This window comes from Mycobacterium sp. (genome assembly GCF_035570115.1).
Lineage (GTDB): Bacteria > Actinomycetota > Actinomycetes > Mycobacteriales > Mycobacteriaceae > Mycobacterium.
In genome coordinates, this window is the sequence record NZ_DATMLH010000259.1 from 1 (window position 1) to 57,671 (window position 57,671).

Annotated in this window: 55 protein-coding genes and 1 pseudogene (1 of these 56 running past the window's edge); 38 read left to right on the forward strand and 18 right to left on the reverse strand. The window is 63.3% G+C overall.

The features are described from left to right. The 8 genes from VNW74_RS24295 to VNW74_RS24330 form a co-directional block, all read left to right on the forward strand. A partial coding sequence (locus VNW74_RS24295) for an LLM class flavin-dependent oxidoreductase (protein WP_325681579.1) occupies window positions 1-598 on the forward strand: 598 nt, incomplete at its 5' end. A gap of 43 nt (window positions 599-641) precedes the next feature. Continuing rightward, complete coding sequence (locus tag VNW74_RS24300) at window positions 642-1,370, forward strand: acetoacetate decarboxylase family protein (RefSeq protein WP_325681581.1); 729 nt, start codon at window positions 642-644, stop codon at window positions 1,368-1,370. Then, window positions 1,367-2,572, forward strand: coding sequence for a cytochrome P450 (locus tag VNW74_RS24305; RefSeq protein ID WP_414686763.1), 1,206 nt, complete (start codon window positions 1,367-1,369; stop codon window positions 2,570-2,572). Before VNW74_RS24300 ends, VNW74_RS24305 begins: the two co-directional genes overlap by 4 nt. 536 nt (window positions 2,573-3,108) lie before the next feature. Then, complete coding sequence (locus tag VNW74_RS24310; protein ID WP_325681583.1) at window positions 3,109-4,431, forward strand: UDP-glucose/GDP-mannose dehydrogenase family protein; 1,323 nt, start codon at window positions 3,109-3,111, stop codon at window positions 4,429-4,431. A gap of 43 nt (window positions 4,432-4,474) precedes the next feature. Further along, a complete protein-coding gene (locus VNW74_RS24315; RefSeq protein WP_325681585.1) occupies window positions 4,475-5,434 on the forward strand; it encodes a UDP-glucuronic acid decarboxylase family protein in 960 nt (319 codons plus the stop codon). A 64-nt stretch (window positions 5,435-5,498) separates the two neighbouring features. After that, window positions 5,499-6,188, forward strand: coding sequence for an ABC transporter ATP-binding protein (locus tag VNW74_RS24320; protein ID WP_325681587.1), 690 nt, complete (start codon window positions 5,499-5,501; stop codon window positions 6,186-6,188). After that, window positions 6,175-6,963, forward strand: a complete 789-nt coding sequence (locus tag VNW74_RS24325; RefSeq protein ID WP_325681589.1) for an ABC transporter permease — start codon at window positions 6,175-6,177, stop codon at window positions 6,961-6,963. The genes VNW74_RS24320 and VNW74_RS24325 overlap by 14 nt, the downstream gene beginning before the upstream one ends. A 57-nt stretch (window positions 6,964-7,020) precedes the next feature. After that, entirely contained in the window at window positions 7,021-7,680 is a 660-nt protein-coding gene (locus VNW74_RS24330; protein ID WP_325681591.1) for a class I SAM-dependent methyltransferase, read from the forward strand. A 63-nt stretch (window positions 7,681-7,743) separates the two neighbouring features. Here VNW74_RS24330 and VNW74_RS24335 read toward each other — a convergent pair whose 3' ends face one another. Further along, the gene (locus VNW74_RS24335; protein WP_325681593.1) at window positions 7,744-8,535 is read right to left on the reverse strand and encodes a hypothetical protein; all 792 of its coding nucleotides are present in this window, start codon (window positions 8,533-8,535) and stop codon (window positions 7,744-7,746) included. A 103-nt stretch (window positions 8,536-8,638) separates the two neighbouring features. Continuing rightward, complete coding sequence (locus VNW74_RS24340; protein ID WP_325681595.1) at window positions 8,639-10,780, reverse strand: glycosyltransferase; 2,142 nt, start codon at window positions 10,778-10,780, stop codon at window positions 8,639-8,641. 292 nt (window positions 10,781-11,072) lie between these two features. Here VNW74_RS24340 and VNW74_RS24345 point away from each other — a divergent pair. Then, window positions 11,073-11,177, forward strand: a pseudogene (locus tag VNW74_RS24345) (LLM class F420-dependent oxidoreductase); the annotation flags it as partial. 37 nt (window positions 11,178-11,214) lie between these two features. Here the strand turns inward: VNW74_RS24345 and VNW74_RS24350 are convergent. Next, window positions 11,215-11,976 carry a class I SAM-dependent methyltransferase gene (locus tag VNW74_RS24350; protein ID WP_325681597.1) on the reverse strand — a complete coding sequence of 254 codons (762 nt, stop codon included), beginning with the start codon at window positions 11,974-11,976 and terminating at the stop codon, window positions 11,215-11,217. Between the two features lie 164 nt (window positions 11,977-12,140). Between VNW74_RS24350 and VNW74_RS24355 the strand changes: the two genes are divergently transcribed. After that, window positions 12,141-12,950, forward strand: a complete 810-nt coding sequence (locus tag VNW74_RS24355; RefSeq protein WP_325681599.1) for a hypothetical protein — start codon at window positions 12,141-12,143, stop codon at window positions 12,948-12,950. Between the two features lie 100 nt (window positions 12,951-13,050). On the opposite strand, the gene VNW74_RS24360 is transcribed toward VNW74_RS24355, so the two are convergent. Beyond that, the gene (locus VNW74_RS24360; RefSeq protein WP_325681601.1) at window positions 13,051-13,266 is read right to left on the reverse strand and encodes a hypothetical protein; all 216 of its coding nucleotides are present in this window, start codon (window positions 13,264-13,266) and stop codon (window positions 13,051-13,053) included. Window positions 13,267-13,338: 72 nt separating this feature from the next. On the opposite strand from VNW74_RS24360, the gene VNW74_RS24365 reads away from it, so the two are divergent. Together VNW74_RS24365 and VNW74_RS24370 are read left to right on the forward strand one after the other, a co-directional pair. Beyond that, on the forward strand, window positions 13,339-13,536 hold the full coding sequence (locus VNW74_RS24365; RefSeq protein ID WP_325681603.1) for a hypothetical protein: 198 nt from the start codon (window positions 13,339-13,341) through the stop codon (window positions 13,534-13,536). Between the two features lie 444 nt (window positions 13,537-13,980). Next, the gene (locus VNW74_RS24370; protein ID WP_325681605.1) at window positions 13,981-14,700 is read left to right on the forward strand and encodes a hypothetical protein; all 720 of its coding nucleotides are present in this window, start codon (window positions 13,981-13,983) and stop codon (window positions 14,698-14,700) included. Window positions 14,701-14,797: 97 nt separating this feature from the next. On the opposite strand, the gene VNW74_RS24375 is transcribed toward VNW74_RS24370, so the two are convergent. The 4 genes from VNW74_RS24375 to VNW74_RS24390 all read right to left on the reverse strand — a co-directional run bounded on the left by VNW74_RS24375 (window position 14,798) and on the right by VNW74_RS24390 (window position 17,976). After that, on the reverse strand, window positions 14,798-15,610 hold the full coding sequence (locus tag VNW74_RS24375) for a hypothetical protein (protein WP_325681607.1): 813 nt from the start codon (window positions 15,608-15,610) through the stop codon (window positions 14,798-14,800). Between the two features lie 74 nt (window positions 15,611-15,684). Beyond that, window positions 15,685-16,476: a hypothetical protein gene (locus tag VNW74_RS24380; protein ID WP_325681609.1), complete on the reverse strand. Its 792-nt coding sequence runs from the start codon at window positions 16,474-16,476 to the stop codon at window positions 15,685-15,687. 12 nt (window positions 16,477-16,488) lie between these two features. Further along, window positions 16,489-16,818: a hypothetical protein gene (locus VNW74_RS24385; protein ID WP_325681611.1), complete on the reverse strand. Its 330-nt coding sequence runs from the start codon at window positions 16,816-16,818 to the stop codon at window positions 16,489-16,491. A gap of 435 nt (window positions 16,819-17,253) precedes the next feature. Beyond that, window positions 17,254-17,976: a hypothetical protein gene (locus VNW74_RS24390; protein ID WP_325681613.1), complete on the reverse strand. Its 723-nt coding sequence runs from the start codon at window positions 17,974-17,976 to the stop codon at window positions 17,254-17,256. 654 nt (window positions 17,977-18,630) lie between these two features. Here VNW74_RS24390 and VNW74_RS24395 point away from each other — a divergent pair. Next, window positions 18,631-20,340 (forward strand): ABC transporter ATP-binding protein, encoded by a 1,710-nt coding sequence (locus VNW74_RS24395; protein ID WP_325681615.1) that lies wholly within the window; start codon window positions 18,631-18,633, stop codon window positions 20,338-20,340. Window positions 20,341-20,368: 28 nt separating this feature from the next. Here the strand turns inward: VNW74_RS24395 and VNW74_RS24400 are convergent, their stop codons facing one another. Next, a complete protein-coding gene (locus tag VNW74_RS24400) occupies window positions 20,369-21,136 on the reverse strand; it encodes a Stf0 family sulfotransferase (protein WP_325681617.1) in 768 nt (255 codons plus the stop codon). A gap of 278 nt (window positions 21,137-21,414) precedes the next feature. Between VNW74_RS24400 and VNW74_RS24405 the strand changes: the two genes are divergently transcribed. After that, the gene (locus VNW74_RS24405; RefSeq protein ID WP_325681619.1) at window positions 21,415-21,873 is read left to right on the forward strand and encodes a hypothetical protein; all 459 of its coding nucleotides are present in this window, start codon (window positions 21,415-21,417) and stop codon (window positions 21,871-21,873) included. Between the two features lie 135 nt (window positions 21,874-22,008). Here the strand turns inward: VNW74_RS24405 and VNW74_RS24410 are convergent, their stop codons facing one another. Next, on the reverse strand, window positions 22,009-22,809 hold the full coding sequence (locus VNW74_RS24410) for a crotonase/enoyl-CoA hydratase family protein (RefSeq protein ID WP_325681621.1): 801 nt from the start codon (window positions 22,807-22,809) through the stop codon (window positions 22,009-22,011). 18 nt (window positions 22,810-22,827) lie between these two features. On the opposite strand from VNW74_RS24410, the gene VNW74_RS24415 reads away from it, so the two are divergent. Next, a complete protein-coding gene (locus tag VNW74_RS24415; RefSeq protein ID WP_325681623.1) occupies window positions 22,828-24,525 on the forward strand; it encodes an acyl-CoA synthetase in 1,698 nt (565 codons plus the stop codon). A 228-nt stretch (window positions 24,526-24,753) separates the two neighbouring features. Then, window positions 24,754-26,301 carry an acetolactate synthase large subunit gene (locus VNW74_RS24420; protein WP_325681624.1) on the forward strand — a complete coding sequence of 516 codons (1,548 nt, stop codon included), beginning with the start codon at window positions 24,754-24,756 and terminating at the stop codon, window positions 26,299-26,301. A 29-nt stretch (window positions 26,302-26,330) separates the two neighbouring features. Here the strand turns inward: VNW74_RS24420 and fadD17 are convergent, their stop codons facing one another. The 3 genes from fadD17 to VNW74_RS24435 are packed head-to-tail and all read right to left on the reverse strand — an operon-like array spanning window position 26,331 to window position 30,145. After that, a complete protein-coding gene (gene fadD17 / locus VNW74_RS24425) occupies window positions 26,331-27,839 on the reverse strand; it encodes a long-chain-fatty-acid--CoA ligase FadD17 (protein WP_325681626.1) in 1,509 nt (502 codons plus the stop codon). Between the two features lie 4 nt (window positions 27,840-27,843). After that, window positions 27,844-28,941 carry an acyl-CoA dehydrogenase family protein gene (locus tag VNW74_RS24430; RefSeq protein ID WP_325681628.1) on the reverse strand — a complete coding sequence of 366 codons (1,098 nt, stop codon included), beginning with the start codon at window positions 28,939-28,941 and terminating at the stop codon, window positions 27,844-27,846. 22 nt (window positions 28,942-28,963) lie between these two features. Continuing rightward, a complete protein-coding gene (locus VNW74_RS24435; protein ID WP_325681629.1) occupies window positions 28,964-30,145 on the reverse strand; it encodes an acyl-CoA dehydrogenase family protein in 1,182 nt (393 codons plus the stop codon). A 181-nt stretch (window positions 30,146-30,326) separates the two neighbouring features. On the opposite strand from VNW74_RS24435, the gene VNW74_RS24440 reads away from it, so the two are divergent. From VNW74_RS24440 to VNW74_RS24495, 12 genes are all read left to right on the forward strand, one after another. Next, window positions 30,327-30,518 carry a ferredoxin gene (locus VNW74_RS24440; protein ID WP_325681630.1) on the forward strand — a complete coding sequence of 64 codons (192 nt, stop codon included), beginning with the start codon at window positions 30,327-30,329 and terminating at the stop codon, window positions 30,516-30,518. 13 nt (window positions 30,519-30,531) lie between these two features. Further along, window positions 30,532-31,452, forward strand: coding sequence for a 3-oxoacyl-ACP reductase (locus VNW74_RS24445; protein WP_325681632.1), 921 nt, complete (start codon window positions 30,532-30,534; stop codon window positions 31,450-31,452). A 263-nt stretch (window positions 31,453-31,715) separates the two neighbouring features. After that, window positions 31,716-32,480 carry an ABC transporter permease gene (locus tag VNW74_RS24450; protein WP_325681634.1) on the forward strand — a complete coding sequence of 255 codons (765 nt, stop codon included), beginning with the start codon at window positions 31,716-31,718 and terminating at the stop codon, window positions 32,478-32,480. A gap of 60 nt (window positions 32,481-32,540) precedes the next feature. Continuing rightward, complete coding sequence (locus VNW74_RS24455; protein WP_325681636.1) at window positions 32,541-33,383, forward strand: ABC transporter permease; 843 nt, start codon at window positions 32,541-32,543, stop codon at window positions 33,381-33,383. 67 nt (window positions 33,384-33,450) lie between these two features. Continuing rightward, window positions 33,451-34,653 carry an MCE family protein gene (locus VNW74_RS24460; RefSeq protein ID WP_325681638.1) on the forward strand — a complete coding sequence of 401 codons (1,203 nt, stop codon included), beginning with the start codon at window positions 33,451-33,453 and terminating at the stop codon, window positions 34,651-34,653. Beyond that, window positions 34,653-35,702, forward strand: coding sequence for an MCE family protein (locus tag VNW74_RS24465; protein ID WP_325681640.1), 1,050 nt, complete (start codon window positions 34,653-34,655; stop codon window positions 35,700-35,702). Before VNW74_RS24460 ends, VNW74_RS24465 begins: the two co-directional genes overlap by 1 nt. Further along, on the forward strand, window positions 35,692-36,753 hold the full coding sequence (locus VNW74_RS24470) for an MCE family protein (protein WP_325681642.1): 1,062 nt from the start codon (window positions 35,692-35,694) through the stop codon (window positions 36,751-36,753). The genes VNW74_RS24465 and VNW74_RS24470 overlap by 11 nt, the downstream gene beginning before the upstream one ends. Next, complete coding sequence (locus VNW74_RS24475; RefSeq protein WP_325681644.1) at window positions 36,750-38,174, forward strand: virulence factor Mce family protein; 1,425 nt, start codon at window positions 36,750-36,752, stop codon at window positions 38,172-38,174. The genes VNW74_RS24470 and VNW74_RS24475 overlap by 4 nt, the downstream gene beginning before the upstream one ends. Next, window positions 38,171-39,331: an MCE family protein gene (locus tag VNW74_RS24480; protein ID WP_325681646.1), complete on the forward strand. Its 1,161-nt coding sequence runs from the start codon at window positions 38,171-38,173 to the stop codon at window positions 39,329-39,331. The genes VNW74_RS24475 and VNW74_RS24480 overlap by 4 nt, the downstream gene beginning before the upstream one ends. After that, window positions 39,331-41,043, forward strand: a complete 1,713-nt coding sequence (locus VNW74_RS24485; protein WP_325681648.1) for a virulence factor Mce family protein — start codon at window positions 39,331-39,333, stop codon at window positions 41,041-41,043. Before VNW74_RS24480 ends, VNW74_RS24485 begins: the two co-directional genes overlap by 1 nt. After that, window positions 41,040-41,717: a mammalian cell entry protein gene (locus VNW74_RS24490; RefSeq protein ID WP_325681650.1), complete on the forward strand. Its 678-nt coding sequence runs from the start codon at window positions 41,040-41,042 to the stop codon at window positions 41,715-41,717. Before VNW74_RS24485 ends, VNW74_RS24490 begins: the two co-directional genes overlap by 4 nt. Next, the gene (locus VNW74_RS24495; protein WP_325681652.1) at window positions 41,717-42,199 is read left to right on the forward strand and encodes a mammalian cell entry protein; all 483 of its coding nucleotides are present in this window, start codon (window positions 41,717-41,719) and stop codon (window positions 42,197-42,199) included. Before VNW74_RS24490 ends, VNW74_RS24495 begins: the two co-directional genes overlap by 1 nt. 12 nt (window positions 42,200-42,211) lie before the next feature. Here VNW74_RS24495 and VNW74_RS24500 read toward each other — a convergent pair whose 3' ends face one another. From VNW74_RS24500 to VNW74_RS24510, 3 genes are all read right to left on the reverse strand, one after another. After that, complete coding sequence (locus VNW74_RS24500; protein WP_325681654.1) at window positions 42,212-42,775, reverse strand: hypothetical protein; 564 nt, start codon at window positions 42,773-42,775, stop codon at window positions 42,212-42,214. A gap of 65 nt (window positions 42,776-42,840) precedes the next feature. After that, window positions 42,841-44,307: a trehalose-6-phosphate synthase gene (locus VNW74_RS24505; RefSeq protein WP_325681656.1), complete on the reverse strand. Its 1,467-nt coding sequence runs from the start codon at window positions 44,305-44,307 to the stop codon at window positions 42,841-42,843. Beyond that, on the reverse strand, window positions 44,308-44,472 hold the full coding sequence (locus VNW74_RS24510; protein ID WP_325681658.1) for a hypothetical protein: 165 nt from the start codon (window positions 44,470-44,472) through the stop codon (window positions 44,308-44,310). It lies immediately after the preceding gene. A gap of 117 nt (window positions 44,473-44,589) precedes the next feature. On the opposite strand from VNW74_RS24510, the gene VNW74_RS24515 reads away from it, so the two are divergent. The 8 genes from VNW74_RS24515 (at window position 44,590) to VNW74_RS24550 (ending at window position 53,443) form a co-directional block, all read left to right on the forward strand. After that, complete coding sequence (locus VNW74_RS24515; protein WP_325681660.1) at window positions 44,590-45,525, forward strand: enoyl-CoA hydratase; 936 nt, start codon at window positions 44,590-44,592, stop codon at window positions 45,523-45,525. Window positions 45,526-45,657: 132 nt separating this feature from the next. Next, window positions 45,658-46,491, forward strand: a complete 834-nt coding sequence (locus tag VNW74_RS24520; RefSeq protein WP_325681662.1) for an SDR family oxidoreductase — start codon at window positions 45,658-45,660, stop codon at window positions 46,489-46,491. Between the two features lie 106 nt (window positions 46,492-46,597). Beyond that, entirely contained in the window at window positions 46,598-47,779 is a 1,182-nt protein-coding gene (locus tag VNW74_RS24525) for a hydroxylase (protein WP_325681664.1), read from the forward strand. Window positions 47,780-47,781: 2 nt separating this feature from the next. Beyond that, window positions 47,782-48,687: a biphenyl-2,3-diol 1,2-dioxygenase gene (gene bphC / locus VNW74_RS24530; protein ID WP_325681666.1), complete on the forward strand. Its 906-nt coding sequence runs from the start codon at window positions 47,782-47,784 to the stop codon at window positions 48,685-48,687. Continuing rightward, window positions 48,684-50,147 carry an FAD-dependent oxidoreductase gene (locus VNW74_RS24535; RefSeq protein WP_325681667.1) on the forward strand — a complete coding sequence of 488 codons (1,464 nt, stop codon included), beginning with the start codon at window positions 48,684-48,686 and terminating at the stop codon, window positions 50,145-50,147. The genes bphC and VNW74_RS24535 overlap by 4 nt, the downstream gene beginning before the upstream one ends. A 173-nt stretch (window positions 50,148-50,320) precedes the next feature. Continuing rightward, entirely contained in the window at window positions 50,321-51,163 is an 843-nt protein-coding gene (locus VNW74_RS24540; protein WP_325681669.1) for an IclR family transcriptional regulator, read from the forward strand. Then, on the forward strand, window positions 51,160-52,104 hold the full coding sequence (locus tag VNW74_RS24545; protein ID WP_325681671.1) for an alpha/beta hydrolase: 945 nt from the start codon (window positions 51,160-51,162) through the stop codon (window positions 52,102-52,104). Before VNW74_RS24540 ends, VNW74_RS24545 begins: the two co-directional genes overlap by 4 nt. A gap of 64 nt (window positions 52,105-52,168) precedes the next feature. Then, window positions 52,169-53,443: an amidohydrolase family protein gene (locus VNW74_RS24550; RefSeq protein WP_325681673.1), complete on the forward strand. Its 1,275-nt coding sequence runs from the start codon at window positions 52,169-52,171 to the stop codon at window positions 53,441-53,443. Here the strand turns inward: VNW74_RS24550 and VNW74_RS24555 are convergent. Both VNW74_RS24555 and VNW74_RS24560 read right to left on the reverse strand, forming a co-directional pair. Next, window positions 53,440-54,057, reverse strand: coding sequence for a PadR family transcriptional regulator (locus VNW74_RS24555; protein WP_325681695.1), 618 nt, complete (start codon window positions 54,055-54,057; stop codon window positions 53,440-53,442). The genes VNW74_RS24550 and VNW74_RS24555 overlap by 4 nt on opposite strands. A 149-nt stretch (window positions 54,058-54,206) precedes the next feature. Beyond that, complete coding sequence (locus VNW74_RS24560) at window positions 54,207-55,805, reverse strand: NAD(P)/FAD-dependent oxidoreductase (protein ID WP_325681675.1); 1,599 nt, start codon at window positions 55,803-55,805, stop codon at window positions 54,207-54,209. A 100-nt stretch (window positions 55,806-55,905) separates the two neighbouring features. Between VNW74_RS24560 and VNW74_RS24565 the strand changes: the two genes are divergently transcribed. Next, window positions 55,906-57,573: an FAD-binding protein gene (locus VNW74_RS24565; protein WP_325681677.1), complete on the forward strand. Its 1,668-nt coding sequence runs from the start codon at window positions 55,906-55,908 to the stop codon at window positions 57,571-57,573. An 18-nt stretch (window positions 57,574-57,591) separates the two neighbouring features. Continuing rightward, a protein-coding gene (locus VNW74_RS24570) for an SDR family oxidoreductase (protein WP_325681679.1) crosses the window boundary here: on the forward strand, window positions 57,592-57,671 show its start. It continues 697 nt past the right edge of the window; 80 of the gene's 777 nt are visible here — the first part of the coding sequence; the start codon lies at window positions 57,592-57,594; its stop codon lies beyond the right edge, outside the window.

Consider the following 57,671-nt stretch of genomic DNA (forward strand, 5'->3'; position numbering starts at 1 on the left):
CGCAACGGGTCTGGGCAAGCCGCTCAAGCCCATCACCCACCCGCTGCGGTCCGACATCCCGATCATGCTGGGTGCCGAGGGGCCGAAGAATGTCGCGTTGGCCGCTGAGATCTGCGATGGCTGGCTGCCGATCTTCTACACGCCACGGATGGCCGACACCTACAACGAGTGGCTGGACGAAGGGTTCGCCCGCCCGGGCGCGCGCCGCAGCCGTGAGGACTTCGAAATCTGTGCGACCGCCAACATCGTTATCAGCGAAGACCGCAGCGCCGCGTTCGCGGCCATGAAGCCCTATATCGCCCTGTACATGGGCGGGATGGGCGCCGAGGACACGAACTTCCACGCCGACGTGTACCGCCGGATGGGCTACGCCGAGGTGGTCGACGACGTGACGAAGCTCTTCCGCAGCGGACGCAAGGACGGCAAAGAACGAGCCGCCGAGATCATCCCGGACGAGGTCATTGATGACGCGGCGATCGTCGGCGACGTGGACTACGTGCGTAAGCAGATCAAGGCCTGGGAGGCCGCGGGCGTCACCATGATGGTGGTGTCTGGTCGCAGTACCGAGCAGGTCCGCGAGCTGGCGTCGTTGATCTGAGCCGGTCCTTGCGGCTGGCTAGAACGCGTTCTAGATTGACCGGATGACAGCCTCGCAGCACACCATCGCCGGCACGGTGATCACCATGCCGGTGCAGATCCGCAAGGCAACACAGCACATGGCGATGTTCTCGGTGGACGCCGACGCCGCTCAGCACCTCATCGACTACAGCGGCTTGCGGGTCTGCCGCTACCTGCCCGGGCGTGCGGTCGTGGTCTTGATGTTGATGCACTACATCGACGGCGACCTGGGCCAGTACTACGAGTTCGGCACCAGCGTGATGGTCAACCCTCCCGGCGCTCCCCCTGACTCCAAGCGGGGTGGCCTACGAGCCCTGCAGTCGGCCGGCGCCTTCATCCATCACCTGCCCGTCGACCAGGCGTTCACGCTTGAGGCGGGGACCAAGATCTGGGGCTACCCGAAAGTCATGGCGGACTTCACCATTCGAGAAGGCCGTCGGTTCGGGTTCGATTGCACTGTCGACGGGCAACTGGTCCTGGGCATGGACTTTCGTCCCGGCCTGCCGATTCGGCTGACCCCGCGCCAGCAGGCGCAGCGCAGCTACTCGCACCGCGACGGGGTCACCCGCGAGACCGCCTTCGAGCACACGCTGGACGGTGTGCGCACACGATTCGGTGGCGTCCGGGTCAAGCTGGGCCAGCATCCTTATGCGAAAGAGTTGGCGTCGCTGGGCCTTCCGAAGCGCGCGATGCTGTCCAGTTCTGCTCACCAGGTACAGATGACATTCGGCGACGCTCAGGAGATCTCATGACAGTGACTTCAATGACCAAACCGGATGTCGATCTGACGGACGGCGCTTTCTACGCGGGCGACTCCCGGGCGGTCTACCGCTGGATGCGGGAGAACGAGCCGGTGTTCCGGGACCGCAACGGGTTGGCCGCCGCTGCCACGTACCAGGCTGTCATCGAGGCAGAACGCAAACCCGAGCTGTTCTCGAACGCCGGCGGCATCCGGCCCGACCAACCGGGCGTCGAGATGATGATCGAGATGGACGACCCGCAACATCTGTTGCGCCGCAAGCTCGTCAACTACGGGTTCACCCGCAAACGGGTGAAAGACCTGGAATCCAAGATCACCTCGCTGTGCGACACATTGATCGATGCGGTGTGTCAGCGCGGCGAGTGCGACTTCGTCTGGGACCTCGCCGCGCCCCTGCCGATGGCGGTCATCGGGGACATGCTCGGTGTGCGTCCGGAGGACCGCGAGATGTTCCTCAAGTGGTCCGACGACCTGGTCAGTACCTTGAGCAGCACTGCGGCCGAAGAAGACATGCAGGTCACGATGAATGCCTTCGCCGCCTACACCGAATACATGAACGGGATGATCGCGGCGCGCAAGGAGCAACCGACCGACGATCTGGTCAGCGTCCTGGTGCATGCGGAGGTCGAAGGGTCACGGCTGGAGGACCACCAGATCGTCACCGAGGTCCTGCTGCTGTTGATCGGTGGTGACGAGACCACCCGTCACACGCTGTCCGGCGGGACCAGGCAGCTGCTGCAGCACCCCGATCAACACCAGCGTCTGGTCAACGACCTGGAATTGCTGCCCAACGCGATCGAAGAAATGCTGCGCTGGACGGCGCCGGTGAAGAACATGGCCCGCACGATCACCGCCGACAACGACTTTCACGGCACCCAGTTGCACCAGGGCGAGAAGATGATCCTGCTGTTCGAGTCGGCGAACTTCGACGAAAAGGTCTTCGACGATCCGGACGCCTTCAACATCGAGCGCTACCCGAACAACCACCTCGCGTTCGGCTTCGGGACGCACTTCTGCCTGGGCAACCAACTCGCCAGGCTGGAGCTGTCGATCATGCAGGCCCGCCTACTGCAACGCATTCCGGACATGCGGCTGGCCTCGGATGCCGCGCTGCCGCTGCGGCGGGCGAACTTCGTGTCCGGTCTGGAGAAGATGCCGGTGGTCTTCACCCCGAGCGCGCCGGTACTCGGCTAACAGCCGGAGACCGTGTGGCCTAGGGGATGACCCGCAATTGTGTGCTGTTCGGGTCGAAGATCACAATGCGCTTGTGCGCCCGGTCGGTAACACAAAAGTATTCGTCTGGCAAAGGCAACGCCATGTGGGCGGGTGACCAGAACCGCGTCACATTGCGGCCGAATCCCTCGGCCACCCAGATTGCGTAAAGACGGGCAAGGCTGCGACGTAGATGAGAGCATGGGGCATGGAGCCCGTTTGCTGTATAGGTACGGCGCGCTTCCCGGCAAGCGTGTACGCGCCGACTGCTCCACATTGGTCCGTCAACCACCGGAATTCCTTATCGCCTTCGACCACAAGGGTCAACTCGTGCGCGCCTCGGAAGATGCCTCCCCCTGCCTGCCTGAGCTCTCCCGAAGGGTCGAAGATGTGAAACCTGGAGTTGCTGGGGCAAAGACGACAACACAATCCGCACGCAATCGGGGTCTGCATCAGACCACGCGAGAGACCGTCGCTTTAGTCGACAACAATGTCGTGTGAACACGGGCGGATCTCAGATGCGGATAGCAGTGATTGGAACCGGTTATCTGGGCACAACCCATGCTGCCTGCATGGCACAAATTGGCCACGATGTGCTGGGCGTGGATATCGACCCGGGCAAGGTAGCCAAGCTCCAGTCCGGTGAAGTGCCCTTCTTCGAACCCGGCATCGACAACCTCGTGAGAGACAACCTGGCATCCGGGCGCCTCCGCTTCACCGACTCTTTCGTGGAAGCGGCCGATTTTGCGGATCTGGTGTTTCTTACGGTAGGCACGCCACAATGCGAAACGGGTTTGGCCGCGAACTTATCGTACTTACATGCGGCGATCGATGCGCTGTCTCCACACTTGAATCGACCAGCTCTAGTCGTGGGCAAGTCGACCGTACCGGTGGGCACGGCGGAGCGTTTGGCAAGGCGCACGCGAAGCTTGGCGCCTGCCGGTGACGACATAGAACTCGCCTGGAACCCGGAGTTCCTCCGCGAAGGTTTTGCCGTGCACGACACTCTGCACCCTGACCGCATTGTCGTAGGTGTGGAACACGCCCACGAGAACCGGGCAGCGAAAACGCTGGCAGAACTATACCGTCCGTTATCGGCCAATAGTGAGATCCCGTTTTTGGTAACAAGTCTGGCGACCGCCGAGTTGGCCAAAGTGGCGGCGAACGCCTTTCTCGCCACAAAAATCTCGTTCATCAACGCGATTTCTGAAGTGTGCGAAGCTACATCCGCCGATGTGACCATGCTGGCCGGCGCAATCGGGGTTGATAAGCGCATAGGGCGGGAGTTCCTCGATGCCGGCCTGGGTTTCGGCGGCGGATGCCTTCCGAAAGACATACGTGCCTTCACGACCCGCGCGGACGAGCTGGGCCTCGGTGATGTCGTCACATTTTTGCAGGTCGTCGACAACATCAATATGAGACAACGCGGCCGTGTAATCGATGCGACTCGCGAAATTTGTGGGTCCCTGGTTGGGACGAGAGCGGCGGTTCTTGGCGTTGCCTTCAAGCCGAACTCAGACGATGTTCGTGATTCACCGGCACTGGATGTGGCTGGGCAATTACAGCTACAGGGGGCCATTGTCAGCGTGTTCGATCCAAAAGCCATGGACAATGCCCAACAGCTATTCCCGACGCTCAACTATGCGTTGTCGACCGTCGAAGCATGCAAGGAGGCCGATGTGGTTCTCATTCTCACCGAGTGGAATGAATTCCGGAAACTGCAACCAGAAAAGCTTGAAGCGGTAACCAGGTCGAAGCGTATCATCGACGCTCGTAATTGCCTTGACCCGCAGCCCTGGCGGGCTGCCGGCTGGAATTACCGAAGCTTCGGGCGTCCATGATGCTGCCACAGACAAATCAGGCGCAACCACAGGGGGAAGACTCATGAGAGTCCTCGTTACCGGTGGCGCTGGATTTCTCGGATCGAATCTGTGCGATCTGCTGGTCGCCAGGGACCACACTGTTGTATGCCTTGACGATCTCTCAACCGGCTCCCGCGCCAACATCGAGCATCTCAGTACATCTGCTGAATTCTCTTTCATCGAGGCGAGCGTCCTTGAGACGATTGATATCGAGGGCAGATTCGATGGTGTAGTTCACCTCGCCAGCCCTGCATCGCCATTTGCGTACCTGGACAGACCTATCTTCACGCTACGGACCGGGTCGGAGGGAACACGGAACGTACTCGATTTCGCCATGGCCAAATCCGCTCGCTTTATCCTCGCGTCAAGTAGCGAGGTTTATGGTGAGCCCCTCCTCCACCCGCAGCCCGAAGAATATTGGGGCAACGTCAACCCCGGCGGACCGCGAAGCGCCTATGACGAGGCTAAGCGTTATGCAGAAGCTTTGACAACGGCCTACCGCACGTCCTGTGGTGCAGACACAGGAATTCTGCGTATCTTCAACACCTACGGACCTCGGATGCGGTCAGACGACGGGCGTGTTGTTCCGTCTTTCATTGACCAGGCCCTGAATTCCAAACCCTTGACCGTTTTCGGAGACGGAACCCAAACGAGAAGTCTTTGCTATGCGGACGACTTGGTTCAAGGCATCCTGGCGATGCTGGAGGCCGACGACCCGGGGCCAATCAACCTCGGCAATCCGGTGGAGCTTACCGTTCTTCAGATCGCTGAATTGGTGATCGAGCTAGCGGGCTCACTTTCCCCACTAGAGTTTCATCCGCTGCCGCAAGATGACCCGACCCGTCGGCGGCCCGATATCACGAGAGCGCGTGATCGGCTTGGATGGCACCCTCAGGTCTCGGTACATGAGGGGATTGCGCGCACTATCGATTGGCATGCCAAGAAACTCCGGGAAGTCAGGCGTCGTGAACGCGCATCATGACCCAACCCGGGTCGAGGTTAGGCACCTGACGAAGACGTTTGGGACGTTTCGTGCCGTAGATGACGTGTCATTCTCCGTGTGCGAAGGGGAAATCGTCGGCCTTGTCGGTCCGAATGGAGCGGGCAAGACGAGTATCGTGCACATGCTGACCGGGTTGATTACGCCAAGTGCCGGGACTTTTTTGTTGTTCGGCAAAAGCCTGAACACGGATCGCGAGCATATACTCCAGAGATTAAACTTCACCTCGCCATATGTCGCATTTCCGGCGCGTATGACGGTACGCGAAAACCTGGCGGTTTTCGCCCGTATCTACAATATACGTAATTCATCGAAGAAAATTGACCAGTTGCTTGATCGATTCGCGATGGGGAAACTCCAGAATAGCCCGATAGCACGACTCTCCTCCGGCGAGGCGGCGCGCGTCGGCTTGTGCAAGGCGTTCCTCAATAATCCCGAATTGTTGTTATTAGATGAGCCGACCGTCTATCTTGACCCGCTGATCGCACTCGAAGTTAGAGAGGTGTTGCTGGGTCTTCAACGGAGCCATGGCACGAGTATCATCTATACGTCACACGATATGGCCGAAGTTCAGCGGATATGCAGTCGAATTATGTTTCTTAACCAGGGCCGGATTATTGCGAGCGGGAGTCCGATCGAGGTCACCCGCCGCATTTTGGCGGAGCACCGGGACGAGCCGGCTCTCGAAGAAGTCTTCATCCGAATCGCGAGGGAACAAAGAGATGCGGCGCCATAGAATCGAAGCGATCATCCTGCGACACCTATATGAATTGCGGCATAATACCAATCACCTGATCAATACCGTATATTTTCCGGTGGTGAATATCGTGATGTGGGGCTTTCTAACCATCTACCTCACAAACCACCAACGTCTGCAACCGGGCCTTATCAGCGTGTTACTTGGAGGGATCGTTTTGTGGGGGTTTTTCAATGGATTCCAACGCGACATGGGACAGGCATTTCTCGAAGACTTCTGGACGCGCAATCACATCAACCTATTCACTTCACCGCTGAGCGTAGGGGAATACGTTTCGGCTCTGATCTCGGTGAACTTGATCAAGGCCATAATTGGGCTGACACTAGAATCCGTGATTGCGCTGCTCTGCTATCACTTCAATATCGTCCCGTTGCTGATCGAGTTCATCCCCTTCATTGCGGTGCTGATGTTCTTCGGCCTTGCAATCGGTATCGTGATCACCAGCCTGATCCTCCGTTATGCATCGAAGCTCGAGGGCCTGGCATGGAGCTTTGCTGGTCTGTTGATGCCCTTTTCCTGCGTGTTCTACCCGTTGAACACGCTGCCGGTGTTCCTTCATCCACTCGCCCTGGCGTTACCCACAACTCATTCCTTCGAAGCAATGCGGCAGGTGATGGCGGGGCAAGGATTCCCGATGGCGGACCTTCAATGGGGTCTCGCACTGGACCTCGTATACCTGGCACTCGCCGCGCTGCTATTCCATAGGATGTTCGAGTCGGCTCGAGCGCGGGGTCTTCTGATCAGGACGGAGTAGCCAGAGTCCCGGAGTTACCCCAACCATTTCAGAAGCGGCCATCCTGATATGAACAACATGAATCCGTACTGGCGAGAGCTGACCGCGTCTGAGTTACTGCGGAAGGAGCATCGCGGCTTCGTGGGCGGGCTTTGGGACGAGATCGGACGGCTCCAGTTCGATTTCATGATTTCCAGGGGGCTGACGCGCGAGTCGAAGCTGCTGGACGTCGGCTGCGGCGCCCTGCGGGGCGGCGTGCATTTCATCCGCCACCTGGACGACGGCAACTACTACGGGATCGACATCAACAAAAGCCTGCTGGAAGCCGGTCACCAAGAGCTGCGGGAAGCGGGTTTGGCCGGCAGACGGGTTCACCTGCAGCGTACCGAGCAATTCGACGCCAGCGGGTTCGGCGTCCAGTTCGATTTCGGCATCTCAATCTCGCTGATCACGCATTTGCATGCGAACCAAATCATTTACTGTTTTTTACAGATGCGGCGAGTGATGCACGAGCATAGTTCATTCTATTTTTCCTATTTTGAGGTGCCCGAACTGCTGCTCTCAGATGCGTATACACAGCCCCGGGGGGACGTCGTGACACACTTCCTATCCGATCCTTTTCATTACACGCGCGACCAGATTGAGTATTTCGCGCGTTCCGCGGGACTGAAGCCGCGCTGCCTCGGAGACTGGAAGCACCCGAGGAGCCAACAGATGCTGGAATTGCGCTTGACTTAGCGGTGGTTCAAAGCCGCCGGCACCGAAGATCAGGCGAAGGCCTGCCGCAATACCGTAAAGCAGCTAGATATTCCGCTCAGGTATGACGGACTCATTGTCAAGCAATCGCCTGGCGGCATCTTCGATCTGCTTCCACTCCGACCAGAACGGGGAGCGGTCAGGTCCAACGCGGTCTGTGGCAAGTCGGCTCAGGCAGAGGTAAGCCTTTTGTACTAAAAGGCTAAGATGCGGAACAAAGTCGCGGTCGAGCCGGCCGAATTGACTATGGCGCAACCCGGGGTCAAGATAGTCGGTAACAAAGTCGTCGATTTCTGCGGAATTCGCAGCGGCCGGTGGGATCTCTAAAGCACGTCCGATACGCAGAAGTTGACCCCGCGGGTCGTCCATAAGTAAGTCATAATCGGTAACAACAAAGGGCTTTTGCTTGATCATGTTTAGATATGGAACCATATGAGCAAGCCAGAGGGAATGTGCGAGGGCAGGGTCGAATACGTCCGGTTGGCGCGCAATCAAAGACTCGGCAACGCTCAACGGATTCCGGATGACGACTACATAGGAATCTTGCACTCCGAGGCGCTCGAGCACCGACCACCAGAATGGAAGTAGTCGAATTGTGCGCGGATCCTTGAATCCCCAAAGCGGATGCGATGAGAAATTCTCTCGGACGTGTTCGATTGCCTCCAGTCGCATCGCCTCGATTTCGGGCTCCTGCCATTGGGCGTCAGTAAGAAGATCGGGACGCTCCCACTTAAGGCCGAAGGCACTCAGCACTCGCTGGTTGAGATCGACGACATTTCGATCCTCCCAATAGCCCCGAGGATTATCGAATTGCGGGTCAACGAAGTCGTCACCCATGTAGATGCCTAACGCCTTGATCCCGCAGGTGACCAGGCTCGTTCCGGCCCTGTGCATACCGAGGACCAGAACGCCGCGTGATGATGGCATGTCAGATGGCAACCTATCCGGTTACCGGGGGACCCTGTTCTCCCCGGGAAAGTGGTTTGCCCACCAGCGCATCCTGGTCGAACTTCATGCCGTGACCAAGCAGTAAAGATCGCGAAATTGCCTGCTCGACCTTAGCGTCTACTTTCCGGCCGGGATCAGTGTATGGTCGCACGCTCCGAATGGAGTTCGCGATAGAATGCACCAAACTCTCCCGATCGAGGTCTAGGCGGTACCAGACAAAGACATCCGGAATCGTCTCAATCTGAAAGCCCAAGAACGCCGCCTTGACAAAAAACTCCCAGTCATCCAGGGTCGAGATCGCTTCATCGCTGAATCCGCCGGCGGCATCGAAGGCATCGCGTCTGACGAGGGCATTTGTGCTGCCAAAGCAGTTTACAAATGCGCCCGTAGCGACGTCGCCTCCGAGAAATGGTCGCTGCGAATCCTCCATCCGATCTTCTGGCGATTCGCCGGAAGATCCCTGGAAAAAGCTGATGGATGAGGTGACAATGGGAACGTCCACCTTTTGCGCAACCAGCACAAAGGCGGAGAGAGCGCTCGAGGGCAACAGGAGCGTGTGGTCATCGATGAAGAAGAGGTACCTGCCCTTTGCTTCTCGTGCGGCGGTGTTTCTTCCCGCGCCAATCTCCCGACTTCGCTGACGAATTTCCCTAACATTGATGCCCTCGAGGTCGGGCGACTCGGCCGACGAGCTCTTTTCGTGCGAGATATCAGTGCCGCACTCGACGAGAATCACCTCAAAATTGGGGTAGTCCTGTGCTTTGACCGAGGCGAGCGTAGCGGCGATCTTACTTTCGTTGGTGATGAACGGAAAGCAAACACTCACTAATGGAAAGTCGGGTTCTAGGTCAGAATCCATCCCGCCACTAGCAGACCGTACGTCCTTGGCGTGCCTTCGAACGTCGCGGTGCCAATTTGTCCATCGCCTCTCGTTGTCGGCAAATGAAATCGACGGGCGTGCCGAGATGGCACCACTGGCCAGCGCAACCCGGATTCGGTGTGCAAGAACATCCGGCCGTGGTTCGAAACAGACTTCTGCTCTGTCTTCCGGTGCGACTACTTCCGGGATCCCGCCGATGTTGCTCGCTAAAACCGGGATACCTGCGCTCACACATTCCAATACGGTATTGGGAAAATTATCCCCGAGGGAAGGGATCACAGCAAGGCGCCCATCCCCTTTGAGGTACTCAATAGCCCCGGCTTGAAACTTATTAGAAATCAGGCGCCAGGGGACGTTCCATTTCTTAGACCTGTCGCTGATATAGCCAATGCTCGAACGGCCGTAGATTTGGGTTTCTTTCCCCAGGAACGAGACCTCAAAGTCCTGGTTCTCGCCATTGGCGCAAAGGTAATCGATCGCGTCGCAGAAGAGCTTCAGACCCTTTCTGAGCTCAAGCCTTCCGAAAAATACTAGTTCCCGAACAGCATGGTTCATCTTCGGCGGGTCCGGATTTGTGGGAGTGACGCCGTAGGGACGAATGTAGGGTGCAACAAAGGTTTCCTGGGGAAGTTCCCAGTTATTGCGTTCCATCCATTCGAGGAGGTATTGGCTTGGGCTCACCACAGCGTCGGCGGCGGCGACACAGGTGCGTTCCATGTGATCAATTTCCAGCTCACCGAGATCTCGGAGGTAATCCTGGTTGCCCTCTTTCACCCAAAGTATCGGACCATGGGTCCCGATCACAAACGCCGATTTGGCAAATGCTAGGCCCTGCCGCTTCGCCAGGGTGCTATAAAAGCCGAGGCCCTGACACTCCGGAAAGTGGATTATGTCGAAATCGTGCTGATGCTCTTTCAGCCAAACGTACGTGTGGTAGGACACGCCAGCGGCCCAATTGGCGTGAATCGTCGGGGTATGGGGCATCGGAAGCGGTTCCAGCGTTATGCCCTTGTTGTCCCGGTAGTGTCGGATCCACTCGCTCATATTTCCGTCTGTCGGGTGATACCCCAGAAGAAATAGGACTGTCACGTCGTAGTTGGCGCGGACCAAGGCGTCGGCCAAACTCGTGTAGGCGGTGCCGATGCCGGCGTTTCTGGATGGTCCTTCGATTTCCCATGTAGCGATGCAGATGCGCGGTGACGAGGCGCCCTCAGCGACCTGGACTTCTGGCAGCGGGGGGAATTCAGTTTTCATGCACTTCCTCGGAATGAGTCGTGAGCCCGGGACATTGGGTTCCTTCATAGCAGAGGAAGGATCCGTGTACTGGCTAATCGTCGCTGCGGATTGATCGTCTAGACCAATACAAATTCTGGGCGGTACAGACAGGCTCGGCGCTGTCGGCTGGGCGGGCAAGGCCGCATAGGGCCGTGACGAGTTGGGAAATCTGTTGGGGGCGCCTTAGCGGCCCTTGAACTGCGGAGTGCGCTTCTCCTTGAAGGCTTTGTTCTCGTCCAGTCCTTCAGCCTCGCGGATCGCCCGCAGGATCGCCCGCCCGGGCGCGCGCCGCACCCGTGAGGACTTCGAGATCTGTGCGGCCGCCAACATCGTCATCACCGAAGACCGCAGCGCCGCGTTCGTGACCATGAAGCCCTCCTGTCGATCGGGCTTGCGCCGGACCTGTTTGGATCTCAGTGTTTTGCGACCACGATCATCCGCCGGCTGTCGACGGTGAGCCGGTTCTTGTCGTTGCTGTCGTCGGGCACATTGGTGTCGCCGTAACCGGAGATAGTGGTAAATCCGGTCGCGCGCAGCCAGTCGCGCAGCTCGGTGTAGGTGAACATTCGCGGGGAGTAGGAAATGTGGCGGGTACGGCCATCACGGATGGTGGTCCTCTCGCCCACCAATGTGCTGGTGAGCAGATCCAGCCGCCACTGGGTGATCACAAAGTTGCCGTCGCGTTGCATCACGGTCGAGGGCGCGAAGCGGCGGACGACGGCGGGATAGTTGTCCAGGTCGATCGCGAGCCAGCCGCCGGGCTTGAGCGCGGCCGCGGCCGAAGCGAGGACGTGCTGGTTTGCGACATCATCGAAGTAGCCGAATGCGCCCGACCAGTTGATGATCCGGTCGAACCGTCCGGTCCATGGCAAGTTGCGCATGTCACCGTGAACGTAGTCGACCGTGACGTCGCGAGCTTCGGCGTGTTGGCGTGCCAACTGCAGGAATAGGGGCGAAGAGTCCAAGCCGGTGACGCGGCATCCACGCTGGGCCAGTCGGTTGGCGATGCGCCCATGGCCGCACGCGAGGTCCAACACCTCCATACCCGGTGCCAGTTCCAGTAACTGCCAAATCAATTCGGTGTCGGAGTCAGCGCCAGCTTCGAGCTGTTCGCCGTAGAAGTACAAGTAGTCCTCGTCAAAGAAACCCTCAACATCGAAGGTGGGCTCGGACATGACGCTCCGTTGGCTATATCGGGTAAATGACAGGGTAACGCGGTAGTTGCTTGTGGTGCCTATCGGTCCGAATGAGCGGCCGGAACGACATAGATCGGTAACATGCTCAAGGATGTGGTATTCGTTTAGCGCCGCGCAACGCGCCACCTGTTGGGGATTCCGAAGTGACTGAGCGGCTCAGCGCAGAACAGGTCGATCAGTTTGTCGAGCTCGGCTTCTGCACACTGCGGGGCGCGTTCACCCCGCAGTGTGCCGTCGCGGCGCGCGATCTGGTGTGGGCGCGCATGGCGCAGAAGGCCGGAATCCATCGCGATGATCCGCGAACCTGGCCCGCCAGCTACGACATCGAAGAACACATCTACGCGCCGGCCGTGCAGGCCTGCTTCACCGACGCACTCGCCGAGGCCATCGAGACGCTTCTTGGACCGGGGCGCTGGAGGGGCATTCGCGAGTGGGGCTTCTGGCCGGTGAATTTTTCGTTCGGTGCAGATGCGAGCGATGCCTTCCCCACTGAGGGCTGGCATATCGATGGCAACTGGTTCACGCACACGCTCGACGCTCCGTGGCAGGGCCTGCTCCTCATCGGCCTGTTCACCGATGTCGCGCCCGGCGGCGGGGGGACCGCTTTGGCGCTGGGATCGCACAAAGCGACCGCGCGCACGCTGGCGCGCTATCCGCAGGGGATCGCGCATCGCGACTTGTTTGACGAGGTGCTGCGCGAGCCGATCGGGAATTTTCATGAGATCACCGGAGCGGTGGGCGATGTGGTCCTCGGACATCCGTTTCTTTTTCACACCCGCGGCTATAAGCGCAGCGGCCCACCGCGCATCATCAGCAACACCGAGGCGGGGCTGCTCGCCCCGATGAATTTTGACCGGGCCGACGGCAATTACTCCATTCTCGAGGAATCGATCCGTCACGCGCTGCGCTCGGCGCCCGACGAGCTGCGCCGAGCCAAACTGTGCCGCTTTTGATAGCGAGCATGCCGAACACCGGCAAAAGCCCAACAGACAGATAGTCCGGTCGAGTCGCGGCCGCCGTGCCGGCACAACACGGCTGCGCGTCTTGCCTGGATCACCCGGGAAGATACGCCCCTTCCCGAGCCGGTCCACAGATTTGACGCAATGCTCCGGCCTGCGTCAACTTCCGCATCATGGCGTTGTAGTTCTGCGTCGGTTCGTCTTCGGCTGCCGACGGTATGGCCGCGAGTTCGAAGAACCAATCGGGGCCGCGGTCAGGCACGTGCTTAGCCGCGTCGTGGAGATCCTGCGGCGATATGCCAACGCTCACTGGGCATTTATATTGTTGGCGTAGCGAGTCACGCTGAGCGGCATGGCATTTCGGTATGACTATTGAGAGGACGTGATAGCGCTTGGTGCGCTGGCAGTCGACTCCCGGGTCGAAGTCGTTGGCTATCCCGCCAACGGCGGCGCCGAAGGTGATGGCTATGCGAGACGGCGTGCGCGTATCAGCGTCCTTGAGCAGTGGGGCTATCCATGGGAAGTGGCAGAACGCATGGACGTCTGGCACGTAGTGCACTCCGCATTGGCAGTGCGGTGAGGGTGGTTCGTTGCCGTGTGGACATTTCGCTTCGACTGACAAGCTTGTCAACAAACCGCCCTCGAATGGTGCGACTAGGCGACTCCAGCTTGGCAGGACGCGCCATAGTCGGTAACCGAACCGCTGAGGATGTGTGTCGAGCAGCGTCACGATCTGACTTATTTTAGTAGATGTCGTCGTGCTCGGCGTCTGGTCGGCTCGGTATCAATAGCCGAATATCGATCCGAATTAGCCGCCGGAGCGACATGCATCGCTACTATGCTCAACAACGTCGTATTCGTATAGCGCCGCCCCGTGTGCGGTCGGTGGGCGTTGGGATCCCAAGTGCCTGAGAGGCTTAGCGCAGAACAGATCGATCAGTTTGTCGAGCTCGGCTTCTGCACACTGCGGGGCGTGTTCACCCGGCAGTGTGCCGTCGCAGCGCGCGATCTGCTGTGGACGCGGATGGCGCAGAAAGCCGGGATCCATCGCGATGATCCGCGAACCTGGCCCGCGCTCTACACCGGCGAAGCGCAAATCGACGCGCCGGCCGTGCAGGCCTGCTTCACCGACGCGCTCGCTGAGGCCATCGAGACGCTTCTTGGACCGGGGCGCTGGACGGGCATTCGCAAATGGGGCTTCTGGCCGGTCAATTTCTCGTTCGGCGCAGATGCGAGCGATGCCTTCCCCGATGAGGGCTGGCATCTCGATGGCACCTGGTTCAAATGGCCACCCGCCCCCGGGTGGCACTCCCTTGACGCTTTGCAGCAGGGCCTATTCGCCATCGGTCTATTCACCGATCTGGCAGCCGGTGGCGGGGGGACCGCTTTGGCACTGGGATCGCATAAGACGACCGCACGCACGCTGGCGCGCTATCCGCACGGGCACGCGGATTGCAACCTATTTGACGAGGTGCTGCGCGAGCCGATCGGGAATTTTCATGAGATCACCGGAGCGGTGGGCGATGTGGTCCTCGCCCATCCGCTTCTTCTGCACGCCCGCGGCTACAAGCGCAGCGGCCCACCGCGCATCATCAGCATCACTGATGCGATGCTGCGCGCTCCAATAAATTTGGACCGGGCCGACGGCGATTACTCCATTCTCGAGGAATCGATCCGCCACGCGCTGCGCTCCGCGCCCGACGCGCCGCGCCAGGCCAAACTGTGCCGTGGGCCCGCAGAGTGATCCTGCGGTCAATTGACCCGCCGAGCCGTCTCGGCGCATTCGGAGTCGTCGAGGAAGTCACGCGCGATGACGCGTCGACAAGAGCGGCGCCCGTTGGTTAGCATGCGGGATCGCTGAGATAGCGCAACAGCTCCGTTGAGATCGCGCCGTCACACCGTCGGTCGTAGCAGCCGTAGCCGGGCATGGGATTGACCTCCAGACACCAGTATTGGCCCGCGGCGTCGATCTTGAAGTCCCACCCAGTGAACGCCATGCCCATGGCGTTCGACGCGCGCACGATGCGTTCGGTGATCGCTGGCTCGGGCACGAAAGTGGCGAGCCGGCTGATGTCCCCCGCCGTCCGATAGTCGATGTTCGGGGAGTCGACCCGCTGGGCGATGACTTCGCTTCCGACCACGTGGATGCGCGCGTCCTCGCCTTCGATGAGCCGCTGTAAATGCACAGGGCCAGCGGCGGGTTCGAAACCCGCAAAGTCGGTATCCGTGACTTCCGTTGTATCCGCGCGCACGCCGCATACGGTCTTGGACACCGTTCGCCCTTTGTTGAGGAAGGCCGTGATCTCCGCCGGATCGCAGGTCGTCACGCTCTCTGGAACCGAAAATCCGTAGCGCAGCAATAGTGCTTCATGCAGTGGTTTCGAACTGTTGTGCTCGCCGCCGTGACCGCGATTGGCGACTCGTCCCGGTATGTCGTTGATCCAGGCGAACAGCCCTGTACATAGTGCTTGCCAGCGCCGCACGCGCTGTGGGTCTGACTCCATGTCCGCGAGACTGATGATGCGGCAATAGAAGGCATCACTTGGTTGCAGGTGGACGCTTTGATCCGACAGGCTCAGTTCGGCGGTGCCCGCGGGCCCGATGGGAAAGACCCATTCGCCCTCCACCGCATCGCGCAGATCAACGGCGAGCACCTCCGTCCCGTGCGCCGCCGCCTCCGCCAGGAAGTGCGCGAACGTGGCCTCGGACCGCAGACCGAGCGCGTAAATCATGGGTGCAGGTCCTGGCATAGCCCTTCGAGCACCGCGTCGAGGCAGGTGCGCAACTCCGCCGCGCTCGGTTCGGCGTTGAGGCGCACAGGCACCGCCCCATCGTCGCCCACCATCCACGTCACAGTGGCGAAGTGCAGGTCGAAACGGGCGACGATCTCGATACAGCGAGCGAGCAAGTTGGCGCGTTGGGTGCGCGGATCGTTGGTTGCAGCGAACGCCCGCGCACCCACGATCGAGATGGTCTCGTAGCCGCCGTCCAAGGTGACGGAGCGAACCCGCGCGGGAACGTTCGCCCGCAGCGCCGACAACTCCCTCGTGCGGAAGTCAATGTCCTCGCCCCAGATTGGTGGCTTGATTTTTCCGAGCGCTATCGCGGGATCACTGACGTGGAGTTCGCGATACGCGGTTCCGGTGCACGCGCCCATCCTTGACGCAATCGCCGATATTGTTAGCCGGCCCACCGACCCTGCCGGCGTAGGCCTATTGATCACCGGCGACTTGCACAGCGCGGCCGCAGCCCAAAGAGTCGCAAAAGCTTCCGCGCGCAAGAAACGCTCGTCCTCAGAGGTGGCCTTATCGTCCGACCAAGCGCTGGCACGTATGAACAAAGGAATATCGGGAAAGACATGCGCACCGTCGTCGTCAACCCTGATCGTGAACAGTCGCGCCGCCGAGAGCCCGTCGACAATCGCGCAGCGATGACCTCGACGGCTCAGTGCCTCATGTAGTTGACACGCTAACTCGTCGTTCGGATCGGCGACGATCAAAACCTCGGGGTCACCCGCCACTCTCTGCTCTGCCTACACGATGGGATCACGCTTTTCTAATTCGGTGGGCTGCATCCATTTTTGTCCGACGCTCATTTCGGCGCGGGCTTCGTCATTCGCCGCGGCATCGGCGCCAGCCGCGCGAATGACCTCCTCATAGCCGGTGCCGCCCGGCGCGTGGCTGTTCTCCTGGTCTTTGCTGTCTTTGCCGTCCTTGCTATCCTTTTGGTCCTTCTGCTGCTCCTTGCTGTAGAGCTTGTTGTACGACGATTTGGCGCTTTCCGCGTCCTCCGTAGCCGCATCTGAGGCCAAGTGGCTCAGGATTTCGGCGCGCCGGTCGTGTGAGATGAATGGAGCGGCCATGGTCAATTGCCTTTCGTTGCTCTCCATTGACAATGCAGACTGCGCTGATGCTACTCGGTTGCCGCTCGGCCCACTCGATTTCCGTAATCCGGCAGTTTTCGCGTCTTCTCTACCAGTAGGCTTCGCCTCTGACCGCCGAGCATCGGGCTGGTCAGCCGGTCGTGTTGCTATCAGGCTGTGGTGATGGCTACAGCAGTAGCTGGAAGTTACGTCCGGGAAAAGTACATCGACTGCTTCGCGGTGCCTGACGATTGACCTGAGACGACGTAACAGCGCCGTGCCAGAAGGGCCGCTGCTGAATACGTGTTAAACGACCTCTGTGCCTTTATGAATTTGGAATGAACTGACAGCGATTATCCGTTGTCGAGGAACCGATCCGTCGGGCGCCGGTCCGACGCGCCGCCGAGTGAGATTGTGCCGCTCCTGCTGACGCATCTACCAGTAGATCGTCCACCGCCCATCATGCCGCACCCCGTGGCCCTGCAACGTGACGCGCAGGCCCTTTGGTGTCCGCGAGGGTGACCTGACTAACGCGTGCAGCACGAGACCGTCATGCAACACCATGCGGCCCGTCTCGTATCTCACTAGTGTCCAGGGATTCTGCACGGCCCAGTTTCTGCTGCCCGCGTCACGCCGAACGGCCTCCTCGTAGTCGAGGGGCCAGACCGCAAGGCCGGTGCCTCCTGTGGGTTGCTGCAGCGGCAGTGTGAAGCTGAGCGTCGCCTCGGGTGCCCGGCCCGGAACGACCTGGCGGAACTGCATGTCGAAATGCGCGCGTTCGCCGATGTTATCGTCCGCCAACACGCTTCCGTCGTAGGCGAAGATGTGGAAACCCGGCATGGCGAGGCAATCGTCATAGGTCACCGGCTCCGCGAGAAGGGACTCCAAGAACCCGCGAAGACCGCCGTAGAGATCGCTGAAGGCTTCAGACAGTGTCGGGTTTGTCTGTGCGGCCGCGGCGAGGTAGGTCTCGCGCGACTCTTCAGCATCCAGGTAGGCCGCGGCGCCCAGCGTGAAGGAATCACCGAATTCCGAACGTCTCGTCCAGCGATTCTGCAATCTATTGACACGGCGCACCGTCTCGACGCATTCCGACTCATCGAGGAAGTCATGCACAACAACCCGCGACGACACGAGCGGGTCACTGTTGCTCAGCATGTGATACCTGGCCGGTAGCACGCACGATATAGGTCAGATTCCGTGCGAGCGAGATTGGTGATGCGGCAATAAAAGCTTGCATCGGGTTCCGGGTCGAGGCTTCGATCCGACGATTTCAGTTGCGCGGCGGCAATCATTGGCAACCACCTCCGTCCCGCATTGCCGACTGGTGGACGAACGCTACCATCCAATCGTAGAGCTAGGCTAGGGCGTCGATCATGAGCGCAAGTCGGATTGGACGCCGTGGATGCCGTTGCGGCGCGAGAAGGGAATTGATCGCACGATGACCTACACATTGGTAATCGTTGTGCACAAGCCTGATTATCCGCTGCGTCGGCTACAGGCCCGTTCACTCGCCCGCTATCTGTCACCGGTATTCACGGACGAGATTTGCCGAGTCGGGTTTTGCGTCACGTCGGTGAGGGGACCGCGTGTCCGCGCCACCACGCGCCGCTGCCGCGTCTAGCGATTATCGCGGTCGCAGATCGGGCTTCGGTGGTCGCCGAGCGTTCCTCGAGCCCGAAGCGTTGGGTCTGAACGCAAACATCGGGTTCGGGATATGCCGACTGACCGTCACCTCGCAAAAAGAAGGGCGTTGCTATGGCGCGTCTGATTCGTGAGCTACTCCAGCCGTACCGCTGGCTTCTAGTCATCGTGCTGGCGGCGATGCTGGCGGCGGCGGCGATGTCCCTCGCTGGGCCCTGGCCGCTCAAGATCATCATCGACAGCGTGATTTCCAACCACCCTCTCCCAGGATGGGCGAAATGGTTTGCACGGATGCTAGGAAGCGGCGGCAAAATGCGGATCGCGTTGCTGGCGGGAATCTCTATCGTATTGATCGCCGTCTTGTCAGCGATCGCCAATTACATCGCCACTTACTTCGTCGAGAGTATTGGCCAATCGGTTGCCAAGGATCTGCGGATTCGGGCATATCATCATTTGCAGCGCCTTTCCCTCGGCTGGTACCGCACCCATCAGGTCGGCACAATACTCAGCACCATCACCACAGACGTCTCGACGATTCAGAGTTTCGCCGCGGCAAGCCCAGCGATTATTTTTGTCAACTTGACCACCATTATCGGCATGCTGATTGTGATGTTCATGCTTCGTTGGGATTTCGCCCTGATCGCTGTTGCGTTGCTTCCGTTCCTGCTCTTTGGGGCATCACGCGTCAGAAACTCCATACAAAAGACAGCCTGGAAGGTCCGCGAAATCGAGGCCGAGATGGTGGCCACCGTCCAAGAGGGCCTGGATTTGGTGGAAGTGGTCCAGGCGTTCGACCGCCAACACCTGGAGGAGAAGCGACTGGCGCAGATCAGCGGGCTGATCATGCAGGCATCGCTGAGGGCACGGCGTGTGCGGTCGCTGCTTGGGCCGGTGGTCACCATTCCTATCGCGATGTGTACCGCCTTTGTGCTCTGGCGCGGCACATCGCTGATCCTGGCAGGGACCTTGACGCTGGGCACGCTCACTGTGATCAGCGCTTATCTGGGGGCGTTCTTCGCACAGGTGCACGATCTCTCGTCGCAGACGGACAGCATCGCCCAGACGTCGGTGGCGGTTCAGCGGATACAGGACCTCCTCAAAGCCGACGCCATTATTCCGGAGCGCCCCGACGCTATTGATCCGCCGCCGTTTCGCGGTGACATCGCCTATGAGCACGTGACTTTCGGCTACGACCCCGACACCCCGGTGTTGCGCGACATCAACTTCACCGTCCAGCATGGGGAACTGCTGGGCATCGTCGGCGCCACCGGAACCGGCAAGTCGACCGCGGTAAGCCTCATCTCGCGGTTCTATGATGTCAACCGCGGCACCATCAGGATCGACGGCACAGACATCCGCGATTTCAAGCTGCACGGACTGCGCAACCAGATCGCGTTCGTACTCCAGGACACCGTCCTTTTCCGGGGAACGGTGCGCGACAACATCGCTGTTGGGCGTCCCGACGCCACTACGGACGAAATCGTGCAGGCGGCCAAGCTCGGCAACGCCGATGAATTCATCACCCGCATGCCGCGGGGCTACGAGAGCATCGTCGGCGAGCGAGGTCTGAGGCTCTCCGCCGGCCAGCGCCAGCGCATCGGCATAGCCCGCGCGCTGATTCGCAACAACCCGATCCTGATTCTCGACGAACCCAGCGCGGCGCTCGACGCCGAATCCGAACAGGTGGTGCTCGAGGCGCTAGACCGGCTGATGAAGGACCGCACCGTCATTTGCATCGCCCATCGGCTGAGCACCATCCGCGACGCCAATAAGATCATCGCGTTCAAAGACGGTGCGGTGGCCGAAGAAGGCACCCACCAGGAGTTGCTGGCGCGTGATGGTGTCTACGCCGAGTTGCACCGCATCCAATACCGGTAAGAGTCCACCTAAACCCCATCGGCGGGGTTCACGGATCGGTGCTAAACGCTGTCGGTGCGGATGACTCCGTGGCGGGCCGGCCGCAGGGCGTATTCAGGTCTGCTCCGGCTCGGGCAACCCACTCTTCAGTCATATCGTCGGCTTGGCGCGTTAGAACCGGATCGGGAATCGATCGGGTTGCTTCGAGGCCTAGAAAGGTTAGTACGTCTTTGACCGTTCCGCGATAATCTCTCTCAAGCGCCTCGTAATTCACGCGAAATACCGGTCCGTCAAACGTCTGCAGCACCGCCTCCCACGAATGCTCATGGCAGTCAATCAGTTCCATGATGGACCGTATTTCGTTGGCGTCGTAGACAGGCCACGGCGCGGGACCATGCACGTCTGTTCTGCGGCGGGACCACTCGCCTGTCAAACCCGCTCGAACAAACGACACCGCTTGCCTTAAGCGGTCCTCACGGCTGAGTCGCACGATGGAATACGGTCCGATCAGCGAGCGAATGATATCCGGGGTTTCGTCATTAGAGCCAAGATATCGTCGTGCGTCAGCGCCCCACGTCAAAAACTGTAGCCACATCAGCTTCGCGGCGAAAACGCCGTTGTGTGAACGTCCTCGCTGAACATAACGCCCGAAGTATTCCATGTGACTCGAGCAGCGGGCGTAGTCCCGCCATGTCCCCGGATCCTCTGCCGAGGAGTACTCCTCCGGAAAACCCGCCACTCCGCTCGCGATGAGCCCTTCGCACAGCAAAGAACTGCCTGTACGCGGCGTTGTTGCAATCAGATACGCTCTCGCCATTGTCCGAAAATAACACTGCAGCGCACTGCGCCGAATGGGATTCAGGCCCGAGAGCTCCACCGTCCTGCCGCGACAGGACCGGCAGCGAAGGTCTCGCACCTCCTTCGAATCGACAGCCGCACGGCCACTCAATGGCAACTGAATACCGATTCGGCTGCCGTCGACGGTGACGACAGTGCTCGTCGCAGCGGCGAAGTCAGCTGATGCCGACGCGACCTACATCCGCCGCGCACGGCGGCCGTTAGTGTCGCACTACGCGGTGAGAGCACCGAACAGCCATGCAGAAACAGCATAAAGAAGAGAGGCAAGAAATTAAAGAACCACTGAGACTATATACCTTTGGACTTTTAAGCAGATATGGCTTTGGTGACGGTGACGTGCTTGCAGAATACGCCGATGACGTTCTCGAAATATATGATTATGAATACGATGACGGTTCTCATGCACCCTACGACCTTGCTGAAGAACTCCACGACATCGTGCAACGTTACTTACTCCCAGAGTTGAATCACAAGGTCGAGATAACATTCATTCATACACACCATAATCCCGTTCGCGCCATCAGGATAGACGGCCGTGATTATTCATCAACCTGGTCCGATAAATGCGCAGCCCACGAATGGGAAGAAAAGCTGACGCCTGAATGCGTCGAAGTATCGGCCGAGCAAGTCCTCTCTTTCCTGACGGAGTACGGATATAAACCATCCGCCAGCGAGGGGAGGAAAGACCCTGAATAACAGACCGGGCTAGATGAATGGTGCCCCCACGTGAAAGGAGTGCCGCGCGGGATCGACAGTGCACCGAACGTGAAACTGCTGACAGAAATCGGCGAAAAACTGGCAACAGTTTCACGCTCGACGCAATCAGGCGCCTCAGCGGCCCTTGAACTGCGGGGTGCGCTTCTCTTTGAAGGCCAGTGGGCCTTCCTTCGCGTCGTCGGACAGGAATACCGCGATGCCGAGCTTGGTGTCTATCTTGAACGCCTCGTTCTCGTGCAAGCCCTCGGTTTCCCGGATCGCGCGCAGGATCGCCTGGACCGCCAGCGGCCCGTTGTTGTTGATCACCTCGGCGATCTCGAGCGCCTTGGTCAGCGCCTCGCCGTCGGGAACGAGATGGCCGATCAAGCCGATCTCCTTGGCTTCCGCGGCGGTGATGTGCCGACCGGTCAGCAGCAGGTCGCAAGCCACCGTGTAGGGGATCTGCCGCACCAGGCGCACCGCCGAGCCGCCCATCGGATACAGGCTCCACTTGGCCTCCGAGATGCCGAACTTGGCGCTTTCGCCCGCGATGCGGATGTCGGTGCCCTGCAAGATCTCGGTGCCGCCGGCGATGGCCGGGCCCTCGACCGCGGCGATCAGCGGTTTGGTCAGCCGACGGCCTTTCAGCAGGGCGTCGATGCGTGACGGGTCATAGCTGCCGTCCTTGAACGAGTCACCCGGCGGCCGGGCGGTTGCGGCCTTGAGGTCCATGCCCGCGCAGAAGTAGCCGCCGGCCCCGGTCAGGATGCAGCACCGGATGTCGGGATCGTTGTCGACGCGGTCCCACGCCTCGACCATGATCGAGAGCATCTCGGTAGAGAGCGCATTGCGGGCCTCGGGGCGGTTCAGCGTCAAGATCAGGGTGTGTCCGCGCTGCTCAATGATGGCGTCGGCGTTTTTTTCGGACTCGCTCACGGGTGATCGCCTTCCTCCATGCGGGCGTCGGACTTGTCAGGAAATGTAACACGTTCTAATTTGGGGTCCGTGGCACTGAATATTGCGGACCTGGCTGAGCACGCCATCGACGCCGTACCCGACCGTGTCGCCCTGATCTGCGGCGACGACCAGCTGACCTACGCCCGATTGGAGGAGAAGGCCAACCGCCTGGCGCACTACCTTCTCGACCAGGGTGTGAAGAAGGACGACAAGGTAGGCCTCTACTGCCGCAACCGCAACGAGATCGTCATCGCGATGCTCGGCATCGTGAAGGCCGGCGCCATCCTGGTCAACGTCAACTACCGCTACGTCGAGGGCGAACTTCGCTACCTGTTCGACAACTCCGACATGGTTGCGCTCGTCCACGAGCGCCAGTACGCCGACCGGGTCGCCAACGTGCTGCCGGACACCCCCAACGTCAAGACGGTCCTCGTCGTCGAAGATGGCAGCGACAACGATTTCCAGCGTTACGGCGGTCTCGAGTTCTACGCGGCGGTCGCGGACAGTTCGCCCGAACGTGACTTCGGTGAGCGCAGCGCCGATGACATCTACCTGCTGTATACCGGCGGCACCACCGGCTTCCCGAAGGGCGTGATGTGGCGCCACGAGGACATCTACCGGGTGCTGTTCGGCGGAACTGACTTCGCCACAGGCGAATTCGTCAAAGACGAGCACGGCCTCGCCAAAGCCGCCGCGCAGAATCCGCCGATGATCCGCTATCCGATTCCGCCGATGATCCACGGCGCCACGCAGTCGGCCACTTGGATGTCGATCTTTTCTGGCCAAACCACCGTGCTCGCACCGGAATTCAACGCCGACGAGGTGTGGCGGAGAATTCACGACCACAAGGTGAACCTGCTGTTCTTTACCGGCGACGCGATGGCGCGGCCGCTGCTCGACGCATTGCTGGCGCATCAGGACGAAGGCACCAAGTACGATCTGTCGTCGCTGTTCCTGCTCGCCAGCACCGCGGCGCTGTTCTCACCGAGCATCAAGGAGCGCCTGCTGGAGTTGCTGCCCAACCGGGTCATCACCGACTCCATCGGATCTTCGGAGACCGGCTTCGGCGGCACCAGCATCGTCGCCAAGGACGCGCCGCACAGCGGCGGCCCGCGCGTGACGATCGATCACCGCACCGTCGTACTCGACGAGGACGGCAACGAAGTGCAGCCCGGTTCCGGCGTGCGCGGTCTGATCGCCAAGAAGGGCAACATCCCGGTCGGCTACTACAAGGACGAGAAGAAGACCGCCGAGACGTTCAAGACCATCAATGGCGTGCGCTACGCCATTCCGGGTGACTATGCGCGGGTCGAACAGGACGGCACCGTCACCATGCTCGGCCGCGGCTCGGTGTCGATCAACAGCGGCGGCGAGAAGATCTACCCCGAGGAGGTCGAAGCGGCGCTCAAGGGCCATCCCGACGTCTTCGACGCGTTGGTGGTCGGCGTGCCGGACGCCCGCTACGGCCAGCATGTCGCCGCCGTGGTGCAGGGCCGGCCCGGTTCCCGGCCGACGCTGTCGGAGCTGGATAGTTTCGTGCGCGCCGAGATCGCGGGATACAAAGTGCCACGCAGCCTTTGGTTGGTCGACGAAGTGAAGCGCTCACCGGCCGGGAAACCCGACTACCGCTGGGCCAAGGAGCAGACCGAGGCGCGCCCGGCCGACGATGTGCATGCCGCTCACGTCACTGCGTGATGCGCACCGATTGGTGCGACCGGTTCGGCATACAGTATGACCCGAACCGGAGCCTCGACGTTCCGGTCCCCGATTGGATAATCAGGGGTGTGCGGGCCGCTCGCTCGAATAAGGGCGGCACGTCGAACGGGTGCCGTCGCCCGGGCCGCGATGGCCGTCTGAGGGCGTCTACAGTCGATCCGCGATGACCATGCTGGCCTCCTTCTCGCAGGATCGAAAGGTGCAACTGTGAACGGCGCGCAGGCGCTTATCAATACCCTCGTCGATGGCGGCGTCGACGTGTGCTTCGCCAACCCCGGAACGTCCGAGATGCACTTCGTCGCGGCGCTGGACGCCGTGCCGCGAATGCGCGGGGTGCTAACCCTTTTCGAGGGCGTCGCGACCGGCGCGGCTGATGGCTATGCCCGCATCGCCCGCCGTCCCGCAGCGGTGCTGCTGCATCTGGGCCCCGGGCTGGGCAACGGCCTGGCCAACCTGCACAACGCCCGTCGCGCCCGGGTGCCGATGGTGGTGGTCGTCGGCGACCATGCCACCTATCACAAGAAGTACGACGCCCCGCTGGAATCCGACATCGAGTCGGTGGCCAGCAGTGTGTCGGGCTGGCTGCGCCGATCCGTCGGTGATGTCGCGACTGATGCCGCCGAAGCCATCGCCACCAGCCAAAGCGGCGGCCAGGTCGCCACTTTGATTCTGCCCGCGGATATTTCGTGGACAGAGGGCGCACAGACCAGCCAGTCGGCCCCGGCTCGACCCGCGCCGACCGTCGACGCGGATGCCGTGCAGGTCGCCGCGAGAGTCTTGCAATCCGGCGAACCGACGGTGATCCTGATCGGCGGCGACGCCACCTGCGGGGCGGGGCTGACCGCGGCGGCGCGGGTCGCCGCCGCCACCGGCGCCCGCTGGTATTGCGAAGTATTCCCCACCCGCTTGGAGCGAGGCGCGGGCGTTCCCGCGGTCGACCGGATTGCCTACTTCGCCGAGGCCGTCGCGGCTCAACTCGATGGCGCCAAACATCTGATCTTGGCCGGGGCGGCATCCCCGGTGTCGTTCTTCGCCTATCCGGACAAGGCGAGCGATCTGGTGCCAGAGGGCTGCCAAGTTCATGTGCTCGCCGAACACATCGGCGCCGCAGCGGCTTTAGCGGCGTTGGCCGATGAGGTGGCGCCCGGCACGACTGCGGCCGTCGCCGCGCCGTCGCGGCCGCAGCTGCCGTCAGGTGCGCTCACTGCCGCATCGGTCGCCGACGTGATCGGTGCCCTGCTGCCCGAACGGGCGATCGTCGTCGACGAGTCCAACACGTCGAGTGTGCCGCTGGCGGCGGCGACGGCCGGCGCGCCCGCGCATGACTGGCTCACGCTCACCGGCGGCGCCATCGGTTTCGGCATTCCGTCCGCCGTGGGCGCAGCCGTCGCCGCGCCCGACCGGCCGGTGCTGTGTCTGGAGTCCGACGGGTCGGCGATGTACACGATTTCGGGTCTGTGGACTCAGGCGCGGGAGAACCTGAACGTGACCACGGTGATCTACAACAACGGTGCCTACGACATTCTGCGGATCGAGCTACAGCGGGTCGGAGCCGGTTCAGCTCCGGGTCCGAAAGCGCTTGATCTGCTCGATTTGTCACGTCCCAGTATGGATTTCGTCAAGATAGCCGAGGGCCTGGGGGTTCCGGCGCGGCGTGTCATCACTGCCGAGGAATTCGCGGATGCGTTGCGCACGGCCTTCGCCGAACCGGGACCGCACCTGATCGACGCTGTGGTTCCGTCAATCCTCGGTTAGTTCGACGCCAACCGTCGCCGGGACGGTGACTAACGGCGAATGGGAAACACCGGATCGGTGCAGTCGAGGCCTTCGGCCGACAGCTGCCGCTTGATCACCTTGAAGGTCGCGGTGCGCGGCAGCGCCGCGCCGACCCGCACGTACGACGGCCACTGCTTGGGCCCCAGGTCGCTCTGCGCGGCCAGGAACGCACGGAATTTGTCCGCGTCGAACTCGACGCCGGGCATCATCACCACCGCGGCCATCACCTGATCGCCTACGGCCGGATCCGGCACCGCGTACACCGCCACCTCGGTCACGTCCGGATGGCGCAGCAGCACCCGCTCGATGGGCGCCGTCCCCAGGTTTTCCCCGTCGACGCGCAGCCAGTCACCGAGCCGGCCGGTGAAGTACGCATAACCGGCTTCGTCACGGTAGGCCAGGTCGCCGCTGTGGTAGACGCCGCCTGCCATGCGTTGCGCGTTGGCCTCGGTGTCGTTGTAGTAGCCCTCGAAACGACCCGGGCCGCTGACGTTTACCAGCTCACCCACCACGCCAACCGGGCAGGGCTGACCGGTGTCGACATCGCGGATCTCGATGCCGTCGGGCAGCAGACCCAGTGCACCCGGTGGGGTATCCGGAGTGCGGCTGATCGCCACGCCGCCCTCCGTCGACCCGAAGCCGTCGATGACGACGCAGCCGAACCTCTCCGCGAAACGCTCGAGATCTCCGGGCGCTCCCTCATTGCCGTAGACCGCCCGCAGCGGGTTGTCGGCGTCGTCCGGCCGCTCGGGCTGGGCGAGCACATAGGACAACGGCTTGCCGACGTAGTTGGCGTAGGTGGCGCCGTAGCGGCGGATGTCCGGCACAAATCCGGACGCGGAGAACTTGCGCCGCAACACCATTGAACCGCGGCAGGCTAACGACACCGCCCATCCCACCAGCACGGCGTTGGAATGGAACAACGGCATCGATGCATAGCAGACATCTGAAGGGTCAAGGCTGAAGCGGTCGGTCATCGTCACGCCGGCGATCGCCACCTTGCCGTGGCTGCACATCACCGCCTTGGGGTCACCGCTGGTACCCGAGGTGAAGATCAGCATGAACAGATCGTCGGGCCGGGCCGACTGGAATCCCATCTCGGCATCGTGGCGCGCGGCCACCTCGTCGGCCCATTCCGCCGCGTCGACGTTGACGTGGCCGATATCACCCAGCGTCGCAGCAGAATTCGAATCGGCCAGCACCAGTTGGCAATCGGCATGAGCGATGTCTCGGGCCAGCGCGGGACCGCGGCGCACCGGGTTGAGGCCAACCGGCACAATTCCCGATATGCCCGCGGCGACCAACACCGCGGAGAAGAACGGGGTGTTCTCCAGCAGCACTCCGACGTGTGGCGGCCGGGCCGGGTCGAGTCGCGCCCGCAGCGTCGCCGCTACCGCGGCACCGTGCCGGAGGTGATCACGCCAGTTGACGAACGAATCCTCGAAGTAGACGCCCCGATCCTCGACATCGACGAGCGGTCGGAGCAAGTCGACGACGGTTGGAAGCGGTTCGGTCACAGGGTTAGGCCGGGGTGTCCGCCAGCTCACGACCGATACGCAGCAGTTGCCCGGTCGCCCCGCCCACCGCGAACTCGGTTTGCTTGGCGGCCAGGAAGTAGCGGTGCACCGGATGATCGATGTCGATACCGACACCGCCGTGGATGTGAACGATGGTGTGCGCCACCCGATGTCCGGCGTCGGCGGCCCAGAATGCCGCGGTGGCGACCTCGGTGTCGGCTGGCAGATCCTCGCTGAGTCGCCACGCGGCCTGGGTCAGGGTCAGCCGCAGCCCCTTGACGTCGATGTAGGCGTCGGCCAGCCGTTGCCCTACTGCCTGGAAGCTGCCGATCGGGCGGTCGAACTGCTCACGAGTCCGCGCGTATTCGGCTGTCAACTGCAGCCCGCGGTCCAGCACACCGAGCTGAAAAGCGGCGTGGCCCAGCATATCCAGCGTGGCGATCCAGCTGACTACGTCCTCGCCGCCGACCACCCGTTGGGCGGGTACCTCGACCCCGTCCAGCCGGAGGTGCCCGATGCTGCCCAGCCCGGTGGTCTCCAGCGTCGTCACCGAGACTCCTGGGTCGCTGGTGGCAATCAGGAAAACGGCGGTACCGGAATCGGTTTCGGCCGGCACCAGGAACGCATCGGCCACCGGCCCGTAGCCGACCTGGGTGCGGGTTCCGGACAGGCGGTAGCCGTCACCGGAACGCGCGGCCTGCACCGGCCCGTCGCCCATCTCGCCGTCCAACGCGACCGTGAGGATCTTGGCGCCGCTGACAGCGGGCTCGCCCCAATCCTGCTGAAGTTCCGGTGAACCGAACCGGGCGAGGGCGCCCGCCGCCAGAACAACGGAGTCGAGGTAGGGGACGGCCGCAAGTTGCCGGCCGAGACCGACGAGTACGGCCATCTGTTCGAGCACGCCAAAACCGCCTCCGCCCAACGACTCCGGCGTCGCGGTGGAGAGGATGTCGGCGTCGATGAGCTTGCCCCACAGCTGGCGGTCGAAGCGTTGCTCCAGATCGTCGAGTTGCCGTTGATGCTCTGGCGTGCACACCGAATCGACGATCGTGTTGACGAGATCGCCGAGATCTTGCGCGGCTTCGGTGGTCGAAAAGTCCATGATCTTTGGGAATCCTTCTGCGTTAGCGGTTGGCTCGAGGCAGGCCCAACGCCACCATGCCGATGATGTCGCGCTGCACTTCGTTGGTGCCGCCGCCGAACGTCAGGATCAAGCAGGCCCGGTGCATCCGCTCGACTCGGCCGCGCAGCAACGCTCCGGGGGAATTCTGACGCACGGTCGCCGCGGTACCCAGCACCTCCATTAGCAGCCGGTAGGCCTCGGTGGCGAATTCGGTGCCGAACACCTTGGCCGCGGAGGCGTCCGCGGGCGACGGCGAGGCGGAGTCCGACGACGCGAGCTCCCAGTTGATCAGCTTGAGGACCTCGACCTTGGCGTGTACCCGGGCCAGGTTGAGCTGCACCCATTCGGAATCGATGAGCCGAGCGCCGCCGGCGTCCTTGGTGTTCTGCGCCCAGTCCCGTACCTGGTTGAGCGCCATGATGATCGGCATCGGCGATACCAGCGCGACGCGCTCGTGGTTGAGCTGGTTGGTGACCAGCTTCCAGCCGCCGTTCTCCTCGCCGACCCGGTTGGCGACCGGGACGCGGACATCTTGGTAATAGGTGGCGCTGGTGTCCACACCCGCCATGGTGTGCACCGGCGTCCATGAGAAACCCTCCGAGCTGGTTGGCACGATCAGCATCGAGATCCCGCGGTGCTTCTTGGCTTCGGTGTTGGTGCGCGCGGCCAGCCAGACGTAGTCCGCGTATGAGATCAGGCTGGTCCACATCTTCTGGCCGTTGACCACGTAGTCGTCGCCGTCGCGCACAGCGGTGGTCCGCAGGTTGGCCAGGTCGGTGCCGGCACCGGGCTCGGAGTAGCCGATCGAGAAGTGCAGGTCCCCCGAAGCGATCTTGGGCAGGTAGAACTTCTTCTGCTCCTCGGTACCGAAGGCCATGATGGTCGGCGCGACGCTGTTGATGGTCAGGAACGGCACCGGTGCGCCGGCGATCGCGGCCTCGTCGGTGAAGATCAGCGAGTCCATCGGTGAGCGGTCCTGGCCGCCGTACTCCTTAGGCCAGTTCAGGGTGAGCCACCCGTCCTTGCCCATCTGGGCGACCGTCTCGCGGTAGACGTTGCCTTCGCCGACCTCACCTGACGTCGAGCTCAATGCTTCGCGGCGTTCCGGGGTGATCAGCTTCTCGAAGTACGCCCGAAGCTCGCGACGCAGCTCCTCCTGCTCGGGGGTATAACTGATGCGCATTCCGGCCACCCTCCAGTCGTGGGTTGAGTGCGCGGCAGCCTGCATCAATGGCTACCCATTCGCCACCCTGGTTGTAACACGTTCTAGTCTGAGGGTCCAGCGACCGTCACGCCGAACGCGTTCGCGGCTGGTCGTATGGTGGGTTCCTACGCAGTCACAGCCCACGTTTTAGGAGGACGCCGTGCGGGTGATAGTCGACCACGACCGCTGCGAGGGCAACGCGGTGTGCTTGGGAATCGCGCCGGATATCTTCGATCTTGACGATGAGGACTACGCCGTAGTGAAGACCGACCCGGTCCCCGCCGACCAGGAGGCGCTGGCCGAGCAGGCGATCGCCGAATGCCCGCGAGCCGCCCTGAAACGCGAAGACTAGAGGTATTCATAAATTGACGAGCAGCACGAAAGCGACCGATCTGTCCGGAAAGGTCGCGGTGGTGACCGGTGCGGCCGCAGGGTTGGGCCGCGCCGAAGCGATCGGCTTGGCCCGTGCCGGCGCGACCGTCGTGGTCAACGACATCGCCGCCGCGCTGGATGCCTCCGACGTCATCGACGAGATCACCGCCGCCGGCGCCAAGGCGGTCGCGGTCTCCGGCGACATCAGCCAACGCGCGACGGCCGACGAGATGGTCAGCACCGCCGATGGGCTCGGGGGCTTGAACATCGTGGTCAACAACGCCGGCATCACCCGCGACCGGATGCTGTTCAACATGTCCGACGACGACTGGGACGCGGTGATCGCCGTGCATCTGCGCGGCCATTTTCTGCTGACCCGCAACGCGGCCACCTATTGGCGGCAGAAAGCCAAGGACGCTGGGGGATCGGCCGGATCGGTCTACGGCCGCATCATCAACACCTCCTCGGAGGCGGGGGTCACCGGCCCGGTGGGGCAGGCCAACTACGGCGCCGCCAAGGCGGGCATCATCGCGCTGACCCTGTCGGCCACCAGGGCGCTCGGCCGTTACGGAGTTTGCGCAAACGCGATCGCTCCCCGCGCCCGGACCGCGATGACCGCCGGCGTGTTCGGCGAGGCGCACGAGGTCGGTGACGGCGAGATCGATCCCCTCTCGCCCGAGCACGTGGTCACGCTGGTCCGCTTCCTCGCCTCGCCTGCAGCCGAAGCGGTCAACGGCCAGGTTTTTGTCGTCTATGGACCACAGGTGACGCTTTTGTCGGCGCCCAGCCTCGAGCACCGGTTCACCGCAGACGCGCAGGCCTGGGACGCGCAGGAACTCAGCGCCACGCTGCAGGATTACTTTGCCGAGCGCGACCCGAAACGGAATTTCGGGGCGACCTGGCTATTGGAGTGATGATCCGGACCGCAAGACACCCCGTCCAGTTCGCAACAACTAGAACACGTTACAGAATGAACTGCATCACAAAAGCCCTGACCTGGCAAAACTACTAACTTTTGTCTAATTTGCCGTTCTTTGACACGCCGAACTTGTTCTAGTTAGGATGATCCGGCTCACGCGGAGCGCCGTCTGCACGCCAGGAAATCAGGACGGCGCCAACCGGGACGCGGAGGAATCGCTGTCGAACTTGCAGACACCCGCGCGAGAGGGGAACCAGGTTGATCGAACAGCTCGCGGTCCCGGCCCGGGCCGTGGGCGGGTTCGTAGAAATGTCGCTGGAGACCTTTCGCGCCATCTTCCGTCGACCATTCCAGTTCCGTGAGTTCCTCGACCAGACCTGGATGATCGCCCGGGTCTCGCTGATCCCGACCCTGTTGGTCTCCATCCCGTTCACGGTCCTGGTGGCGTTCACCCTCAACATTCTGTTGCGCGAGATCGGCGCCGCCGACCTGTCCGGGGCGGGTACCGCATTCGGAACCATCACCCAGCTGGGGCCCGTCGTCACCGTGTTGGTGGTGGCCGGCGCGGGTGCCACCGCGATCTGCGCCGACCTGGGCGCCCGCACCATCCGCGAGGAAATCGACGCGATGCGGGTGCTGGGCATCGATCCGATCCAGCGCCTGGTGGTGCCCAGGGTGTTGGCGTCGACGTTCGTCGCGCTGCTGCTGAACGGGTTGGTGTCGGCGATCGGCATCGCCGGGGGTTATGTGTTCTCCGTCTTGCTACAGGGCGTGAACCCGGGGGCGTTCGTCAACGGCCTGACGGTGCTCACCCACCTCGGCGAACTGGTGCTCTCCGAAATCAAGGCGCTGTTGTTCGGCGTCGTCGCCGGCCTGGTCGGCTGCTACCGGGGTCTGACGGTCAAGGGCGGACCAAAGGGCGTCGGAAACGCCGTCAACGAGACGGTGGTGTACGCGTTCATCTGCCTGTTCGTGATCAACGTGATCATGACGGCGATCGGCGTTCGAGTGCTGGCGCGGTGACGAGGTGAGTCGCGACGATGACGAAGATCCCGGCAACGGCGGGATTGTGGAGTGGCGCGCATGAGTTACGACGCCACGGTGCGCATCCGCCGCTTTCTCTCCCGCTTCGCCGGACCGGTCGACAGTTTCGGCGAGCAGGCGCTGTTCTACGGCGAATCGATCCGCTACATCCCGAATGCGCTCACCCGGTACCGGAAGGAGACGATCCGGCTCATCGCCGAGATGACGATGGGCACCGGCGCGCTGGTCCTGATCGGCGGAACAGTAGGTGTCGCAGCGTTTTTGACGTTGGCGTCCGGCGGTGTGATCGCGGTGCAGGGCTACGAGTCACTGGGCAACATCGGTATCGAGGCGTTGACCGGATTCCTGTCAGCATTTCTCAATGTCCGCATCGTCGCTCCCGTGGTGGCGGGTATCGCGCTAGCCGCCACCATCGGCGCCGGCACCACCGCCCAGCTGGGCGCGATGCGGGTCGCCGAGGAAATCGACGCCGTCGAGGCGATGGCCGTGCACTCGGTTTCCTATCTGGTGTCCACCCGGCTGATCGCGGGTTTGATCGCGATCGTCCCGCTGTACTCGCTGGCGGTGCTGGCCTCGTTTTTCGCCGCACGGTTCACCACGGTGTTCATCAACGGCCAGTCGGCCGGCTTGTATGACCACTACTTCAGCACCTTCCTGATACCCACCGATCTGCTGTGGTCGTTCCTGCAAGCCATCGTGATGTCGATCGGGGTGATGCTGATCCATACCTACTACGGCTACAACGCTTCTGGCGGCCCGGTGGGTGTGGGTCTAGCGGTAGGCCAGGCGGTGCGGACATCGCTGATCGTCGTCGTCGTTATTACTTTGTTCATCTCGCTGGCTGTCTACGGCGCATCCGGTAATTTCAACCTCTCGGGGTGAGCCCGGCGACGATGCAGAGCGCGCAGCGCGATGAGGAGAAACCGGGCTATTAGGCGAAGGGGGAGTATTGGCAAGCACCGGCGCACGACGCACACATGTCAGGCTGGCAGCGGCGCTGCTGGCCTCTCTGTTGGCGGCGTTTGCGGTGCTGACCTACCTGTCCTACACCGCGGCTTTTTCCTCGATCGACACCGTCACCGTCACCGCGCCGCGCGTCGGGCTGGAGATGGACCGCGGCGGCAAGGTCAAATACCGCGGGATCCAGATCGGCAAGGTCGACAACATCAGCTACACCGACGATCAGGCGCAGCTGAAGTTGGCGATCGACAGCGGGGAGCTACGCTACATTCCCGCCAACGCAGCGGTTCACATCGCCAGCAACACGATTTTCGGTGCCAAGTCGGTGGACTTCATTCCGCCCAAAACACCGTTGACGACATCGCTCAGCCCCGGCGCCCACTTGGCAGCCTCGGCGGTTTCACTGGAAGTCAACACACTGTTTCAGTCGCTCACCGACCTGCTGCACAAGATCGACCCCGTCGAACTCAATGGGACGCTGAGCGCACTCGCGGAAGGACTGCGGGGACACGGCAACGACCTGGGCGACCTGCTGTCGGGGCTGAATACCCTGACGCAGCAACTAAATCCGCAACTGCCGACCCTGCAGCAGGATTTCCGCAAGACGTCCGCAGTGGCCAACATCTACGCCGACGCGGCGCCCGACCTGGTCACCGTGTTCAACAACACGCCGACGATCGCCAGGACCGTCGTGGACCAGCAGAGCAATCTCAATCGCAGCCTGCTGGCGGCAATCGGGTTGTCCAACAACGCCTATGACACATTGGCGCCAGCCGAGCAGGATCTCATCGACGCCCTCAAACGGCTTCGTGCCCCGCTGAAGGTCGCCGGCGACTACTCGCCGGAATTCGGCTGCCTGTTTGCCGGTATCGCGCGGGGTCTCCAGGAATTCGCGCCCGTGTTGGGTGTCAAAAAAGCGGGCCTGTTCACCTCGTCGAGTTTCATCCTGGGCGCGCCGTCGTACACGTACCCGGAGAGCCTGCCAATCGTCAACGCCTCCGGCGGGCCGAACTGCCGCGGGCTGCCCGACATACCCACCAAGCAGACCGGCGGGTCCTGGTTCCGCGCGCCGTTCCTCGTCACCGACAATGCCAACATCCCGTACGAGCCGTTTACTGAGATGCAGGTGGACGCACCGTCGACGCTGCAGTGGCTGTTCCACGGCTCGTTTGCCGAACGGGACGATTTCTGATGGCCGACGGCTACGCGTCGCACCGCTCGATGATGGTGAAGGTCGGCATCTTCACCATCACCATGGTGTTGGTGGCGGTCGGCCTGGTGGTGATATTCGGGGAGTTCCGCTTCGGTCCGTCAAACACGTACCACGCCAACTTCATTGACGCGACGCGGTTGAAGGGCGGCCAGAAGGTCCGCATCGCCGGGGTGCCGGTGGGTTCGGTCAAGGACGTTAAGCTCAACCCGAACAACACGGTGGACGTGGCCTTCACGGTAGACAAGCGGTACACGCTGTACTCATCGACGCGCGCGGTGATCCGCTACGACAACCTCGTCGGTGACCGCTTCCTCGAAATCACCTCAGGCCCGGGCGAACTGCGAAAGCTGCGGCCGGGCGCGACTATCGATCAGTCGCACACCCAGCCGGCGCTGGATCTCGACGCGTTGCTCGGTGGCCTGCGGCCGGTGCTCAAGGGCTTGGACGCCAACAAGATCAACACGGTCAGCAGCTACGTGATCGAGCTGCTGCAGGGCCAGGGCGGTGCGTTGTCCAACCTGCTGGCCGACACCAACGCCTTCGGGTCGACGCTGGGTGCCCGCGACCAGGTGATCGGCGATGTGATCAACAACCTCAACGCTGTGTTGACCACCGTTGACGCCAAGGGAGCGCAGTTCTCTGCCAGCGTCGATGAGCTGCAGAAGCTGATCACCGGGTTGGCGCAGGGCCGCGACGCGGTGGCCGGCGCCATCCCGCCGCTGGCGTCGACGACGTCGGATCTGACCGAGTTTCTGAAGCGCGGACGCCGGCCGTTGCAGGGCAACATCGAGAACGTCCGACCACTGAGCACCGAGATCGCCGATCGTATGCCCGAGGTCAACAACGACATCGAGCAGCTCGGCGAGGATTATCTGCGGCTGTCCGCGCTTGGCGCCTACGGCGCCTACTTCAACATTTACTTCTGCGCGGTGTCGCTGAAGATCAACGGGCCTGCCGGTAGCGACATCCAGATCGGAATGGGCGGCCAGCCCGATCCGAGCAAGGGGAGGTGCGCTTTTGCCAAGTAAGGCAGATGTTCGCGATCCGCTCCGCACCGGCATCTTCGGGGTGGTGCTGGTGTTCTGCGTCATATTGGTGGCTTTCGGCTACACCGGTTTGCCGTTCTGGCCGCAGGGCCGGGGTTACACCGCCTACTTCAGAGACGCCGGCGGGATCACGCCCGGAAACGACGTCTACGTGTCGGGGATCAAGGTCGGCAAGGTGCAATCACTCGGATTGGCCGGAGACAGCGCCAAAGTCACCTTTACCATCGATAGCCACGTCACCGTCGGCAACCAATCACTGGCCGCGATTCGCACCGAAACCATCCTCGGTCAGCGCTCGATCGCGGTGACCCCGGCGGGAACTGGTAGTGCGACCACCATCCCGTTGACCCGCACCACGACGCCGTACACCCTCGGCTCTGCGCTCGAGGATCTGGGCGGCAACGCCGGCGATTTGGACAAGGCCCAGTTTGAGAAATCACTACACGTTCTCACCGACGCGCTGCACGACGCCACCCCGCAGCTGCGTGGCGCGCTGGACGGGGTGACCTCGCTGTCGCGTACGTTAAACCGGCGCGATGAGGCGTTGGAAAGTCTGTTGGCACATGCCAAGTCGGTGACAGCGGTGCTCTCCGAGCGGGCCGGGCAGGTCAACAAGCTGATCCAAGACGGTACGCAATTGTTCGCCGCGCTCGATGCGCGCCGAGCTGCGCTGGCGGAGCTGATCGGCGGCATCGACGATGTCTCGCAACAGCTTTCCGGCTTCGTCGCCGATAACCGCAGGGAGTTCGGTCCGGCCCTCAGCAAGCTCAACACGGTACTGGACGATCTCAACGAGCGCCGCGACTACATCAGCGAGGCGCTGAAACGTTTGCCCCCGTACGCGACCACGCTCGGCGAGGTGGTCGGCTCCGGACCGGGGTTCAATGTGAATGTCTACGGCGTGGTGCCGTCTCCGATCGTCGGGATGCTGTTCGACGCCGTCTTCCAGCCCGGCAAGCTCCCGAACAGCTTCGCGGATTATCTGCGCGGGCTAGTGCAGGAGCGCTGGCGGATCAGGCCGCAGTCGCCATGACCGTGTTCTCCGCGATCAAGGAACGTCGCCGCGGCACGCGGCTGGCGCTGGCCGTGCTGCTTGCCGTTTTTCTCGCGGTGGGTGCGTATTTGGTGTGGCCCGCGCGGACCGGGAACAAGATCGTCGGCTACTTCACCTCAGCGGTCGGCCTGTATCCCGGGGATCAGATCCGGATTCTCGGCGTGCCGGTGGGCAAGATCGACTCGATCGTGCCGCGCGCTGACGACGTCAAGATCACCATGTCGGTGGACCGCAATGTCAGAATTCCCCAGGACGCCAAGGCGGTCATTATGGCGCCCAACCTGGTTGCGGCGCGTTACATCCAGCTCGCCCCCGCCTACACCGGCGGACCAGCGATGCCTGCCGGGGCCAGTATCGAGCTGTCACGCACCGCGGTGCCGGTGGAATGGGACGAGGTCAAAGGGGCACTGACGGATCTGGCCAAGCAGCTGAGTCCGGCAGCCGGACAGCTGCAGGGACCGCTGGGCAAAGTGATCAACCAGGCCGCGGACACGTTCAACGGCAACGGCGACTCATTCCACAACGCGCTCCGCGAGCTCTCGCAGGTTGCCGGTCGACTGGGGGATTCACGTGGCGACATCTTCGGCACGGTGAAGAACCTGCAGGTGTTGGTCGGTGCGCTGTCATCCAGCAACGAACAGATCGTCTCGTTCGCCGGACACGTGGCATCGGTTTCGCAGGTGCTCGCCGACAGCTCGACGCATCTGGATCACACCCTGGGAACTCTCAACCAGGCGCTTGTCGACGTGAAAGGGTTTCTGCAGCAGAACAATTCGACACTGATCGGGACGGTCGACAAACTCAACGACCTGACCAAGGTGCTGAGCGATCAGAGCGAGGACATCGAACAGGTGCTGCACGTGGCAGGCCCCGGCATCGCCAACTTCTACAACATCTACGACCCCGCTCAGGGCACGTTGAACGGCCTGATCTCGATTCCTGAATTCTCCAACCCCGTCCAATTCATCTGCGGCGGCTCGTTCGATACCGCGGCCGGACTGTCCGGACCGGAGTACTACAAGCGCGCAGAGGTCTGTCGGGAGCGGTTGGGGCCGCCGCTGCGCCGGCTGACGTTCAATTACCCGCCGATCATGTTCCACCCGATCAACTCGATCACCGCGTATAAGGGCCAGATCATCTACGACACGCCGGCCACCCAAGCCAAGGCGCAGACGCCGATTCCTGACCTGAAATGGATCCCGGCACCAGGAGTTCACCCGCCCAATGCCTCGGACCTGCAGGCCCTGTTGGTTCCGCAGGCCGCGCCGAACCGTGCCCCGCCCGCCGTGCCTCCTGCCCTTGCGTCCCCGACGGTGCCATTCGGTCCGCGGCCAGGTCCGCCCCAGGCCGTATTGGCACCCTCCGCTCCGCTGCCGGCAGAGCAGGGGGCCGGACGATGAGCCGGATCTGGTTGCGCGGCGGCGTATTAGTGGTGGGCAGCGCGCTGCTTGCCGGCTGCCAGTTCGGCGGATTGAACTCGGTCGCGCTGCCCGGGACCGCCGGCCACGGCCCCGGTTCCTACTCGATCACCGTCGACTTGGCAGACGTGGCAACACTGCCGCAGAACTCACCGGTCATGGTCGACGACGTCACAGTTGGCAGTGTGTCGGGAATCGATGCGAGGCAGCGCCCGGACGGGAGCTTCTTTGCCGCAGTCAAATTGGCACTGGACCGCAACGTGAAATTGCCGTCGAATTCGATTGCCAGGGTGGCGCAGACCTCGCTGCTCGGCTCTCAGCATGTCGAGCTGGCCGCCCCGACAAACCAGACGCCGGTGGGCCGGCTGGTCGACGGCTCGACCATCCAGGAGTCACGTACCAGTCGCTATCCCACCACTGAAGAAGTGCTCTCCGCACTCGGCGTTGTCGTCAACAAAGGCAATCTCGGTGCGCTGCAAGAGATCACCGACGAGAGCTACCAGGCTGTCGCGGGCCGGGAAAGTCAGCTCGTCAACCTGGTACCGCGGCTCGCCGAGCTGACAGCGGGATTGAACAGGCAAGTCAACGACATCATCGGTGCCATCAACGGTTTGGACCGGTTCTCGGCAATCCTGGCGAGCAACAAAGACAGCCTGGGGCGAACACTTGATTCGCTGCCGGGCGCGCTGTTGGTACTCAACAAGAACCGGGACAACATCGTCGAGGCGTTTGCCGCGCTCAAGAAGGTGGCGACCGTCGCGTCGCACGTGCTCGCGCAAACCAAGGTCGACTTTGCCGAGGACCTCAAAAGCCTGTACTCGGCCACCAAGGCGCTGGCCGACAACCGCAAAAACTTCATCTCGTCACTCCAGATATTGCTGACGTTCCCGTTCCCGAACTTCGGTATCAAGCAGGCGGTGCGTGGTGACTACCTCAACGTGTTCACCACATTCGACCTCACCGTGCGGCGACTCGGGGAGACGTTCTTCACCACATCGTGGCCGCTGGACCCGAACATGCTGCACATGAAGGACATTCTGAACCCGCCGGACTTCCTGCTCGGGGAGATGGCCAACCTGTCCGGACAGGCTGCCGACCCGTTCAAGATTCCGCCTGGCACGCCGGCAGGGAACAACTGATGCTGGACCGCTTAACGAAAGCCCAACTGGCCATCTTCGGGGTGGTCACGGTGGTCACGGTCGCCATCATGGCGATCTTCTACCTGCGGCTGCCGGCCGCGCTGGGTGTCGGCACTTACCGGGTGACCGCCGACTTCGTCGCCGGCGGCGGTCTGTACAAGAACGCCAACGTCACCTATCGCGGCGTCGAGGTAGGCCGGGTGGAGTCGGTCGGGCTCAACCAGCACGGCGTCGACGCGGTCATGCGGCTGAACAGCGGCACCGGGGTGCCGTCGAACGTCACCGCCACCGTGAAGAGCGTGTCGGCGATCGGCGAGCAGTACGTCGACCTGGTGCCGCCGGATCATCCGGCAACGACCAAGCTGCACAACGGATCCCGCATCGATCGAGACGACACCCGGATCGGCGTGGACATCGCCACGCTGCTGCATCAGTCCGAGACACTGGTCAACAGCGTCGCCGACACCCGGCTGCGTGAGCTGCTGCACGAAACCTTCACCGCGTTCAACGGATCCGGTCCGGAGTTGGCCCGGCTGATCGAATCGGCCCGGTTGTTGGTGGACGAGGCCAATGCCGCCTATCCACAGACCTCGCAGTTGATCGATCAGGTGGGGCCGTTCCTGCAAGCCCAGATCCGCTCCGGCAACGACATCAAGTCGCTGTCCAACGGACTGGCGAGATTCACTTCCGAAGTGCGGCAAGCCGACCCGCAGCTGCGCAACTTGTTGGCTGTGGTCCCGCCCGTCGCCGACGAGGCCAATACCGCGTTCACCGGTATCCGGCCGTCGTTCCCGATGCTGGCGGCCAACCTGGCGAATCTTGGCCGGGTCGGCGTCATCTACCACAAATCGATCGAGCAGCTGTTGGTGGTGTTGCCGGCGCTGTTCGCCGCGCTCATCACCGCAGCCAACGGTGAACCCCTCGATGAGGGCGCCAAGCTGGACTTCAAGATCAACATCGACCCGCCGCCGTGCAACACCGGTTTCATCCCGCCGCCGTTGATCCGGACTCCGGCCGACGAGACGCTTCGGGAAATTCCGACCGACATGTACTGCAAGACCGCCCAAAACGACGGATCGACGGTGCGTGGGGCGCGCAACTACCCATGCCAGGAGTTCCCAGGCAAGCGGGCACCGACCGTGGCGCTGTGCCGCGACCCGAAGGGCTATGTGCCGACCGGCACCAACCCGTGGCGCGGACCGCCGATCCCGTACGGCACCCCGGTGACCAATGGCCTGAATATTCTGCCGCCCAACAAGTACCCGTTCATCCCGCCGGGAGCCGACCCCGATCCTGGCACCCCGATCGCCGGGCCGCTCCCGCCCGGTGTAGTGGCGGGACCCGGTCCGGCCCCCAACCAGCCGTTCCCGACGCCGCCTCCGCCGAACACCGGCGGCACCGATGGCCGACAGGCGTGGATACCTCCCGCGCCGTACCCGCCGCAGCCGCCCGCGATTCCGTTCCCGAAGGCGGTTCCAGCGCCGCCGCCACCGGAAGGCCTCTCGCCGCCGGCACCGTACCCGCCGCCGGAGAAGCCGTGGGGCCCGCCGCCCGGCCCGGTGCCGCAGGCCAACGGCACGGCCTACTCCACCTACGACCAGAGCACGGGAGTTTTCCAGGACCCGGCTGGAGGCACTGGTATCTTCGCGCCCGGCAGAGTATCGAGCGCCGAGAACTGGGTGGACCTGATGCGTGATCCGAGGCAGTCGTGACCGAAGCGGAGTCGGCGACGCGGCCCGTGCGACGGCGGGCGTCGCGGGCAGCCGGCCCGACCGGCGGTGAGGCAGCGTCCGCGACGGTCCGGGTCGAGGCACCGCCCGAACCGGTCAGGCGGCGACCCAGGCCGGTCGGTCCGCCGCCACGGCGCCTCGCACACAGTCGGCTGGTCGGTTTTATCGCGCTGGCAGCCGCGCTGGTCGGGATCGCGGTGCTGGCCGCGGGCCTGGCGGTGGAGATCTACCAGCAGCGCCACGTGGACGCCAAACAGGCCCGCGCCCAGCGCTTCGTCGACACCGCCACCCAGACCGTGGTCAACATGTTCAGCTACACGCCGGACAACATCGACCAGAGCGTGGCCCGGTTCGTCGACGGCACCAGCGGGCCGTTGCGGGGCATGCTCAGTTCCAACAACAACGTCGAGAACATCAAAGCGCTATTCCGTCACACTGACGCGACATCGGAGGCGGTCGTCAACGGCGCCGCGCTCGAGGGCATCGACAACGTCACCGACAATGCCTCGGTCCTGGTGTCGGTGCGGGTGACCGTCACCGACATGAACGGTGTCAACAAGCCGTCCGAGCCCTACCGGATGCGCGTCATCGTGCACGAGGACGACAACGGCCGAATGACCGGCTATGACCTGAAGTATCCGGACGGGGGCAATTGATGCGGTGGTTGATCGCCGCCACCGTCAGCCTGCTGACCACTGCCTTCGTCGGGTTGGCCGCAGTCGGCGGCTGGTTCTATTGGGAACGGGTGGAGACCCGCGGTGAGCAGTCGGCGCGGGCGGTGCTCCCGCCGTTGGCCGCCAAGGAAATCCCGCAGGTATTCGCCTATGACTACCAAACCGTCGAGCGCAGCCTCGATGCCGCGTATCCGCTGCTCACACCGAGCTATCGCCACGAGTTCGAAAAGAGTGCCACTCAGCAGATCATTCCGGAGGCAAAGAAGCGCGAGGTGGTCGTGCAGGCAAACGTTGTCGGCGTGGGAGTCATTGCAGCTCAACGTAATTCGGCATCGGTAATGGTCTACATGAACCGCACTGTGACCGACAAATCGCGGGAGCCGCTCTACGACGGCAGCCGGTTGCGGGTCGACTATCAGCGGGTCGGCGGCAAGTGGTTGATCAACTACATCACGCCGATCTAGCCGTCCAGCCCGTCAGCGGCATTGCCCGATCTCGTTGCAATCCAACGGATAACGCTCGACGGGATTGGGCAGCGGTGCTTGGAACGCCAGCGTGAACGGCGTCTTGGTCATCCCCGGCTCCAGGCCGCAGACGGCGTCATGGATGCTCGTGTGGGTGCCGGCCAGCGATACGTCGTCGAACGCATAGGTATCCGTCGACGGCGCGGTGCCGCCATTCGGACACGCGACACCGTTGGACTTGTCTATCTGGAAGGTCCACAGATCGCTGGTCAGTCGGGCCCGGCCGTTGTAGTTGACTAGCTTCTCCTGACGGCTGATCACCCGGGCGGTCGTGCTGTTGACGTTCAGCGCGCAGAGGTCCGCCGCAATGACCGGGTCGGTGAAGTCGGGGATGGCTCGCTGGCGGGATGGGGCGTCACACAGCGCCACGATCTTCCACGTCGCGGCGGGCGCACCGGCTTCGCTGAAGCTGTATAAGCCGTCCGGTGGCGGTCCGAGCGCTTGGGCCGGGCTCGCCGTCCCGAGAGCCACGAGCGCCATGACGGCGGCGGCGGTCAGGCCGCGGGAGGTACTCATCTTCGCGCTCCCTTCCGGCTAGGTAGAGAAGAGTATTCCAGCGCACCCGCGGTGCCACCATCGATTCAACTGTTCTGCGGATGCGCCTCGGCCAGCGCGTCGAGAAAAGACCGCGCCCAGCGGTCGACGTCGTGGACGAGTACCTGGCGGCGCAACGCCCGCATTCGGCGTCGCCCCTCCTCGTCGGTTTGATTGAGTGCTGTCTCGATCGCGTCTTTGACGCCTTCGGTGTCATGCGGATTGACCAGGTAGGCCTGCCGGAGTTCGGCCGCGGCACCGGTGAATTCGCTGAGCACCAGTGCGCCGCCGAGGTCGCTGCGGCAGGCGACGTATTCCTTGGCCACCAGGTTCATCCCGTCCCGCAGCGGGGTGACCAACATGACATCACTGGCCACAAAGAACGCGACGAGTTCGTCCCGGGGGACCGGGCGGTGCAGATAATGCACCACCGGATGGCCGACTTCGGCGTATTCGCCGTTGATATGGCCGACCTGGCGCTCGATATCCTCGCGCAGCTTCTGGTAGCTCTCGACCCGCTCACGGCTGGGCGTGGCGAGCTGGACCAGCACGGTGTCGTCACCTTTGACGCGGCCCTCCGCGAGCAGCTCGGCAAAGGCCTTGAGCCGCACGTCGATGCCTTTGGTGTAGTCCAGCCGGTCGACGCCGAGCAGAACCTTGCGGGGATTGCCGACCTCGGCCCGAATCTCCCTGGCCCGCTTGCGGATGTTGCGGTCACGACCTTTCTGGTCAAGTTCGCTGGAATCGATCGAGATGGGAAAGGCGCCCACGCGGGTGGTGCGCCCGTCGACCTCGACCTCACCGAAACGCGATCGCACACCCACCGTGCCGCGGGAGGTGTTCGCGCCGACCAGGCGTCGGGACAGAATCAGGAAGTTCTGGGCGCCTCCGGTCAGATGGAATCCCACCAGGTCGGCGCCCAGTAGTCCTTCCACGATCTCGGTGCGCCAGGGCAACTGCATGAACAGCTCGACCGGCGGGAAAGGGATGTGCAGAAAGAAGCCGATGGTCAGGTCGGGCCGCAATTCGCGCAGCATCTTGGGAACCAGCTGCAACTGGTAATCCTGCACCCAGACGGTCGCCCCCCGGTCGGCGGCGCGTGAAGCGGCTTCGGCGAATCGGCGGTTGACGTCGACGTAGCGGTCCCACCATTCCCGGTGGTAGAGCGGTTTGACGATGACGTCGTGATAGAGCGGCCACAGCGTGGCGTTGGAGAATCCCTCGTAATACTCGGCGACATCGTCGGCGGACAGACGCACCGGGTGAAGCCGCAGGTCCTCCGCTTCGATGGGCTCCTCGTCGGCGTCGACAATCCCCGGCCACCCGACCCAGGCGCCTTGACGGCGGCGAAGCAGCGGCTCCAAGGCCGTAACCAACCCGCCGGGGCTGCGCTTCCACGTGGTGCTCCCGTCGGGCAGCCGCTCCATGTCGATCGGCAGCCGGTTGGCGACCACCACGAAGTCGGACTCCCCGGCGGCAGACACCTTTGAGCGCTGGCCTCCCGCGGGGGGCATTTAGACCTCGATTTTCGCCGGCCCGATACCGAGCATCGACAAGAAGATGCGGCATTCGTCGGCGTCGTTCGCGTAGGCCGCTACTACGCGCCTGGCTTGGCTTGCGGTGCTGTCAGTCAGCGGTGCCACATCTTCGATTTCGTGGTGATCAGATTTAGCGGGCATGTCATAACTGTATGCGAAGTGCGTATTCGCCCGCAGCGGGCGTCGCAACCCGCCGACGGGCGCGTTACGGGCTGGCCGTAATGTGTAAGCACCCAACCGAGGCGAGTGAGGTGGCGAATGGCAGTCCCCAACGAGGTGGGCACCAACGCGGTGGACGGGCAGCCCGAAGAGCTGGTGTCCTACGAAACGCTCGACGACGGCCGCATCGCCCGGGTCTGGCTGAGCCGGCCGGAGGCGCACAACGCTCAGAGCCGTGGCCTGCTGGTTCAACTCGACGAGGCGTTCTTACGCGCCGAGGCCGACGACGACGTTCGGGTGGTGATCTTGGCCGCGCGCGGTAGGAATTTCTCCGCCGGTCACGACTTGGGCTCGGAGTTGGCGTTGGCGGAACGGGCGCCCGGACCGGCGCAGCTACCGAGCTTTCGGATAAACGGCTCCAACCGCGATGCCGTCGCGGAGAAGACGTATCTCCAGGAGTGGCATTACTTCTTCCAAAACACCTGCCGTTGGCGCGATCTGCGTAAGATCACCATCGCCCAGGTACAGGGCAACGCGATTTCCGCGGGTTTGATGCTGATCTGGGCCTGTGATCTGATCGTCGCCGCCGACAATGCGAAGTTCAGCGACGTGGTCGGTGTTCGCATGGGTATGCCCGGTGTCGAATATTACGCGCATCCTTGGGAGTTCGGCCCGCGTAAAGCCAAAGAGCTGTTGCTGACCGGTGATTCGCTGGACGCTGACGAGGCCTACCGACTCGGCATGGTGTCGAAGGTCTTCCCGCTCGACGAACTCGAGGACAAGACCTTGGAGTTCGCGCGCCGCATTGCCGAGCGGCCTACGATGGCGGCGCTGCTGATCAAGGATTCGGTGAACGCGGCATCGGATGCGATGGGTTTCACCGAGGCGTTGCGCCACGCGTTCCACATTCACGAGCTGGGGCATGCGCACTGGGCGGCGCACAACGAGAACAGGTACCCGGTCGGACTGCCGCCCGATGTCGAGGACTGGCGCACGGCGAAGCCGTCGAAACTGGCCCGCCGCGACACACCCTAGTCCGCGGTCGGTCACATATGTCACCGCAGCGAGACTGCTGTGGCAGGTGTGACTGCCGACCGCTTGATTAGCGGCGACGGGCGCATGGTTCGATGGCTAGAACCTGTTCTAATTCCGGCATAAGGGGCTGGCGTGCAGCTGTCATTTGAAGACCGGACCTATTTGGTCACCGGCGGTGGTAGTGGAATCGGCAAAGGGGTGGCCGCCGGGCTGGTAGCCGCCGGGGCCTCGGTCATGATCGTCGGCCGTAATGCGGACCGGTTGGCGGCCACCGTCGAGGAGATCGAGTCGGCCAAGGCGAGCGGTGGTGCGATCCGATATGAGCCGACCGATGTGACCAACGAAGACGAGGTCGCGCGCGCCGTCGACGCCGCCACCGCATGGCACGGCCGGTTGTATGGCGTGGTGCATTGCGCGGGCGGATCGCAGACCATCGGGCCGATCACGCAGATCGACTCGGAGGCCTGGCGACGCACCGTCGACCTCAACCTCAACGGCACCATGTATGTGCTCAAGCACGCCGCTCGCGAACTGGTGCGTGGCGGAGGCGGGTCGTTCGTCGGCATTTCCTCGATCGCTGCCAGCAATACCCATCGGTGGTTCGGGGCCTACGGGGTGACCAAATCCGGCCTCGACCATCTGATGATGCTGGCCGCCGACGAACTGGGCCCATCCTGGGTGCGAGTCAACAGCATCCGACCGGGCCTGATCCGCACCGACATGGTCGCCCCGATCACGGACTCGCCGGAACTGAGTGAGGACTACCGGGTCTGCACGCCGCTGCCGCGGGTAGGTGAGGTGGAAGACATCGCCAACGCGGCGATGTTCTTGCTGAGCGACGCGGCCGGCTGGATCACCGGCCAAATCATCAACGTCGACGGCGGGCACTTGCTGCGACGCGGCCCGGACTTCACCGCAATGTTGGAACCGGTGTTCGGCGCCGACGGGCTACGAGGAGTGGTCTGAGTTCGCTCGCGATCCGCCAAACCTGTCCACTGACCGGGACGGCGCCCCGCCGCGGGGCTAAAGCCGGTCCACCATGGAGAGTCTCAGCCTAGGACAGGAAGACATCATGGCCCGACGGGTAATCGACAACATCGCCGAAATCGCCGACCGGCTGCGAGATCAGGGCGCTGAAGCCGAACGAATCGGTCGCCTGCCCGACGACACCGCGAAGTTGCTCAAAGCGGCCGGACCGATCAAGCTGCTGCAGCCCAAGCAGTACGGTGGATTCGAGTCTCACCCAAGGGAATTCGCCGAGACGGTGATGGCCGTGGCGTCGCTGGACGGTGCGGCGGGGTGGATCTGCGGCGTCGTGGGCGTACACCCGTGGCAGCTGGCCTTCGCCGACCCCAGAGTGCGCGAGGAGGTCTGGGGCGCCGACGATAACACCTGGATGGCCTCGCCGTATGCGCCGACCGGCATCGCCGTCCCGACTGACGGCGGCTATCTGTTCAACGGCCGCTGGCAGTTCAGTTCCGGCACCGACCACTGCGACTGGATCTTCCTCGGCGCCATGCTGGGCAATCCCGACGGCAGCATCGCCGACCCACCGACCATGCTGCACATGATCCTGCCCCGCAGCGACTACCAGATCGTCGACGACTCGTGGAATGTGGTGGGGCTGAAGGGAACCGGCTCCAAGGACATCATCGTCCGCGACGCCTTCGTGCCGTCCTACCGCGTGATGAACGGCGACCAGGTCATCGACGGCACCGCGCAAAAGGAAGCCGGTGTCACCGAATCGCTGTACAAGATGCCATGGTCGAATATGTTTCCGCTCGGCATCACCGCCGCGGTGATCGGTATCGCCGAAGGAGCGCTGGCCGCCCATCTTGACTACCAGCGCGGTCGAGTGGGCGCACAGGGCACCGCGATCAAGGACGACCCCTATGTGTTGTTCGCGATCAGTGAGGCGGCCTCCGATATCAACGCCGCCCGTCAGGAGCTGCTGGCGAATGTTGACAAGATGTGGGACATCGTGGAGTCCGGGCGTGAGGTCTCGTTCGAGGAGCGGGCCGTGGGCCGGCGCACCCAGATCCGAGCGGCATGGCGGGCGACGATGGCGGTGGACCAGATCTTCGCGCGCTCGGGCGGAAACGCGGCGCGGATGGACAAACCGTTGCAACGCTTCTGGCGCGATGTACACGTAGGGCTCAACCACGCGATCCATGTGCCAAGCACCGTCTACCACGCCGCCGCGTTGAGTTCGATGGGTCTCGAGCCCGCCGAGTCCTTGCGCGCGATGATCTGAGCATGACCGACATCAAGAGCCTGGGTTACATCACGATCCAGACCAGCGACATCGACCGCTGGCGCACATTCGCCTTCGACGTGCTGGGCTTCGCGCAGGGCAACGGACCCGACCCACACGCGCTGTACTTGCGGATGGACGAGCGCTTCGCGCGCATCATCGTCGTCCCGGGTGATAGCGATCAGGTCGTGCACGTCGGCTGGGAGGTGCGCGACGGCGCGGCGTTGCAACGGGTTCGGGAGTCACTCGAGCACGCCGGTGTCGCCGTCAAGCCGTTGTCGGTGGAGGAAGCCGAGGCCCGCCGGGTTGAGGACGTCATCTCTTTTACCGACCCGACCGGCACCACGACCGAGGTGTTCTTCGGCCCGGCGCTCGATCACAGTCCGGTGCTGACGCCCTTCGGCTCGACGTTCGTGACCGGAACGCAGGGCTTGGGTCATGTGGTGTTGCCAACGATGGATCCTGCCGGCGCGTTTGCTTTCTACAGCGAGGTGCTGGGTTTCATGCCGCGTGGCGCGATGCGACTGCCCGCCCCGCCGGAGTTCGGCCCGCTGCGAATCCGGTTCTTCGGCGTCAACGAGCGCCACCACACCCTGGCGTTGTGTCCCGCGCCGCATGGCGGGGCGCCAGGCGTGGTGCACATCATGGTCGAGGTCGACTCGTTGGACGCCGTCGGCCGCGCCCTGGATCGCGTTGCGCAAAAGGGGTTTTCGTTATCCTCGACGCTCGGTCGGCACACCAACGACAAGATGGTCTCGTTCTACGTCCGGGCGCCTGGCGGATGGGATGTCGAATTCGGTACCGACGGTTTGAAAGTCGACGAAACGTACTACACGGCTGAGGAGATCACGGCCGACAGCTACTGGGGCCACGACTGGTCCGGCAGCCAACCGCTGGCGGCAATGTGACCGCCCCGGTCGCGCCGGTCGACGCTCGCGATGTCGCAAACTGGGATGTCCAGGCTGATGTGGTGATCGCCGGATACGGCATTGCCGGCGTGTCCGCGGCGATCGAGGCCGCGCGGGCGGGCGCCGAGGTGGTGGTGTTGGAGCGCACCGGCGGCTGGGGCGGCGCCGCCGCGCTGGCCGGCGGATTTGTTTATCTCGGTGGCGGTACGCCGATTCAAAAAGCCTGTGGCTTCGAAGATTCCGTCGACAACATGCGCACCTTTCTGTGCGCGGCGATGGGTCCGGGCGCCGACGAAGACCGGATCGCCGACTACTGCGCCGGCAGCCTCGAGCATTTCGAATGGCTGGTGGACTGCGGCGTGCCGTTCAAGCCGAGCTTCTGGGGTGAGCCGGGCTGGGAACCGCCCGATGACGACGGGCTGATGTACACCGGTGGCGAGAACGCGTTCCCGTTCAACCAGATCGCCAGTCCCGCGCCGCGTGGGCATGTGCCGCAGATGCAGGGTAAGCGAACCGGGGAAAAGGGCGGCGGCTACATGCTGATGAAGCCGCTGGTGGACACCGCCACCGCGCTGGGCGTGCAAAGCATCCTGGATACCCGGGTGCAGCGACTGGTCGTCGAGAGCGACGGGCGGGTGGTCGGGATCATCGCTCGCCAATACGGCAAAGAGCTGGCGGTGTCGGCGCGGCGCGGGGTCGTACTGGCCACCGGCAGCTTCGCCTACAACGAGTCGATGGTGGCGCGGTACGCGCCGCGGATCGCCGGCCGTCCGGCTGCCGCTATCGAAGAGCACGACGGAATTGCGATCCAGCTGGCGCAGGCACTCGGGGCCGACCTGGCTCACATGGACGCCACCGAGGTGGCTTTCCTGGTCGACCCGCAGCTGATCGTGCGCGGCATCCTGGTCAACGGTCGGGGACAGCGCTACGTAGCCGAGGACACCTACCCGGGGCGCATCGGGCAGCTGACGCTTTACCAGCAGGACGACACCGCTTTCCTGGTGCTCGATGCCGAGGCGCACGAGCAGGCGATGGCGGCGCGGTCGGCGACCCCTTTCCTGCTGCGACCGCCGACCTGGGTCTGCGAGAGCGTGACCGACCTGGAGACCGAGATGGGCCTGCCGCCCGGCTCACTGCAGGCGACGGTGGCGGCCTACAACGACGGCGCCGCGCGGGGTGACGATCCGCTGCTGCACAAGAAACCGGAGTGGCTGCGCCCGATCGGCACCCCGGTGGGCGCCATCGACCTGCGGCGCAACACCGGCGGCTTCACGCTCGGCGGGCTGCACACGACACTGGCCGCCGAGGTGCTACACGTCAGCGGCGAACCGATCCCAGGCCTGTTCGCCGCCGGACGAGCTACCGCCGGACTGGCCGCCTGGGGATATGCCAGCGGCATCTCTTTGGGCGACGGCAGCTTCTACGGCCGCCGCGCCGGCCGGTCCGCCGCCACTGCCTAACCTGCGCAACCTGCTTGAACAGTCCCCCGCAAGCGGGAGGTACCCCCAGCAAAGGCCCGCACGCCCCGGCGTGTCGGGTGCTTTTGCGTCTACTCGGCATGGTTGTGAGCGGCGCCACAGTATGCTATGAATAGGCATATACCTAATAGAAATATCAGGCGCAGGAGGAACTCATGCCAGCCCAGGCCGAAGCCTGTACCCCAAGCGCCGTGATCGATCGCGTGTCCCTAGTGCTGGACGCCTTCGACGGGCCCGGCCGGCTATCCCTGGCTCAGGTCGTGCGCCGCACCGGCCTGCCGCGCTCGTCGGCGCACCGATTGCTCGAGCGGCTGGTCCATCTGCGCTGGCTCCGACGCCAGGGCCGCGACTACGAGCTGGGCATGCGGTTGGTTGAGCTGGGATCGCTTGCGGTGCACCAGGACCGATTACACCGGGCCGCGCAACCGTTTCTGCACGAGCTGCATCGGGCCACCGGTCTGGTCGTGCATCTGGCCGTTCTCGACGGCGTAGATGTGGTCTACCTGGAAAAGATCGCGGGCGCGTTCGGCGCCGCGGTTCCGTCCCGCGTCGGCGGCCGCCAGCCCGCGCACTGCACGGCGGTCGGTAAGGCCCTGCTCGCGTTCTCGGAGCCGAGCCGGCTCGACGACTTCGATGTCGACCTGTTGACCCGCAAGACCAAGTACTCGGTTTCCACCCGGCGTCAGCTGGCCGACGAGTTGAAAGCAATACGCGCCCGCGGGGTCGCCTACGAACGAGGAGAGTCGGTCACCGGATTCGGTTGTGTCGCTGCGCCGATCGGTGACGTCGGCCAGGGCGCCGAGCCTATTGCCGCGGTTTCGCTGTGCGGTCCGCTCGATCGGATGGCCTTCGACCATCGGCTGGCTGGACCGGTGCGGACGACGGCATTGGGCATTTGGCGCAACTTCGACGACGGCGGCGGCGTCCGCGTACAGCCCATCCTGCAGCAGCCCCGTGGGCTGCACCCGACCCCGGTCCGCACCTTGCAGTACGCGTGATCCTCGACGCGGAGATCGCCACGCTGCTACCGGCGCTCAACCGTTACTTCCCGCGTGTCGAGACGATGACCGGGCCGCGACTGCGCGCCGTGATCCGCGAGCGTGCGGTGCCGCCGCCGCGTCCCGCGCCAGTTGGTGCCGTTGCAGACCGGACGGTGCCCTCCCCGGCGGGCGACATCGCCGTGCGGATCTACTGGCCGACCGTGTCTTCCGCGACGTCCGGGCCCGTGCCCGTCGTCGTCTTCGCGCATGGCGGTGGGTTTGTGTTTTGCGATCTGAATTCCCACGACGAATTGTGCCGCGCGATGACGAACGGTATCGGCGCGGTCGTTGTGTCTGTCGACTACCGGCTGGCACCCGAATCACCATGGCCGGCAGCAGCCGAGGATGTCTACGCCGTCGCGGACTGGGCGACGCAACAGGCCGGAGCGCTTGGCGCCGACCCGGGCCGCCTGCTGGTTGCCGGTGACAGCGCCGGCGGCAACCTGGCCGCGGTGACCGCCCTCATGGCCCGCGACCGCGACTGGCCCGCAATCGCAGGCCAGGTGCTGGTGTATCCGGTGATCGCCGCGGATTTCGGCACGGCGTCCTACCAACGCTTCGGTGTGGGCTACTACAACACCGCTGCCGCGATGGCCTGGTACTGGGATCAATACGTTCCGAGACTCGCGGACCGCAGCCATCCCTACGCCTCGCCGCTGCGGGCCCGGCTGACCGGTCTGCCGCCCGCGGTGGTGGTCACCGCCGGGTGTGACCCGCTGTGCTCGGAGGGCGGCGGTTACGCGAAAGCACTTGTCGCTGCAGGAGTTCCGACGATTCACCGCGATTACGAGGGCGCGATCCACGGCTTCATGACGATGGCCGGCCTGGGTATCTGCACCCGAGCGCGAAACCAAGCGTGGGCCGACGTTTCCGCGCTGCTATCCCGCTCACTGGAATGAAGTCTTGCCGCTGCTCGGGTCAACCGAGGAGGCTGGCATTTGATACGCACCAACGGAGGACACCATGGCCGCAAGCTGGGACACGATCGATCGGTATGTCGTCATCTCGACGGATACCCACGCCGGGGCCGATATCGGCGACTACAAACAGTATTTGCCGGCGGTCCTGCACGACGAGTTCGATGCATGGGCGCAGACCTATGTCAGCCCGTTCGACGACCTGATCATCGCCACCGCCAATCGGAACTGGGACAGCGATCTCCGGATCGCCGACATGGACGCCGACGGGGTGGCCGCCGAGGTGCTGCTGCCCAACACCGTTCCACCGTTCTTCCCGACCACTCCCAACATCACCATCAGCCTGCCCCGAACCCGCGACGAGTTCGAGAGGCGGTGGGCGGGCGTGCAGGCGCATAACCGCTGGCAGATCGACTTCTGTTCGCTCGCCCCGACCCGCCGCCGCGGGTTGATCCAGATCTTTCCCAACGATGTCGAGCTGGCCATGGAGGAGATTCGCTGGGGTGCCGAGCAGAACTGCTTCGGCGGCGTGCTCGTCCCGCCGGTCTCGCCGGGCGACCCTCAGGTCGCCCCGCTCTTCCACACCCGCTACGAACCGATCTGGGCACTCTGCGCGGATCTGGACCTGACGGTGGTGCAGCACGCTGGCGCCGGCAGTCCCGAGATGCCGATGGACCAGCCGGCCTCCAACGCGGTGCTGATCACCGAGATGGCGATTTGGGCCCAGCGCACGCTCGGTCACCTGATCCTGGCCGGGGTCTTCGAGCGGTACCCGACGCTGCGGTTCGTCCCGACCGAACAGGGCACGCTGTGGGTGCCGGGGCAACTGGGCATCCTTGACGCCATGGTACCCACCATGAAGTCCGAGGCCGGCAACCGCACCTACGGGATGTTCGGCGGGTCGTCCGTCGACGAGCTGACGATGACACCGAGTGAATACGTCAAGCGGAACTGCTATCTGGCCAGCGAGCTGGCACCGTTCGACTCCGGGATGATCGATTTCATGGGTCCGGAGCACATCATGTGGGGCAGCGACTATCCCCACGAGGAAGGCTTCACACCACACTCCAAGTTGGCCATCCGCTGGGCCCTGCACGACAAGTCGGAGGATGCCTGCCGAAAGATTCTGGGCGGCAACGCTGGTCGGCTATACCGATTCGACCTCGACGCGCTGGCGCGCGTCGCCGCGACGATCGGACCCACGGTCGCCGAGGTGCACACGCCGCTCGAGGACACCGGCTACCGGGCGCCGGCGGCCTTCGGCTACCGGCCGTTCGAAGGCGGGCTCGCCCTCAAACGGCTCGCTCCGGCTCGGAGCTAGGGAGAGTCGGGCTCGTCTGTTTGCACCCGCTTTTCGACTTCCCGCCAGTGGCCCGGTCGGGGCGTCGGGAAGGCGCCGTGCGCGTCGCGCTTGCCCTGCTGGAGCACCGCCTCGGCCTCGTCGATGTCTTTGATCAGTTGTAGCGCCAGCTCCCGCTCGGCCGCGTAGTAGCGCTCCGACCATTGCATGGCGATCCGTGGGTAGGCCCAGGCCGGTTCCTCCGCCGCAGCCTGGGCGTCGGTCGCCACCCGCTGGCGCATTCTGTCGACGTAGGCGATGTGCTCTTGCAAAATCTCCTTCAACCGATCCGGCTCGTTCAGATGGCCGAGCCAAATCCGCAACAGCACACCGTGTTTCAGCATTGGCGGATCCGTCGGAGTTTCGGTGGCCCACCTGCTGACGGCGTCTTGACCCGATGGGGTGATCTTGTAGATCCGTCGCCCGCGAAGCCCTCCATCGTGCAGCACCCGCGATGTCGCGTAGCCATGGGATTCCAGCCGCTTCAGCTCCGAGTAGATCTGGCTGAACGACGGACTCCAGTAGAAGTAGCCGACGCTCCAATCCGCCCACTTCTTGAGGTCGTACCCGGAGACCTCCTCACCGAATGCGAGCATGCCCAAAACCGCCCAACTGGTAGCCGGCAGATTGGGCAACTCCGATTCGTCTGGCGTTTGCGCTGGTCCCACCGGTCAAGGCTAACAACCGGCGGGGTGCCCAGCATGCGCGCTGACCGCTCACCGGGACACTTACCGGCGGGGTGTACTCACGCTCCGATGACCTGGAAGCCCTTGTAGCCGGCCGCGGCGACCTCGGCGATGATCTGTCCATAGACCCCGAACCCGCCGACGAACGGCATGAACACCCGCGGTTTGTCGGGGACGTTGGCACCCAGGTACCACGAGTTCGCCCGCAGCATCAGACTGCCCGCCGCCCGCCAAGCGCAGTCGTTGACCCACTCGGCGGCCGCATCCGGGCGCGCCTCCAGCCCGCGCGCACCGTGCGCATCCAGGTAGCCGATCGCGTCGGCAATCCAATCGACGTGCAGCTCGGAGTGCAGCGCCATGTTGGCCAATACCGACGGGCTGCCCGGGCCGCTGACGTTGAACAGGTTCGGAAAGCCGGGAACGCCCAGCCCCAGGTAGGTGACCGGGCCGGACGCCCACGCCCGGTTCAGCGTTTCACCGCTGCGACCCACGATGTTCAGCTTGTCGACCGATCCGGTCATCGCGTCGAAGCCGGTTGCGAGCACCAGAGCGTCCAGGTCGTAGTGGGCGGCAGAGGTGATCACGCCGGCGCTATTCAACCGCAGAATCGGGGTGAGCCGCAGGTTGACCAGCGTGACGTTGTCGCGGTTGAACGTCTGGAAGTAGTTGTCGTCGGTGCAAATCCGTTTCGTGCCGATCGGGTGATCGGACGGGATCAGCCATTCGGCGATCTGGGGATTGTCGACGACAGCCCGTATCTTCTGCTCCCAGAAGACTCGGGCGGTGTCGTTGGCGGCGATGTTGAGCATCTGATCGGAAAATGTCTTACTGAACAGCACACCGCCTAGCTTCCAACGCTTCTCGTACGCAACTTGTCGCTCCTGCTCGGACAGCTCCAGCGCCGGCAGTGGGTGCGGCTGATGCGGTGAACCGCCACCGCTGGCCATCGAAAGCCGGCGGCGCTCGCCATAGCCGGCCTTCTGCGCGAGTCGAGTGTCATCATCGAGCGGCACGTTGCCTGCGGGAATACTGTAGTTGGCGCTGCGCTGGAACACGTACAGCTGACTGGCCTGTTCGGCAATACACGGAATCGCTTGAATGCCCGACGATCCCGTCCCGATGACGCCGACTCGCTGGCCGGTGAAGTCGACGCCCTGGTGCGGCCAGTGCGCCGTGTGATACACGGCGCCGCTGAACGACTCCAGCCGGTCGATCGCCGGTATGTTGGCGTTCGACAGCGGTCCGACGGCAAGCACGAGAAAGCGAGCGGACACCAGTTCGCCTGTGTTGGTGCCGATTTGCCAGGTAAGCGCGTTCTCGTCGAGGACGGCGTCGGTGACCTGCGCGCCAAAGGTGATATCGCGTCGCAGGTTGAACCGGTCGGCGACGTGGTTCAGATACCGAAGGATCTCGGGTTGGGTTGCGTACTTCTCGCTCCAATCCCACTCCTGCTGCAGCCGTTCGTCGAAGGAGTAGGAGTAGTCGACGCTTTCGACATCGCAACGCGCGCCCGGATAGCGGTTCCAGTACCACACTCCGCCGACCCCATCGGCGGCCTCAAACACCCGTACCGTCAAGCCGTCACTGCGCAGCCGATGCAGCGCGTAAAGCCCGGCGAAGCCCGCGCCTACCACCACCACATCGACGGTCCGGGTCATACCGCCGACGGTACGGGCTAAGTGACCGCCTCGTGCCGGATCGTCCCGCTGGGCGGGAATCGCCCGCCCCGAGCCGCACCAGGTGTGGTTGCCTAACCGCATGCCGGTCGCAGACCAGGGCGAAGCCTGGGATCACCAGGTCGACTTCGTTGTCGTCGGCAGTGGCTGTGGAGGCCTGACCGCGGCCCTGACCGCGGACGCGCACGGACTGGACACCCTGATCATCGAAAAGGCCGGCGTCTACGGCGGTAGCACCGCGCTGTCCGGGGGAAACATCTGGATCCCGAACAATCCGACCCTGCGCCGTGTCGGCCTGGCGGATTCGCGGGCCGACGTCCGCAGCTACCTCGATGCGGTGGTGGGCGACCGGGTACCGGGGGCCAACATCGACGCGTTCATCGACAACGGGCCGCCGGCCATGGAGTTTCTCGAGCACGCCAGCTCATACCTGCGATTCCAGTGGTGCACCGGGTATTCGGACTACCACCCGGAGGCGCCGGGTGGACGCGCTCGAGGGCGCACGATCGAGCCGCTGCCCTTCGATCTGAAGAAGCTGGGCGAAGACGAGAAGCGGCTGCGGCCCGCCGCGCTGGCCACCCCTGGCGGGCTCTTCGTCACCTCAAAAGAATTCGCCCGGCTGAATATGGTGATGCGCACCTGGTCGGGCCGCCGCGCCGCGATGCACACCGTATGGCGTGCCACCAAAAGCGTTCTGCTGCGGCGGCATATGGACACCCTTGGTCGGGCGCTGATCGGACGACTGCGCCTGGCCGTCAAGGACGCGGGCATCCCGCTGTGGCTCAACACTTCCCTACAGTCACTGATCACCGACGAGTCCGGAGCCGTGGTCGGGGTACGCGCCCATCGCGGCGGTGTTGCTATCCGGATCAGGGCGCGCACCGGTGTGCTGCTGGCCACCGGGGGATTCGAGCAGAACAACGAGATGCGTAAGCGATTCCTTCACGACGGCGGCAAGGACAACTACAGCGCCGGTTCGCTCGACAACACCGGCGACGGGATCACCGCAGGCCAGGCTATCGGCGGCGCAGTCGATTTGATGGATGACGCCTGGTGGATGCCGGCGTTCAAGCGACCCGACGGCGTGATGAGCGTGCTGGTGTCGGAACGGTCGATTCCCCGCTCGATCATCGTGGACCAGACCGGCCGGCGCTTCGTCAACGAGGCGGCGCCGTATGTCACGTTCGTGCACCGGCAGCTTGCCGGCCGGCATGATCCAATCTGGTTCGTCTTCGACCGGAAAGCCAAGAACCGCTATCAGTTCGGCGGGGTGATGCCGGGTCAGACGTTCCCCCGGGACTGGTTTACGTCAGGATCGATGCATCGGACTGACACCCTCGACGCTTTGTCCGCGGCGATCGGCGTGCCCACATCGTCGCTACGCGAAACCGTAGACCGGTTCAACGGATTCGCGCGCAACGGCAAAGACCTTGACTTCGGGCGCGGAGACAGTGCCTATGACAACTACTACGGTGACCCGACGCTGCCGCAACCGACGATGGACGTCATCGACCGCGCGCCCTTCTACGCGGCGCGCATCCAGGCCGGCGACCTGGGCACCAAAGGCGGACTGGTGTACAACGCCAACGGCCAGGTGCTGCGGACCGACGGCACGGTCATCGACGGCCTCTACGCCACCGGCAATACCTCCGCCGCGGTGATGGGCAACGACTACGCCGGCGCCGGCGCCACGATCGGACCTGCGATGGTGTTTGGCTTCATCGGCGCCCGGCATGCGGCCACTCGGTAGCGACAGGAAGTTGTTGATATGACGGGCAATTCAGGACAGCTGACCGGCAAGGTCGTCATCATCACCGGCGGCGCGGGCGGGCTCGGCGCGGCGTTCGC

Coding starts and splice junctions, on each gene's coding strand:
- VNW74_RS24300 (WP_325681581.1), top strand. CDS start 642: ATGACAGCCTCGCAGCACACCATCGCCGGCACGGTGATCACCATGCCG.
- VNW74_RS24305 (WP_414686763.1), top strand. CDS start 1,367: ATGACAGTGACTTCAATGACCAAACCGGATGTCGATCTGACGGACGGC.
- VNW74_RS24310 (WP_325681583.1), top strand. CDS start 3,109: ATGCGGATAGCAGTGATTGGAACCGGTTATCTGGGCACAACCCATGCT.
- VNW74_RS24315 (WP_325681585.1), top strand. CDS start 4,475: ATGAGAGTCCTCGTTACCGGTGGCGCTGGATTTCTCGGATCGAATCTG.
- VNW74_RS24325 (WP_325681589.1), top strand. CDS start 6,175: ATGCGGCGCCATAGAATCGAAGCGATCATCCTGCGACACCTATATGAA.
- VNW74_RS24330 (WP_325681591.1), top strand. CDS start 7,021: ATGAATCCGTACTGGCGAGAGCTGACCGCGTCTGAGTTACTGCGGAAG.
- VNW74_RS24335 (WP_325681593.1), bottom strand. CDS start 8,535: ATGGGTGACGACTTCGTTGACCCGCAATTCGATAATCCTCGGGGCTAT.
- VNW74_RS24340 (WP_325681595.1), bottom strand. CDS start 10,780: ATGAAAACTGAATTCCCCCCGCTGCCAGAAGTCCAGGTCGCTGAGGGC.
- VNW74_RS24350 (WP_325681597.1), bottom strand. CDS start 11,976: ATGTCCGAGCCCACCTTCGATGTTGAGGGTTTCTTTGACGAGGACTAC.
- VNW74_RS24370 (WP_325681605.1), top strand. CDS start 13,981: ATGGCGCAGAAAGCCGGGATCCATCGCGATGATCCGCGAACCTGGCCC.
- VNW74_RS24385 (WP_325681611.1), bottom strand. CDS start 16,818: ATGGCCGCTCCATTCATCTCACACGACCGGCGCGCCGAAATCCTGAGC.
- VNW74_RS24390 (WP_325681613.1), bottom strand. CDS start 17,976: ATGCTGAGCAACAGTGACCCGCTCGTGTCGTCGCGGGTTGTTGTGCAT.
- VNW74_RS24400 (WP_325681617.1), bottom strand. CDS start 21,136: ATGGCGAGAGCGTATCTGATTGCAACAACGCCGCGTACAGGCAGTTCT.
- VNW74_RS24405 (WP_325681619.1), top strand. CDS start 21,415: ATGCAGAAACAGCATAAAGAAGAGAGGCAAGAAATTAAAGAACCACTG.
- VNW74_RS24415 (WP_325681623.1), top strand. CDS start 22,828: ATGCGGGCGTCGGACTTGTCAGGAAATGTAACACGTTCTAATTTGGGG.
- VNW74_RS24430 (WP_325681628.1), bottom strand. CDS start 28,941: ATGGACTTTTCGACCACCGAAGCCGCGCAAGATCTCGGCGATCTCGTC.
- VNW74_RS24435 (WP_325681629.1), bottom strand. CDS start 30,145: ATGCGCATCAGTTATACCCCCGAGCAGGAGGAGCTGCGTCGCGAGCTT.
- VNW74_RS24455 (WP_325681636.1), top strand. CDS start 32,541: ATGAGTTACGACGCCACGGTGCGCATCCGCCGCTTTCTCTCCCGCTTC.
- VNW74_RS24465 (WP_325681640.1), top strand. CDS start 34,653: ATGGCCGACGGCTACGCGTCGCACCGCTCGATGATGGTGAAGGTCGGC.
- VNW74_RS24475 (WP_325681644.1), top strand. CDS start 36,750: ATGACCGTGTTCTCCGCGATCAAGGAACGTCGCCGCGGCACGCGGCTG.
- VNW74_RS24480 (WP_325681646.1), top strand. CDS start 38,171: ATGAGCCGGATCTGGTTGCGCGGCGGCGTATTAGTGGTGGGCAGCGCG.
- VNW74_RS24485 (WP_325681648.1), top strand. CDS start 39,331: ATGCTGGACCGCTTAACGAAAGCCCAACTGGCCATCTTCGGGGTGGTC.
- VNW74_RS24495 (WP_325681652.1), top strand. CDS start 41,717: ATGCGGTGGTTGATCGCCGCCACCGTCAGCCTGCTGACCACTGCCTTC.
- VNW74_RS24500 (WP_325681654.1), bottom strand. CDS start 42,775: ATGAGTACCTCCCGCGGCCTGACCGCCGCCGCCGTCATGGCGCTCGTG.
- VNW74_RS24505 (WP_325681656.1), bottom strand. CDS start 44,307: ATGCCCCCCGCGGGAGGCCAGCGCTCAAAGGTGTCTGCCGCCGGGGAG.
- VNW74_RS24510 (WP_325681658.1), bottom strand. CDS start 44,472: ATGCCCGCTAAATCTGATCACCACGAAATCGAAGATGTGGCACCGCTG.
- VNW74_RS24515 (WP_325681660.1), top strand. CDS start 44,590: ATGGCAGTCCCCAACGAGGTGGGCACCAACGCGGTGGACGGGCAGCCC.
- VNW74_RS24525 (WP_325681664.1), top strand. CDS start 46,598: ATGGCCCGACGGGTAATCGACAACATCGCCGAAATCGCCGACCGGCTG.
- bphC (WP_325681666.1), top strand. CDS start 47,782: ATGACCGACATCAAGAGCCTGGGTTACATCACGATCCAGACCAGCGAC.
- VNW74_RS24540 (WP_325681669.1), top strand. CDS start 50,321: ATGCCAGCCCAGGCCGAAGCCTGTACCCCAAGCGCCGTGATCGATCGC.
- VNW74_RS24550 (WP_325681673.1), top strand. CDS start 52,169: ATGGCCGCAAGCTGGGACACGATCGATCGGTATGTCGTCATCTCGACG.
- VNW74_RS24555 (WP_325681695.1), bottom strand. CDS start 54,057: ATGCTCGCATTCGGTGAGGAGGTCTCCGGGTACGACCTCAAGAAGTGG.
- VNW74_RS24560 (WP_325681675.1), bottom strand. CDS start 55,805: ATGACCCGGACCGTCGATGTGGTGGTGGTAGGCGCGGGCTTCGCCGGG.
- VNW74_RS24565 (WP_325681677.1), top strand. CDS start 55,906: ATGCCGGTCGCAGACCAGGGCGAAGCCTGGGATCACCAGGTCGACTTC.